At 41.0% G+C, this 57,671-nt stretch carries 50 protein-coding genes and 2 pseudogenes (1 of these 52 running past the window's edge); 6 read left to right on the top strand and 46 right to left on the bottom strand.

Translation table 11 applies throughout. The features are described 5' to 3' along the window. From KJS58_RS09540 to KJS58_RS09485, 12 genes and pseudogenes are all read right to left on the bottom strand, one after another. Positions 1-685: the start of a glycoside hydrolase family 65 gene (locus KJS58_RS09540; RefSeq protein WP_213532303.1), read on the bottom strand. 1,373 nt of this gene lie to the left of the window's left edge; the window shows 685 of its 2,058 coding nt (coding positions 1-685); it begins with the start codon at positions 683-685; its stop codon lies off the left edge, out of view. 17 nt (positions 686-702) lie between these two features. Next, positions 703-3,048, bottom strand: a complete 2,346-nt coding sequence (locus KJS58_RS09535; RefSeq protein ID WP_249717108.1) for a helix-turn-helix domain-containing protein — start codon at positions 3,046-3,048, stop codon at positions 703-705. A 64-nt stretch (positions 3,049-3,112) separates the two neighbouring features. Beyond that, on the bottom strand, positions 3,113-5,338 hold the full coding sequence (locus KJS58_RS09530) for a glycoside hydrolase family 88/105 protein (RefSeq protein ID WP_213532302.1): 2,226 nt from the start codon (positions 5,336-5,338) through the stop codon (positions 3,113-3,115). 2 nt (positions 5,339-5,340) lie between these two features. Continuing rightward, positions 5,341-6,666 carry a Gfo/Idh/MocA family protein gene (locus KJS58_RS09525; RefSeq protein WP_213532301.1) on the bottom strand — a complete coding sequence of 442 codons (1,326 nt, stop codon included), beginning with the start codon at positions 6,664-6,666 and terminating at the stop codon, positions 5,341-5,343. Beyond that, entirely contained in the window at positions 6,663-8,204 is a 1,542-nt protein-coding gene (locus KJS58_RS09520) for an extracellular solute-binding protein (protein WP_213532300.1), read from the bottom strand. The genes KJS58_RS09525 and KJS58_RS09520 overlap by 4 nt, the downstream gene beginning before the upstream one ends. A gap of 23 nt (positions 8,205-8,227) precedes the next feature. Beyond that, on the bottom strand, positions 8,228-9,097 hold the full coding sequence (locus KJS58_RS09515; protein WP_213532299.1) for a carbohydrate ABC transporter permease: 870 nt from the start codon (positions 9,095-9,097) through the stop codon (positions 8,228-8,230). Further along, the gene (locus KJS58_RS09510) at positions 9,097-10,056 is read right to left on the bottom strand and encodes an ABC transporter permease (protein WP_213532298.1); all 960 of its coding nucleotides are present in this window, start codon (positions 10,054-10,056) and stop codon (positions 9,097-9,099) included. Before KJS58_RS09510 ends, KJS58_RS09515 begins: the two co-directional genes overlap by 1 nt. Positions 10,057-10,336: 280 nt before the next feature. After that, positions 10,337-11,128 (bottom strand): aminoglycoside phosphotransferase family protein, encoded by a 792-nt coding sequence (locus KJS58_RS09505; RefSeq protein WP_213532297.1) that lies wholly within the window; start codon positions 11,126-11,128, stop codon positions 10,337-10,339. 57 nt (positions 11,129-11,185) lie between these two features. After that, positions 11,186-12,070, bottom strand: a complete 885-nt coding sequence (locus KJS58_RS09500; RefSeq protein ID WP_213532476.1) for a class I SAM-dependent methyltransferase — start codon at positions 12,068-12,070, stop codon at positions 11,186-11,188. Between the two features lie 123 nt (positions 12,071-12,193). After that, positions 12,194-12,682: an RrF2 family transcriptional regulator gene (locus KJS58_RS09495; RefSeq protein WP_213532296.1), complete on the bottom strand. Its 489-nt coding sequence runs from the start codon at positions 12,680-12,682 to the stop codon at positions 12,194-12,196. 737 nt (positions 12,683-13,419) lie between these two features. Beyond that, positions 13,420-13,557, bottom strand: a pseudogene (locus KJS58_RS09490) (HAD family hydrolase); the annotation flags it as partial. Between the two features lie 20 nt (positions 13,558-13,577). Then, a complete protein-coding gene (locus tag KJS58_RS09485) occupies positions 13,578-14,561 on the bottom strand; it encodes a phosphotransferase enzyme family protein (RefSeq protein WP_213532295.1) in 984 nt (327 codons plus the stop codon). Between the two features lie 185 nt (positions 14,562-14,746). On the opposite strand from KJS58_RS09485, the gene KJS58_RS09480 reads away from it, so the two are divergent. Continuing rightward, positions 14,747-15,334: a hypothetical protein gene (locus tag KJS58_RS09480; protein WP_213532294.1), complete on the top strand. Its 588-nt coding sequence runs from the start codon at positions 14,747-14,749 to the stop codon at positions 15,332-15,334. Between the two features lie 44 nt (positions 15,335-15,378). Then, a complete protein-coding gene (locus tag KJS58_RS09475) occupies positions 15,379-15,855 on the top strand; it encodes a GNAT family N-acetyltransferase (protein ID WP_213532293.1) in 477 nt (158 codons plus the stop codon). 72 nt (positions 15,856-15,927) lie between these two features. Here KJS58_RS09475 and KJS58_RS09470 read toward each other — a convergent pair whose 3' ends face one another. The 9 genes from KJS58_RS09470 to KJS58_RS09430 form a co-directional block, all read right to left on the bottom strand. Then, the gene (locus tag KJS58_RS09470) at positions 15,928-16,440 is read right to left on the bottom strand and encodes a pilus assembly protein (RefSeq protein ID WP_213532292.1); all 513 of its coding nucleotides are present in this window, start codon (positions 16,438-16,440) and stop codon (positions 15,928-15,930) included. 327 nt (positions 16,441-16,767) lie between these two features. Beyond that, the gene (locus KJS58_RS09465) at positions 16,768-17,523 is read right to left on the bottom strand and encodes an ABC transporter ATP-binding protein (protein ID WP_213532291.1); all 756 of its coding nucleotides are present in this window, start codon (positions 17,521-17,523) and stop codon (positions 16,768-16,770) included. After that, positions 17,523-18,338, bottom strand: coding sequence for an ABC transporter ATP-binding protein (locus KJS58_RS09460; RefSeq protein ID WP_213532290.1), 816 nt, complete (start codon positions 18,336-18,338; stop codon positions 17,523-17,525). The genes KJS58_RS09465 and KJS58_RS09460 overlap by 1 nt, the downstream gene beginning before the upstream one ends. A gap of 7 nt (positions 18,339-18,345) precedes the next feature. Continuing rightward, positions 18,346-19,182: a nickel/cobalt ABC transporter permease gene (gene opp1C / locus KJS58_RS09455; protein ID WP_213532289.1), complete on the bottom strand. Its 837-nt coding sequence runs from the start codon at positions 19,180-19,182 to the stop codon at positions 18,346-18,348. Between the two features lie 2 nt (positions 19,183-19,184). After that, positions 19,185-20,114: a nickel/cobalt ABC transporter permease gene (opp1B, locus tag KJS58_RS09450; RefSeq protein ID WP_213532288.1), complete on the bottom strand. Its 930-nt coding sequence runs from the start codon at positions 20,112-20,114 to the stop codon at positions 19,185-19,187. A gap of 65 nt (positions 20,115-20,179) precedes the next feature. After that, the gene (nikA, locus tag KJS58_RS09445; protein WP_374705800.1) at positions 20,180-21,778 is read right to left on the bottom strand and encodes a nickel ABC transporter substrate-binding protein; all 1,599 of its coding nucleotides are present in this window, start codon (positions 21,776-21,778) and stop codon (positions 20,180-20,182) included. Positions 21,779-21,813: 35 nt separating this feature from the next. Next, positions 21,814-22,344: a GNAT family N-acetyltransferase gene (locus KJS58_RS09440; RefSeq protein ID WP_213532287.1), complete on the bottom strand. Its 531-nt coding sequence runs from the start codon at positions 22,342-22,344 to the stop codon at positions 21,814-21,816. Positions 22,345-22,490: 146 nt separating this feature from the next. Continuing rightward, positions 22,491-23,144: a M48 family metallopeptidase gene (locus KJS58_RS09435; protein ID WP_213532474.1), complete on the bottom strand. Its 654-nt coding sequence runs from the start codon at positions 23,142-23,144 to the stop codon at positions 22,491-22,493. A gap of 37 nt (positions 23,145-23,181) precedes the next feature. Beyond that, entirely contained in the window at positions 23,182-23,973 is a 792-nt protein-coding gene (locus KJS58_RS09430; protein WP_213532286.1) for an AraC family transcriptional regulator, read from the bottom strand. 251 nt (positions 23,974-24,224) lie between these two features. Here KJS58_RS09430 and KJS58_RS09425 point away from each other — a divergent pair, with 251 nt between their 5' ends. Next, a complete protein-coding gene (locus KJS58_RS09425) occupies positions 24,225-26,762 on the top strand; it encodes a pectate lyase family protein (RefSeq protein ID WP_213532285.1) in 2,538 nt (845 codons plus the stop codon). A 164-nt stretch (positions 26,763-26,926) separates the two neighbouring features. On the opposite strand, the gene KJS58_RS09420 is transcribed toward KJS58_RS09425, so the two are convergent. The 25 genes and pseudogenes from KJS58_RS09420 to KJS58_RS09300 form a co-directional block, all read right to left on the bottom strand. Then, a complete protein-coding gene (locus KJS58_RS09420; protein ID WP_213532284.1) occupies positions 26,927-27,235 on the bottom strand; it encodes a hypothetical protein in 309 nt (102 codons plus the stop codon). A gap of 160 nt (positions 27,236-27,395) precedes the next feature. Continuing rightward, positions 27,396-28,238, bottom strand: coding sequence for a rhamnulose-1-phosphate aldolase (gene rhaD / locus KJS58_RS09415; protein WP_213532283.1), 843 nt, complete (start codon positions 28,236-28,238; stop codon positions 27,396-27,398). A gap of 274 nt (positions 28,239-28,512) precedes the next feature. Beyond that, on the bottom strand, positions 28,513-29,523 hold the full coding sequence (locus KJS58_RS09410; RefSeq protein ID WP_213532282.1) for a phosphotransferase enzyme family protein: 1,011 nt from the start codon (positions 29,521-29,523) through the stop codon (positions 28,513-28,515). Positions 29,524-29,727: 204 nt separating this feature from the next. Further along, a pseudogene (locus tag KJS58_RS09405) lies at positions 29,728-31,229 on the bottom strand (UDP-N-acetylmuramoyl-L-alanyl-D-glutamate--2,6-diaminopimelate ligase). A gap of 650 nt (positions 31,230-31,879) precedes the next feature. After that, a complete protein-coding gene (locus KJS58_RS09400) occupies positions 31,880-32,956 on the bottom strand; it encodes an NAD(P)H-dependent flavin oxidoreductase (RefSeq protein ID WP_213532281.1) in 1,077 nt (358 codons plus the stop codon). Positions 32,957-32,973: 17 nt separating this feature from the next. Beyond that, on the bottom strand, positions 32,974-33,330 hold the full coding sequence (locus KJS58_RS09395) for a hypothetical protein (protein ID WP_213532280.1): 357 nt from the start codon (positions 33,328-33,330) through the stop codon (positions 32,974-32,976). Between the two features lie 100 nt (positions 33,331-33,430). After that, positions 33,431-34,249 carry a class I SAM-dependent methyltransferase gene (locus tag KJS58_RS09390; protein WP_213532279.1) on the bottom strand — a complete coding sequence of 273 codons (819 nt, stop codon included), beginning with the start codon at positions 34,247-34,249 and terminating at the stop codon, positions 33,431-33,433. Positions 34,250-34,468: 219 nt separating this feature from the next. Continuing rightward, positions 34,469-35,584: a tRNA 2-thiouridine(34) synthase MnmA gene (mnmA, locus tag KJS58_RS09385; RefSeq protein WP_213532278.1), complete on the bottom strand. Its 1,116-nt coding sequence runs from the start codon at positions 35,582-35,584 to the stop codon at positions 34,469-34,471. A 19-nt stretch (positions 35,585-35,603) separates the two neighbouring features. After that, the gene (locus KJS58_RS09380; RefSeq protein ID WP_213532277.1) at positions 35,604-36,182 is read right to left on the bottom strand and encodes an HD domain-containing protein; all 579 of its coding nucleotides are present in this window, start codon (positions 36,180-36,182) and stop codon (positions 35,604-35,606) included. 21 nt (positions 36,183-36,203) lie between these two features. Then, positions 36,204-37,064, bottom strand: a complete 861-nt coding sequence (locus KJS58_RS09375; protein ID WP_213532276.1) for a Sir2 family NAD-dependent protein deacetylase — start codon at positions 37,062-37,064, stop codon at positions 36,204-36,206. Positions 37,065-37,091: 27 nt separating this feature from the next. After that, a complete protein-coding gene (locus KJS58_RS09370; protein WP_213532275.1) occupies positions 37,092-37,958 on the bottom strand; it encodes an SIR2 family NAD-dependent protein deacylase in 867 nt (288 codons plus the stop codon). Positions 37,959-38,010: 52 nt separating this feature from the next. Then, the gene (locus tag KJS58_RS09365) at positions 38,011-38,886 is read right to left on the bottom strand and encodes an SIR2 family NAD-dependent protein deacylase (RefSeq protein ID WP_213532274.1); all 876 of its coding nucleotides are present in this window, start codon (positions 38,884-38,886) and stop codon (positions 38,011-38,013) included. A gap of 301 nt (positions 38,887-39,187) precedes the next feature. Further along, positions 39,188-39,457: a hypothetical protein gene (locus KJS58_RS09360; RefSeq protein WP_213532273.1), complete on the bottom strand. Its 270-nt coding sequence runs from the start codon at positions 39,455-39,457 to the stop codon at positions 39,188-39,190. Positions 39,458-40,050: 593 nt separating this feature from the next. Then, on the bottom strand, positions 40,051-41,043 hold the full coding sequence (locus KJS58_RS09355) for an aldo/keto reductase (protein ID WP_213532272.1): 993 nt from the start codon (positions 41,041-41,043) through the stop codon (positions 40,051-40,053). Positions 41,044-41,171: 128 nt separating this feature from the next. Beyond that, positions 41,172-42,083, bottom strand: coding sequence for a helix-turn-helix domain-containing protein (locus KJS58_RS09350; protein ID WP_213532271.1), 912 nt, complete (start codon positions 42,081-42,083; stop codon positions 41,172-41,174). A 203-nt stretch (positions 42,084-42,286) separates the two neighbouring features. Further along, positions 42,287-44,356: a pectate lyase family protein gene (locus KJS58_RS09345; protein WP_249717104.1), complete on the bottom strand. Its 2,070-nt coding sequence runs from the start codon at positions 44,354-44,356 to the stop codon at positions 42,287-42,289. Between the two features lie 277 nt (positions 44,357-44,633). Then, positions 44,634-45,314, bottom strand: a complete 681-nt coding sequence (locus KJS58_RS09340; protein ID WP_213532270.1) for a hypothetical protein — start codon at positions 45,312-45,314, stop codon at positions 44,634-44,636. Between the two features lie 206 nt (positions 45,315-45,520). Then, positions 45,521-46,387: a methyl-accepting chemotaxis protein gene (locus KJS58_RS09335; RefSeq protein ID WP_213532269.1), complete on the bottom strand. Its 867-nt coding sequence runs from the start codon at positions 46,385-46,387 to the stop codon at positions 45,521-45,523. 18 nt (positions 46,388-46,405) lie between these two features. Further along, positions 46,406-47,860, bottom strand: a complete 1,455-nt coding sequence (gene yfmT / locus KJS58_RS09330; protein WP_213532268.1) for a benzaldehyde dehydrogenase — start codon at positions 47,858-47,860, stop codon at positions 46,406-46,408. Positions 47,861-48,122: 262 nt separating this feature from the next. Further along, the gene (locus tag KJS58_RS09325) at positions 48,123-49,118 is read right to left on the bottom strand and encodes an amidohydrolase family protein (protein WP_213532267.1); all 996 of its coding nucleotides are present in this window, start codon (positions 49,116-49,118) and stop codon (positions 48,123-48,125) included. A gap of 85 nt (positions 49,119-49,203) precedes the next feature. Next, the gene (locus tag KJS58_RS09320) at positions 49,204-49,854 is read right to left on the bottom strand and encodes a VOC family protein (RefSeq protein ID WP_332084134.1); all 651 of its coding nucleotides are present in this window, start codon (positions 49,852-49,854) and stop codon (positions 49,204-49,206) included. 172 nt (positions 49,855-50,026) lie between these two features. Further along, complete coding sequence (locus tag KJS58_RS09315) at positions 50,027-51,007, bottom strand: S66 family peptidase (protein ID WP_249717157.1); 981 nt, start codon at positions 51,005-51,007, stop codon at positions 50,027-50,029. Positions 51,008-51,351: 344 nt separating this feature from the next. Then, positions 51,352-52,206, bottom strand: coding sequence for an AraC family transcriptional regulator (locus KJS58_RS09310; protein ID WP_213532265.1), 855 nt, complete (start codon positions 52,204-52,206; stop codon positions 51,352-51,354). 103 nt (positions 52,207-52,309) lie between these two features. Next, the gene (locus tag KJS58_RS09305; protein WP_213532264.1) at positions 52,310-53,437 is read right to left on the bottom strand and encodes a glycoside hydrolase family 53 protein; all 1,128 of its coding nucleotides are present in this window, start codon (positions 53,435-53,437) and stop codon (positions 52,310-52,312) included. A 212-nt stretch (positions 53,438-53,649) separates the two neighbouring features. Further along, complete coding sequence (locus tag KJS58_RS09300) at positions 53,650-53,856, bottom strand: zinc ribbon domain-containing protein (RefSeq protein ID WP_191799791.1); 207 nt, start codon at positions 53,854-53,856, stop codon at positions 53,650-53,652. A 205-nt stretch (positions 53,857-54,061) separates the two neighbouring features. Between KJS58_RS09300 and nrdI the strand changes: the two genes are divergently transcribed. From nrdI to nrdF, 3 genes are read left to right on the top strand one after another with little or no spacing between them, the layout of a single operon-like run. Next, positions 54,062-54,421: a class Ib ribonucleoside-diphosphate reductase assembly flavoprotein NrdI gene (nrdI, locus tag KJS58_RS09295; protein ID WP_213532263.1), complete on the top strand. Its 360-nt coding sequence runs from the start codon at positions 54,062-54,064 to the stop codon at positions 54,419-54,421. Then, on the top strand, positions 54,408-56,492 hold the full coding sequence (gene nrdE, locus KJS58_RS09290) for a class 1b ribonucleoside-diphosphate reductase subunit alpha (protein WP_213532262.1): 2,085 nt from the start codon (positions 54,408-54,410) through the stop codon (positions 56,490-56,492). Before nrdI ends, nrdE begins: the two co-directional genes overlap by 14 nt. Before the next feature lie 47 nt (positions 56,493-56,539). Further along, the gene (gene nrdF, locus KJS58_RS09285; RefSeq protein WP_213532261.1) at positions 56,540-57,514 is read left to right on the top strand and encodes a class 1b ribonucleoside-diphosphate reductase subunit beta; all 975 of its coding nucleotides are present in this window, start codon (positions 56,540-56,542) and stop codon (positions 57,512-57,514) included. The last annotated feature ends 157 nt before the right edge of the window (positions 57,515-57,671 follow it).

Here is a 57,671-nt window from a genome sequence, read left to right as displayed (position 1 = left end):
GTACACGTTTTAAAGAAGCTGAGTCCGAGTTAACTGCGGTCAGTTCTGTATGGTGTCTACTATCCTGGTTCCAGTCAGGGAATACAGATTTGGACCAATTTCGGTGAGTCATATCAGGTGAAGGGAATAGAAGAAAAAGTTGCAGACGTCCCTCACGAATTAATTCGGAGTGTACACGAATAGCTAGGCAATCTCGCTCCGGGTCACAAGCTGTCTCCACCCGCACCTCGGTTCCCTGTACGGTGAATATACTGTGCAGGGTACCCGTCCAGAGGTTCAATTCCTGACGTACAGGAACCACATCGATAGCAGTTGCTTCTTCCCCGTCTTCCCGCAGCAGTCGAAACGATATTCGTCCAAGCTGAAGACGATGTGGATTTTGGCGCAGCCAGTGGTAAGCATCTTCCTTGCCTTCCGGTTTCATGGGATACAGCACCTGTCGCCCATATGTATCAAATGCCTGATAGACGATATCCTGATCTCCATAGACCTCATGGCCGCCTGTATAATGCCAGCCCCAATTGGACTGTGTACCAAGTGGTATTTCATACTCATCAGGAAAACTCTGTAGACCCGTAAAGTCAGCGCTGTATGCAAATTCTCCATTGCCAACGGATAAGGGCGATTTTGGCTCAAGCTGCGTAAATACCGGATGGTTCCTAGTGACGATCGATTTACGATCCATGAATAACTTTCCCTCCTTTACATTAGACGGTCATAGGGAAGCTCGGATTCTGATAGTGAATCTCTGCGACTGCGCATCATCTCCCTGTATTTTCCGGGTGTGACGTCTTTATATTTACGGTACACACGAATAAAGCTGTTCTCATGCTGATACCCCACCATGGAAGCGATTTCAGAAATCCTGTAATCCGTATCTAGCAGCAGTTTGCAGGCGTGTTCCATCCGTAGTTTAGTGAAATATCCATGAATGGTATCATTCATTTCCTGTTTGAATAGCTGACTTGCTAGACTGGTACTGATGCCGGTATGCTCGGCAATCTCCTGAATGCCAACAGAGTCTTCCAAATGGTTGTTCATAAAGGCAATCATCTGTTGACATAGTACGAAATCCTTTCTTAGCTGTAGGCTGCCGAACCATTCCGCCAGTGTTCCCACTTGCTTTTGCAGCAAATACCAGGCAGCCTCCAGATGCATCGTACGCAAACCCGACATTTCAATTCCACAGCCATTTGTCTCCCGGTTTAGACGAATACGCTCTAGCGTCATGGCTACAGACTCCATAAACGTCTGTACCGAGGATGGGTGCCACTTCTCATCCTTAATACGGATGAACATAAGATTAAGCACTTTCAGTGCCTCCTCACTGTTGCCTGCTTCGATGGTTTCAGTCAGCTTGACCATGACTTCATGTTCTTCGGCAGTACTCTCTGGCAGTGGATTGCCGGAAATCTCTTCATATGGAATCACGCGTTCATATCCAAGATACAGTCTATAATCAAGTGCACTCTCCGCTTCATGCATCGCTTGGTGAAGCCGCATGAACCCTTCATGATATTCACTAACACCGGCTGAGACCTGGAACTTAAGCAGATGGGGAATTCCACTAAGTGCTTCCCCGATGGCAAGTGCTGCAAGGGTGTCCCTGCTCAGATCGAGCGGCTGAAGCATAACAAGCATCCGGTCTCTACCCAGATCTACCGACAGCACACGCCACTGGCCGGACAGCAGCTCGGCGATGATATTAGCAATCGCAAATTTCAATAGAGAATGATCCGACTTCTTGAATTTTTCGCACCAAGCTTGATAATCATCAATGGACAATATGGCGACCGCAAGTGGCTCAGCATTCCAATCCTTGAAGTAACGACTCCACTTCTCGCCGATTTCGCGGTTCCCTGTCATATTTCCTGTATAAATATCCATCAAAAATTTAGAGGAGGCTTCCGGCAGAGTCTGCCGGAGATTAATAGCCTGCTGCGCATGGTCTGTAAGCAGCTGGCCCGTTATTTTCTCCATATCAATCAGTTCCAGATTGATCCACTCTCGGTCATAGCCACTAAGCAGTTGCCTCATCCGGCGTACTGGCCTGAAGGCAGCTGTATTGTAGAATGTGATTGCGACCGCCCCTGCCCCAAGAGCCAGCAAAGATACCACAAAGACAATATCACGGATTTTCTGAGCATTGGCCAGCAGACTGTCTTGTGATATCACCGACAGATAACGCCATCCGGTGTAAGGTGAAATGGTCTGTGTAGCTAGTAATAACTTTCCTTCGTGGTTGAACTCACCAAGCTTTTCTCCCTCCAGTTGAGTGAGAACCTGAGCTACCGCATCCTCTCCAACATCATAATTGCCGAGATCATACAGCGGATTGTTGTTGTTGTCTAGAATGAAGCGGTGGCTGTCAAGATCCGAGACGGAAGAGAGCAGCATATGTCTGAACATCTGCTCTTTTTTGAAATTGATGGCAATAATGCCCTTTGGCTGACCAGCTAGCATAATCTTTCGATAAAGTGTAATTTGAGATACGGATTTCCCAGAACCCGCTGCGGCGATCTCCCGTTGTTTAACCAGCATAGGCCGGTCTTCAAGCTCAGCCGTCACCCCCACCCAACCCGAATCTAAGAAATTCAATTTATTAGAGCTATAACCTTGTGGAAAAGCAACGATACTTTCCCGTTCCATATCATAAATGTAAGCGCTCTTAACATAGGCCGTGCTACTAATTATAGTACCGAGAAACTGCACCAGTTCTGTGATATTTCGATAAGATCCTTGTTCTTCATTTGTGAGAAATTTATACACGTTGCTGTTCAGTGCAATTTTCACCGCGATCTTGTCACTTTCCTGGATCACTTCATCAATGTCATTCATACTGATAAGCAGCATCTGGTGCTGAGGTTCGCTTAGCTCTTGCTGCAATACCGATTTAGCTGAATAATACGTTGTCATTCCTACCGCGATAATAATCATAAATACAATGATGGTCAGGATCAGCAGCAGCCGGGTCTGGCTATTGGTGAAATTGAATTTCAGCCACTTCAAAAAGGAACGGGTCACATCCATCTCCCACCTTATCAGCAATTTACCAATATTATACAGATTGTGCTTGCTGAATACGACCCGTTCTCCAGACTATTTTGTAACCTTATGATTTCTCCTTCCTAGATTCCCCATAACAACCCGCCGCTTCCTTAGCTGGAATGTTTCTCTCCAAGCTCTGCATAGACATGACCTCCAACCCTGCCAATAATACAATACCGATCCCATGCGTATCGTTCAGATTCCAGCTCAGTTCGTGCTTGTAATATTGGTTAGAGAAGGAGTAGCTGGAGCCCCGGCATACTCCATATACATTTCCCTGTTTATCAACGGAACGACGGATGAGTCCGTTCCATCCATGCAGTGCAGCTTGTATATAAGTTTCCTGGTCCGCTAGCCACCCTTGACGCACCCCGCGGGCAAAAGAGTAAATGAACATTGAGGTACAGGAAGTTTCTTCATATGACTCGGGGTCAGTCAGCACCTGATGCCATAATCCGTTTCGACCCTGCAGTCCCAAATATCCTTCGCATAATTCTCTGTAGAACTGAAGGAGCACGTTGAAGGAAGCGTGTTCTCTAGGTAGCACAGTAAGCAGCTCAGACAAAGAGAAAAGCACCCATCCATTGCCTCTTCCCCACGGAGTACGGGTAGGTTCGCCTCGCTCCACATCAAATACATGAGACATAATTTGAAGTTCAGGAATATAGAGATATTTTTTATATAAAAGCACCTGACTTGCCGCTTCATCCAGTACTTGTTCATCACCCGACCAGTGAGCATATCTGCACAGAAAAGGGATGCTCATGTACAGATCATCACACCACATGGTATTGTCCATCGTTTTTGAGACACCCACCTTGCGGTATAAAGTATTATCATTCAGCCGGTCCTGCCGATGCAAAATGTAGTCTGCGATATGTGCTGCAGTTTCGGCGGTACCCTCCAGTTTACACTCCTGTTCGGCCAGTAACATGGTGGCTCCGAATGATCCGCAGTCATCAAGACTGTCGATATGTGAGAGCTGGTTATTGAGCCCCGCAGCGCCATAACGTGCTCTATCCCATAAGGAGTACCTGAAACGAGAGGAGGCAAATTCAATATGGTTCAGCACGTAGTCGCGAATATCCTGCCGATGACCTGCTTTACCAAGCTGAAGCAGACCATACAAGGTGACTCCAAGCGGATAATTCCACCTGCCATACCATTCATTTTCCAAGAACGGGCGCACCTCTCCACCTTTGAGCTCTGTCCTCCAGTACACCTCTTCGCCTGTCGCACTACGGACCGTCTGCTTCATAGTCTGCATCGAAGCTAGATCGATTTCCTGACCGGCCTGAAAAGGACCTAAGTACAACCATTTACCTTTGTAGCCTTTTACATCATACGCAGGAGTCAATAGCTCTAGTGAAACCGTGTCGAGAAGGAAACCCCAATCATTTTCTCCGCATAGACACTTCACTGTCAGATGATGGCCGGCAGGAGACAATTGCAGCTCGAAGCGGAAGGTTCCCGCCTGCTCCTTTCGGAACACTTCCTTTCCATCAATAGAAAACTCTACTGGGCTAAAAGCTTCACCGGACAACACGACAGTCCTCTGCCCGAAGTGCGGACCGCTAATCTTCGACCACGCGTAAGCAAACCTTCCGCTTGTCAGACCATAGATCCGTGCGAGCTGTCCGTATGGCGATCCATTTGCATGTTTATCCTCCTTGGGCAGCCATTTCACCCCCGTAGCCTCCTCGCTTAAGGAACCCGCAGGAATCTGTAACAGCGGAACATCAAGCGGTTCGGTGTATAGCCAACCTTCCTCTCCCTCCCGCTCGACAGAAGGGATAATGAAGTGAAGGGGTTTATTTTTCTTGGAGCCAGTGCCAAATATCCCTCCGCTCCCTTGTTTCCCACGGCTGAATTCAAGAACGAAATAATTCCATCCTTTATTAAGCCTGCGTTTCAGCTTTAGCAGGGGTACCGCAGGATATTCTTCATCAGAGGAAGAGCCGTAAGCAACAAGTCCATTATGATATACCCTAATCGGACCAAAGCAGGTCACATGAAAGATGAACTCCTGCTCATTGTCACTCCAAAGCTTTGCCCAGGCGTACACCTTTTGCCCCTCACGCATGTCAGAGAACATTTCTCCGATCGGGAAGCGGTAGCGATGGTCATCACTTTTGCGCACAGGCCCTGGCCTGGAAACCCGGTAGACTGGAGGATGTGGAGGACTCGCGCCGATATATCTTGATGCAATGGTCATCAGGGCATGCATTATGTCCTCACCGCTCTGATAAGCAATGCTCTCTTCCGGATCAAAATATCCTTGTCTAGCCATGTTCACTCCTCCCTCATTTTTTGTGCTTGCACTGTATTTCTCCTACCGCCAAGCACTTCATCTATAGCAATAGGCCGATGTTCTTCCACAGAACGCCATACCGCTTCTCCTGCGGCGACGGAATAAGCCCCGTCCGTGGCACCCGAAAGAATTTGGTAGGGCCGGTTCAAGTCTTCACCCAGAAAAATATCTTCAAGCAGCAGCGGGTCTCCCCCGCCATGACCACCTTCACGGTGTACGACATGGATTGTTTCCTTCGACCCAAACAGCGGAAAGTAATCGATGGTCTGAACCGGTGTTGGGAAAGGCGTGCGAGCGGGCATATGATATTCCAGCGTTTCCAATCTGCCCTTTGTGCCGTTTATCGCCAGCCTATAGCCTTCATAAGGAAGAGAAAAATTGACTGAATAGCTCATTAAAGCTCCTCCGTTATATTTCATGGTTGCCGTGTAAGTATCCTCAATTGCGATCGATGAATCAAAAATACATTGATCCGGACGGTATGACGTGTACGGGAAATCCTTTTGGTCTGCGCTTAGAAGGTTCAAATGATCATCCGGCACCCGGATCTGGCGGCTACGCGGTGTCCAACGGGAATAATAAGCGCAGTCTTTCGAGACACTGCACGTACGGCAGTGTCTTCCATCCTCCTGTGCCGGATTCCATTCACCTTCGGCACCGTAGTAGTTCAGTGCTCCGTAGGCAAATACCTCCACTGGTTTTTGGTTAATCCACCATTGGACCAAATCAAAGTGATGGGTGCTTTTATGGACAGACAGACCGCCCGAGAAGGCCCGTTCACGGTTCCATCGTTTAAAATAGCTGGAGCCGTGATGGGTATCGATATACCAATTAAGATCTATGGAGGTGACTCGGCCAACCTTACCCTCCTGAATCATCTCCTTGATCCGCATATGAATCGGCATATAGCGGTAGTTAAAAGTTACGATTACTTTCCCACGGCTCACCGCTTCCGCTTCCAGAATGCGTCTGGCATCAGCTCCTGTAGTAGCCATCGGTTTCTCGGTGATCACGTCAATATCCCGCTCTAGTGCAGCTATTATATAGTGGACATGGGTATCATCCCTGCCAGCGACGATGATACAGTCGGGCTTCGTATCATCAACCATCGCCCCGAAATCAGATGCTCCATAAACAGCAATATCCATATGGTGCGGGAATCGGGAACGATAGGCTTCAAATCGTGCCGGATCCGTATCTAGCAGTGCCACAACCTCCGAATTATGTGAAAACAGTTCATGGATCGGTTTAGCGAATTGTCCCAAAGCTCTGCCGCTAACACCGCATATGGCATATCTTTTCCTCATTTTTTCACCTTCTCATACCATTCCTGTACACGCTGAGTTACGACTTCGCCTCCGGCACTATTCCATTTTTTCACGTAATCATCATAAGCCTCCAGCGGCAAATCACCGATGACAATCTTCGTCAGCACCTCCTGGAACAGCTTGTGTGACTGTAAATCAGGATATCCTTCATATACGGAAGCGGGTAGACCATCGCCGGCAATTTGTCTAGCATCAGCAGTGCTAACGATAAACATGTCTTTGACCATTTGCTGTTGGTCTTCTGGATATGTTTCTTCAATCCGCTTATTCATGTCGTCTACAGTGGTTAAATTTTTCATCCCAAGTGCTAGAGGTTTATTGTCGGCGTGAGGGATAATGACTTTACGTCCATCCTTGACTTCATGCTGTTCTCCTTCAAGACCGAAACGGACAAATTCTTCATTCTCGGAATTATAGAAGAAATCTAGCAACTTTAGAGCATTTGGGGCATTCTCCTGTTTGGTAGTTGGAATCATCCACTCTGGTTCACCCATGCTCTTCTGGGTTACGAAAGCTTCATAGCCCTCGACTTTGGGCAGCGGCATCGCCGCAACGTAAGCATCCGGAGCCTGAGTGAGCATCGCATTGTACCGATCACGTATACTCGCCGGCAAATGGTACCAACTGCCTACGAGGTTATTGTTAATTTTAGCCTGCCAAACTTCGCCTTTGTTTAGGAATGTTTCATTATCAAGCAGCTTTTCTTCATAAAGCATACGGATAAACTTGATTGCGTCTCGCATATTGTCTGTGGTTCCTGCGTACTGAATCTTTCCATCATATATATCCCATTCAGGATACCCTTCCCACATGGCCACCCCGTACATCGCAAAAAGGTGATCCATCCATCTTCCAAATTCCCTGCCGCTTGTCGGCAACTCATCCGCTTTGCCATTTCCATTCGGATCCTTGTCGCGGAAGACTCTTAACATTTCAACATATTCATCGGCAGTCTTTGGCATCTCCAGACCTACCTTATCTAGCCAATCTTTTCGGATCAGGGGAGCACGTTCAGGCACTAAAAACACTTTAGGCACATAATAGATTTTGCCGTCAGGGGAAGCTGAACGGACAATATCCCATGCTTCCTGGGGAATACTTTTCCAAACGTTTGGTGCATATTCAGGTAATAGTTCATCCAAAGGCAGCGCTCCGCCCTGCTGGATCAGCGTTTGTTCAACGCCTCCGATCGGACGCAGGATATCCGGCAAATCATCCGATGCAATCATCAGGTTTAAATATTCAGATGGTTCCGAACCAGGCGGTGTAGTAATTAGCTCATACTGCACTCCCGTTTTTTCTGCGACGTATTTCACATGCGGATCATCCGGAGTGGGCATAGTTCCAATACCCGTATGGCTCTTGAATACCTTAACTTTTGCAGCCCCGGAATTCCCTTCCCCCTTTGCACCTTCACTACTTCCTGCATTCGGAGTGCTTGAGCTGCAGCCAGCCATGAGCAGCAAAGCAAAACTAAGCGAAAGCAGTACAATCTTTTCGGTCAGTCGTCTTTTCATGGAATCATCCCCCTGATTATTTATTATTCTTTCAGCGATCCAAGCAGTGAACCTTTTACAAAATATTTCTGCAAATAAGGATACACCAAAATGATGGGAACGCTTGCAAAAAGAATCGTCGCTGCTTTTAACGTAGTTGTGTTAAAGTCATAATCGCCTAGAAACATATTCACCTGAGCCAATTCCTCTGGGCTGGTTAAGTAAGCTCGCAGCTTCATCTGAAGCGGCCACAATCCGGGATCTCTGAGGAAAAGAACCGCCCTTTGGAATGTGTTCCAGTAGCCTACGGCATAGAACAAACTGACCGTGGCCAATACCGGCTTGGATAGTGGCAAATAAATTTGGAACAGTATTCGAAAATCATGGCATCCGTCAATTCGGGCGGTGTCATCCAGCTCCTTAGGCAAACTCATAAAGAAGGTTCGCAGAATAACCATATTAAATGTGCCGATGACACCCGGTATAATCATAGCCCATAGAGAATTCATCATTCCCAGCTCTCTTACCGTTAAAAAGAAAGGAATCAACGGTGCATTGAATATCATCGTAATGACGATCCCCAGCATGACTTGCTTTCGGATTAGAAATTCCCGCCGGGATAGCGGAAAAGCAGTCAGCACTGAAAATAGCATACTAAGTGTAGTACCCGCCACTGTGATAAATACGGTTACACCAAACGATTGCCATAAGCCGGAACTTTGCAAAACATGTTTCCAGGAAGCGAGAGTAAAGTGGACCGGCCACAGGAAAACTTCCTTTGAATCTGCAGCTAACGGAGAACTGAGGGAAACCGCCAGCAGATGAAGCAGCGGCATGATCATTGTAAAGGCAGCAGCTGTTAGGAAGATATAGTTCGCTACTTGAAAACACTTTTCTCCAATGCTCTGCTTCATTACCACAACCCCTCTCCGCTTTTTCTAGCCAAGCGATTGAAGATCCAAAGCAGAATAAAACCAATGACAGACTGAAACAGACCGATTGCTGTCGTTACACTATATTGTCCCTGCAGTACACCCGAGCGGTAAACATAGGTCTCAATAATATCTCCTACGGAATAGGTCATTGGTGTCAGCAGGTTATATATCTGATCGAAGCCTAGTTCTAAGAAATTCCCAATATTCAGCAGGAACAGGGTAAGGATCGTCGGGAATAAAGCGGGTAGTGTAATATAAATCGTCTGTTTCCAACGATTAGCTCCGTCCATAACAGCTGCTTCATATTGAGTAGGATCAACGCCGCTAACTGCAGCGAGGTATATGATCGTTCCCCAGCCCACCTCTTTCCAGATAGAAGATATGACAACGATAGACCGGAAATATTGCTCTTGCTGCATATATAAAATCGGCTCAAATCCAAACCATCCACGGACAGCGTTTACAAATCCACCCGAGGCCAGCACTTCAAAAACGATCCCTCCAACAACTACCCATGAAAGGAAATGCGGCAGATAAAACAGACTCTGCAAAAAGCGTTTAGCCAACATCTTTCTCACTTCATTAAACAATAGCGCGAGCAGGATGGGAGCAGGGAATCCTAACACGAGCTTGTAAAGAGCAATTAGAGCGGTATTACGGAGTACATGATAGAAATCTTGGTACGTAAAAATAAATTTAAAATTGTCCAAGCCCACCCACGGACTGTCCCAAATGCCTTTCATAATCTGAAAGTTCTGAAAAGCGATTACGCTTCCTCCCAGTGGAATGTACTTAAAAATAATATAGAACAAAATACCGGGAAGGATCATGACATAAAGCATCCAGTGCTTCTTCATGTTATGCAGGTACTTTCTTTTTACCGGTTTATTGACTGTAACTCCGGGGTGTGGATTTGATGTTATAGGTAGCTCAGCCATATGATCTTGGACCCCCTTTTGCTATAGATGGTGTGAATGATGAGCAAGCTCCTCTGTTTCACATGTTAAGGGGATGAACACTGGATAACAATTGTGCAATCAGCCACAGGATGAACGAATCGTCTCCGGAACAGCGTTTGCAGGAATGGTTCATCCGCTGGATAATTGGTTAGTGCTACATTTCAAGTAAGTATGACAGTGCTTGTATTGGTAAAATAAAAAAAAGACGCCATGAAGGCGACTTCTAAATTTAAAATATAAGAGGGTATCAGTGAACTAATTACACCCACTTTCTCCCATGTTCCTGAATGAATTTAATATCACTCTGATAATGTTCAAGATGTCCTTCATCTATCATTTTTTGAAATGCGACTTCCCCTTGCTTCGCTCTTCTCGCTATCGTCTTACATAGTCCTTCTAAACGCAGCAATACCATATCCAGAACATCACTTTTTATTTCTGTACCGTAAGACTCAAGAAACATAGAGATCCTTTGTTTTATTCGATCTGCATGCTTCACTGGATCATAAAGAATTTGTTCACCTGTTTCAGACAGATAGAATCTGCTTAAGGGAACGCAGGTATACAAAGTGTAAGCGATATCCCAAAGTCTCGGTCCTGGCCCAGCAACATCATAATCAATAATACCTACTGGCGTTTCTTTATCAAAAATAATATTGTATATGGCGAAATCATTATGACAGATGACCTCAAAAGGTCCCGGAGTATGATCAATTGCTTCCCATCTAGGATCAAACGGAAAATCCTCAACAGAATCATGGTAAAGACGAAGCATTTTTGCTATACCAGATAATGTTTCATCAGACCACATATACTCTTTTACGGGGTAATTACCAGCTTCCCCCTCGATGAAGGATAATACCTCTCTTCCTTTTTCATCGATTCCTAAAAACTTTGGGGCATAATGAAAACCTTTATTCTCTAGATGCTGTAACAGTTTATGAATTCTAGGGCTATCTGAATGAAGTTCTCGCCGTACCGTATCAGCTACTCGATACACTTTAGAGACATTTCCCCCAGTCAACTCTTCCTCATGCTCTTGGTTTGCCATTCATTATAACCTCCCCAAAAATAATCCATACCGCTTATTAACGTTATCGCTCAGGCATCATTTCGTATACATCTCTTCAGCCTGTAAACGAACGAGTACCTTGCCATAACGCCCACTTTGCTTAATCACGACTTTACCAGATGGATAGGTTTCATCCAAATAGTCTGTAACTATCTTCTGGATTTGATCATCCGTAGGCAAATCATGATTCTTTAACCAGTGCAGTACTTCCTTTAACGCATCTTCTTTTGAGACTTCTGTTGTTTTGGTTTCCTTCGATATAAGCGACTCATAGGAGTAACCTTTAAGGTATAGAAGATGAAGTAGATATCCCATTTCCATATGTTTCTTTTTGAAAGGTTGGTCCGTAATCAGCGGCCATATTTCATTGATTAGACTAATCTCAATGGGACCCGCCGGCATACTGATATAACAATACTCACGGGCACAGAGAAGTAGCTTTTCAACACTTTCCCAATCTAGAATAACCGGACACATCGAGGCAAACACAAGATCGAAAGCATCTTCCCATCCTCTTGCGATCACGTCGATATTTTCGAATGGTTCAGGTACAATGGTTACTTCATTTCCGCCCAAGGCAGCCACATTTTCTTTCAAAAATTCCACCAGGGGCAGAGAAGACTCTACAGCAGTTACATGGGCTCCCCTTTCTGTGAATGGTACCGAAAAAACTCCCGAGGCGGCGCCGATATCCAGTACAGACGCATTATTAAATTGTACCCCTTGCCCTTCAAGCCAGCTCATGATTCGTGAAGTTCTCTTTTTCCCTGCTTCATTAAATGACTGCTCATTAAACATCTTTGCTTTATGATCAAAAGCATTGGAGGGCTGAACTCCAGCTCTTTTCATTTTTTTCTGAGCGTTCTCACCATGCTCTTTCCATGCTTTTTCCCATATAGCCTCATTAAAAAAATCGTTCATAAAATCGTTCATAGTTACTCCTCTTTATCCGCTGTATTATATTGTATCTTCACATTACGAAGTCTTTACTATCTGCCGCCTAATTATAGATACCATGTATCCATAATTAGAATAAAAAAATACTTACTCCTTATTTCCTTTATGATTACAGCGTTTTGCTGCCTCATCCAATATGGACCCAATTGTGTGTTCCTTTAAGTACTGATATAGATGCTGCTCTGCCCCGTCCATCACCTTTTCAATCAAACAAATACTATGATGCTCTGGATGTTCCTGACATAAGGGTGCATCTCCCTCGTGTGTAAGCAACTCATGTAAACGGGAATTGGCATGTGAACATTCAAACAGCTGCTGATTCCCTTCAATCACTTGAACCACATCAAGGAAAGAGATCTGCTCCGCCGGACGTGCTAGTTCGTATCCACCATTGACCCCAGGAACAGCACGTACCATTCCATGTTGCCGTAACTTAGACATGATTTTAGATAAATAACTTTCGGAAACACCAATCGATGAGGATAATTCCTTGATTCCAATATTGCTCAGACTGTTCGAGTTACCCAAATGAACTAATGCATGCAAAGCGTAATCTGTACTTTTCGAGAATTGCATTTTCCTTCTTCCTTTCCTATAATCACCTTAATTATGGACCTGAGATGTCTATAATAAACCATTAGCCTAATTTTAGCAATAAAGGAATGAAAGTAATAGCCAATATATACATCTAGTCATTCTGAAAATATCAACAGATATTGAAACCCTTTTCCCAAAGTCACACATGATAAGGTATTCAGGTTCCCATAAACAACAAATGGGCATTCCATTGCAAATTGAGTTGGAATGCCCATTTTTCAAAAAAACAATTTCTATACTTTCTGCTTTTGTTGATTCAACTTTCTACGTAGCTTTCTTCGAAATCCTAAATTTACTGTCGAAGCAGCTTTATCAGCGGTTTTCGCGTTTACTGAGCTACATTTCTTGCAGACTGTCACTGTCTTTCCATCCGAGTTAGTCGCAGAATAAAGCAACTTTATTCTGGTCGAGAGGCAAATCGGACAGGTACCTCTACTTTTAGAAGGTATATTCCACAAGCCTTTACCGCGTTTTGTTTTAGCCATTAGTGCTCCTTTCGATATCGAGATACATATAAATAATTTCCATTTATGTGAAATCATTTGTTGTATTTAATGATACTGTATAAACATACGAACATGTAGGTAAAGAACAATTATGGATAAATTAAACATGTTTCTATCGCGATAAAAATTATATAGAATACAGCAAATTCATCCTTCTGTATAGGAAGTATTTTATGTATTGACCGTTACGAAATAACGCCGAATTTTCTATGGTCTTCCTGTTGCAACTACAACTTTTATTCCCCTCTCCATCAATTCGCTGATTGCTTCTTTCGTGCTTAAGGGCAGGGTTCTGTCAATTTCACTTAATAGCGTACCATCTACGTCAAAAAACACAATTTTATACATTGATTTGCGAATATCCTTCCTTAGATCGGCTGACCAAATGAAGTTGCTTTTGCTTTGAGTGCAGCTGTCAGTTTCTCTCGTAGATTCGTTAGCCATTCAGGCTCATGATCCCATTTTTCCTCCGTTGATTTTAAAATTCGCACATACCCATATAGATTCGCAAAGCGCCGGAATGCGGGTAAGAAAGTCTCAAGATCATTTGAATATTCATATTCCGTAAGATAACCGTCCAAAAAGCTTTGTTTCTTCTGCTGGAATAACTCAATTGGAGTATAGTCCTGTAAACTGTCCAGTGCTTGTTCAATATCCATGCCATACCAGTGGTACATTGCATCATCAAAGTCAATAACATAACAGGATTTAGTATTTTCATCGTAAAATACGTTATCGTATTCAAAATCATAATGAATCAATCCATAATTTTCAGTAGATTTAGGAAGGGAAGCAAAATAGGATCTCAGTAATTTCATTTCTTTCTTTGCAGCCAATTCATCTGGGTTATCCTTCACCACTTCTTCCATCCAGTCTAACACATCGCTATAGGACCATCTCTTGAAATTACCAGGTGTGTATTGACTAGATAAGTAATGCAGCCTTCCCAGTGCTTTTCCATAACTAAAAACGATTTCATCACTAAAATCCGTGTTACTAATCTGCTTTCCGGGTACACGCTTAAAAGCCGATGCATAGTATTCGCCCCACGGTGTGCTTACCTCAACAAGCTTCTCCCCACCCTTTGATGGAATCGATTCTAACACTCCATACTCTTTGCCAAGCAAGTACGTGATAAAATCAAGTTCTGCTAATATATTAGATCTCATTTTCTCTGCTGTAGGGGCAAACCGTAAGATCTGAGCCATACCTTTGTCGATATACGGATAAATGGCGTTTGAAGATATGCGATAATATGTAAACATTTCCTTCGATTCTTCATCAAAACTCCAATTTTTTAAAATCATTTCTGCTAAGTCTTCATTATTGAATAGATACTTCAGTTGTAACATAGATTTGCATCGCTCCTCATATTGGATATATTCAGCTAACATCGATTTTTCTTATGGTCAGCATAACATGAACCTTCAGCGTACTATGGGGAGAATATGACTATAACCGATTGTAACTACTCATTATATAATTGTAGATATTCTTAACAAATGTTAAAATATGGTTCTTCAAGGAGGCGTATTATATGCAAAAAGGCAAGAAAATGGGGATTCTATTCTTACTGATCACCATACTGTTAGGCGGTTGCATCTCAAAAGAAGCTGCTCAGGAAGAAGAGAAAAAAGTGCCTCTTGTAGAAGAACCTCAACCTCAAATAGAGACTAAACATAACAAAGAATCAGAAAGTAGAGTTGAACTCGTTATCGGACCTAACGATATTCCGCCCATCGAGGAGAGTAAGTTTAAAGAAGGTGTGTTTATCGAATGGGCTGATGTAGAGAATAAAATGGATAAAGGGGCCATTGTAACACTACAAACGGTGCTAGAAACTATTATTAATCAAGATCTAACAACGTATGCTGCGCAGCTGAGATCTGATGTAAAGGATAGCGTACCTATAACAGGACAAGACATCTTTTTCTCAGAAGATAAAGATAAAAAGTTTATGTTTTATGATCTCCATACCATAGAGAAAGTGTATAAAACAAAATCAGAGTATTACTATAATGTAGTCGTTATTTGTATGGAATCGTCAGATGATCTAACGCAGCAATCCTATTCATTTGTAATTACGAAAAAGGATGAAGAATGGAAGCTTTATATGGTTGATTAATAATCTTGAAATAAAAATATAAAAATTAAGGGGAGAAACTCTACATGATTTCGCTTAGAAAAATTACGCTAGAAAACCGGCGTGCTATATTTAACCTGGAAGTTTCGGAAGATCAGCGTCGCTTTGTTGCCTCTAATCTATCAAGTGTTGCTTCTTGTTATGTTCTTGCTACGAATGGAGGGCATCCTTTTCCGTTTGCCATTTATGCGGATGAACAGCCGGTAGGTTTTGTTATGTTGACTTATGGTATCACCGGGTATGAGCTTCCTTCGATCGCAAGCGACAGCTATTGCATCCTACGACTCATGATTGACCCGCAATACCAAAATCAAGGTTACGCTCGGGAAGCGATGAAAAAGATATTGGAGTTTATTCGAACCTTTCCCGCCGGTCCTGCCAAGTACTGCTGGATCCCTTATGAAGCTGACAACGTTGTCGCAAAAAAACTTTATGAAAGCTTTGGGTTTCGTGAAAATGGGGAAATTTGCGATAATGAACCCATAACCGTACTGCACCTCTAATTTGATTATCCGCATTGCACAATATCATGATCCAAATAAAATGGATCCCCAATCTTTTAAACTGACCTTGAATTATTTTATAACATCAGAAATGGATGAACCCATTTTTCCAGTAAATTCTCCATTAACTTTATAGCCAGCACCACTCCATTGAAGTATATACTCTCCACTACGCATTCCTTGTTCGAAACCCTCTTCAAAATTTGCCCATGTCAGAGAGCTGCTTCCATCAATCTCTCTAGCAAAATATAACTTATGCGTACTTCTGTGCGTTAAACTAACCCTCACTGGATGGCGGCTATTGTTTTTTATAAGAAGCCTAAGATGACCGTATCCCTCATTTACAGTAAAATACTTTGATACAACGGCGCCTCCCTTTGCGGTATCGCCAATGGGGTTCGGCTTATCATCAGAAGTAGTGTTTTCTAAGTGATCCTCGATAGGAGGATGCGTAATAGCACTCTCTATTTCACTAGATTCAGGAGTTACCTTCTCCGGAGTTGTACTTGTGGAAGCAAAAGCAATCATCGCTGTTGTTGCCATCGCTAAAGATAATGTCGCAATAAAAGCACGTTTTCTCTTCATAAAATGAATCTCCCCTGTATTTTCTTCATTATGTATTCATTCATTGCTTATAACTGCATTTAAATATCTATTGTAAATGCTATTTAGGGCTGTGTTGTTGCTGTATAAACTTTTGTTTCTATCCCATTAAATAGATATCCACTAGTTATATGTCTATTAAAACGCTCAATGAAGGAATAATGTTCGGTATAATACATAAATAATCTCTAATCCTTCTAAACTATAACAAAAAAAGGCTGCTAGATTTACTAGCAGCCTAGCAGTCTTTTTACCAGCAGCCTAATACCCATCCTATATTTTATTCTTCACCTTACCCCACGCACCCGATTAGACATGAAATGAAATAACGGAATCCAGCAGTCTTTTTGCGTATTCGTTCTGAACCTCAGAGAGATTGCTAGATGCAATCTGCTCTACAATTTGGCCATTCTCCATAAACATGACTCGATCACATAAATGGGATACGGCCTGCAGATCGTGAGCGATGAAGAGAATCGTCATATTATCGTTTTCTTTCAGCCTGAACAGCAACTCCATAATTTGCGACTGTGTTGACACATCAAGTGAACTAATCGCTTCATCTAATACTAAGAATCTAGGATTTCTACTGATCGCTCTCGCGATACACACTCTTTGTAATTCGCCGCCGCTTAGTTCATGCGGATACCGATTTGCCACCGATAAAGGGAGTCCGACTTTTTGTAACAAGTATTCCACTTGTTTCTGTATTCCTCCAGCTGTTCCAAAGGCTCGAAGCAGCTCACTAATGACGTCACTCACTTTATAATAAGGATTAGCGGATGAGGTATAGTCCTGAAAAACAACGCTCATTTGTCCCTTGTTTTCTTTGATCCATCTGGTTATCTCTTTGTCTTCCATACGTATGGAGCCAGCGTCTGCTTTTTCAAGACCTAAGATGAGCCTGCCTAATGTACTTTTTCCACTTCCGCTCTCTCCAACCAAGCCCACACATTCGCCTGCACGTATATGAAATGAGACATCCTGTAATACATTCAGCTTCTTTTTTCTAAGACCATTTCCTGATCGTTTATAGTACTTATACACATTCTTCACTTCAAGCATTACACAGGATCATCCTTTCTCATCGCATCTGAAAAGGACTTCGTTAATTGTTCTCGGGTGTGAATTAAAAACTTCGTATACTCCTGCTCTGGGTTTGAAAATACATCTTCTATTTTCCCGTACTCAACTTGTTTGCCTTCTTTCATGACAAGTACCGTTTGTGCTAGTCTTTGTACAACACCAAGGTCATGGGATATAAAAATAACAGCCGTATCGAGTTCACTTCTCAGTCGTTCAAACTCTTTTACTACCTCATTTTGCGTGATTGAATCCAGCGCTGTTGTAGGTTCATCCGCAATAATAATATCTGGTTTCACTGCCATCGCAATAGCAATCATACACCGCTGCAGCATGCCGCCTGATAACTGATGCGGGTATTTCTTCAGCACTTGTTCTGGTTCTTTAATTTGCATCTTTTCAAGCTCTATAATAGAGAGAACTCTCGCTTCTTTTTTCGATATTTCGAGGTTCTCACACAAGGTCTCGATCATTTGACTTCCCATGGTATATAACGGATCAAAGGCAGACATTGCGTCTTGCAAGATCATGCAGATCCGCTTGCCTCTTATCTTTCTCATCTCTTTCTTACCCAGTTGCAACAGATCAACGCCATCAAAATAAACATGCCCCGTAACCTTCAGTGAGGGATGAGTTAGTCCCAGTATAGCCTTTGTGGTGATAGATTTACCGCTCCCGCTTTCACCGACAATACCAAGACAATGATTGCGATCTAACGTAAAATTCACATTTTCTACGAGGACTGTTTTTTTTCGCTCATCTATAATGGATAAGCCATTTACTTCTAACACATTCATGTTCATCTCACCCCTTCTTCGTTCCGCGTTTCGTATCAAAGGCATCTTGCAAGCTATCCCCTACGAAATGAAAAGCCGCTACCACAAGCAGAATCGCTATTCCAGGAGCAAGCATTTGATAAGGATGTACAATCATCACATTTTTTGCTTCATTAAGCATCATACCCCACTCTGGCGTTGGAGCTTGTACTCCTAATCCTAAGAAAGACAGGGCTGAAATGACCAAGATGACAGATCCCGTATCCAGTGTGGCTAAAACTGCGATTTCTCCGGCTGCTCCCGGTAAAATATGTGTTTTTACAATATGTCCTGTACTGCAACCTGACACTTTAGCAAACCGGATATAATTTTTGTCGGTATATTTTAATACGATGGTACGGATCATGCGAGTGTACCAAGCCCATTTTGCGATAATACTTGCGATAATTACATTGAATAAACCCGGACCCATCATCCCAACAATCGCCAGAATCATGACTTCACTGGGAAAAGATAAAAATACATCACATATTCTCATAATGAGTTCATCTACTTTACCTCGTGAAATCCCGGCGATCACTCCTAGAATGGTACCTATGATAATGGTTACTGCCATCGCTAATAAGGAAGTAAATACTGTGGTGCGTATCCCATAAAGTAATCTTGACAAGATACAACGCCCAAGCTGATCCGTACCTAACGGATAGGTCATACTCATCCCTGCAAATTTTTCTTTTACGTTGGTTTCAATCGGATTATGCGGTGCAAGCATAGGTGCAAATATTCCAGCTAAAATGACAACAAATAGAAAACCTATACATATCATCGCTAGACGATCATTTTTTAATCTATTTATTACCCCCACAGTTAAGCCTCTTTTCTAAGTCTTGGATCTAATAACATCGTAATGATATCAACAAGTAAATTACAGCCTACAAATAATACCGCCATAAGAAGTACATAAGCTTGAATGACTGGATAATCATGATTAAATATCGCTGTAATACATAATCGCCCTACTCCTGGCCATGCAAAGATGTTTTCCACGATAACCGTACCTGCGATAAGTTTAGGGATGGACATGCCAAGTGCAGCAATCGAGGATTGCAGAGAGTTTTTAAATATATGTTCAAAAATCTTTCGTTCCTTTAATCCGCGAGCCTTGGCATACAGCACGTAATTCTCTAGCTTGTTCTTCACCATGTTATTTCGAAGCAGTCTTACGTAGGTTGATATATAGGCAAAAGAAAGAGTAACAGCCGGAAGAATAACGGAGCTCGGGGACTCCATTCCACTCGTTGGCAGTAAATTTAGTTTTACTGCAAATAACCACATGAGGAGTAGACCAATCCAAAAGCTTGGTATTGCCTCCGATACAAAAACCATTCCTCTAATAAAACGGTCAATCATCGTGCCCTCATAAACTGTACATATGACTGCGGCCACGATGCTAACCGTCAAAATAATCGCTAGTGACACCAATGCTAAATGCAGAGTCGCTGGAATTGCTCGGCTCATTTCGCTAATGACCGGTTTGTTCGTAATATAACTGTTACCAAAATCTCCTTGCAGACTGTCTACTACCCATGCTGCATATCTTTCAATAAATGACTTGTCGAGGCCAAGTTCTGCACGCATTTCCGCAACCGCTGCTTCTGTCGGTGTTATTTCATTCACACGAAGTGCGACTTCAGCCGGGTCACTTGGACTTAAATTAATCAGAATAAAAGATAAAAAGGATATACCTAATAAGATGGGTATCATGCTTAGCAATCTTTTTATAATGTAATTTCCCATTTTGTGATTCTCCCTAAAATGAATGAAAAAGACAGATGCTTGGGATCTGCCTTTTTCACCTTAAATTATGATTGTTCGAAATACATCTTCTCAAATGGTATCTCGTATTGGGAAACATTAAATGTTACACCTTTTAACTCCGGAACATAAACCGCTTTTGTACGCGAATACGTAAGAGGAATATATACTCCCTCATCATGTATATAGGAGAGAATGTCTTTATACATCTCCTGACGCTTCTCTTCACTTGCCTCTATCATCACTGCTGTAATGGTGTCATCTAACCATTTTTTTTGATCCAGTCCAATCTGTGCTTGATAATCACCATGTGCCGGAATTCTCCATGAGGATAGATAAGACTGAGGGTCATACGGGGTACCCCATGATAAGGAGTACATGAGATCAAACTCACCTGATTTTTGTCGATCTAAAAATGCTTGTTTCTCTTCACCGATGATTTTTAAATCAGCCCCAACGTTTTTGAAATCGCTTTGGATGAATTCGCTGATTGTTTTTTCTTGGGCATTGTTAGAGTTGTAGTAAATAGAAAGCTCTAATTTTTTTCCATCCTTATATCGATAGCCGTCATTTCCAAGTACCCAGCCCGCCTCATCTAAAAGTTTGTTTGCCTCATCTGGGTCGAATGATCTTACCTCTAAATTCAGATCACTATAGGGTACCGTTGACGAGAGTAACGTATCTGCCACAGATTCCGAACCATTCAGAATCTCATCAGCGATGGACTTTTTATCAATTGCATATTGAAAAGCTTGACGGACTTTAACATCACCTGTAATCGGCTTGTTTGAGTTGAGTAGAATAGCTCTAGAAGCAACCGGTTTACTTATATCTGTTGTATATTGACCTTGTTCTTCTAATGCTTTGAACGAGTCAATATCAATCATATCGCCGTCAGCACCAAAAATGAGATCCACTTCTCCTTTTTGAAGAGCAAGCAAGATCGTTTGCGGATCCGGCATAACCTTCCACTTCACCGTAGAGACTTTTGGTTTTTCACCCCAATAATTTTCATTCGCCGTAAATACCGCATATTGTCCCTCTTTATGTTCCGTTAACACCCAAGGACCTGTCCCTGCATAGCTGCTAACTCCATCTTTTGTCTCCCCATCAATAAAAGATTTGGGCGAGATAAATCGGAATGGACGAGTAAGGCCGAGTTCAGTTAAAGCGGGATAGTAGGGATGCTTTAATACAAGTTTATATGTATATTCATCGACTACCACGTTTTCTTTGATCTCATTTACCATATCAAGCCAAGCATGGCGTTCACTATTTTTTAATATTGCATCCATATTTAACTTTACAGCTTCCGCATTAAAGGGCTCTCCATCGGTAAAAGTAACATCTTGTCTTAGATGAAAGGTATACTCTAACCCGTCTTCTGAAATTTCCCAACTTTCAGCTAGAGCAGGCTTTACGCCCTCGTCCGTATTGATAACAAGTGATTCAAACACCATATTTTGGGCTGACATTTCCCCGCTATATAAATGAGGGTTAATATCTCTTATATCTTTTGTGCTGGCATAGACAATTTCATCGCGTGAACGATCTTCCGTGCTAGCCACATTTCCCCCTTGACACCCTGTAACGAATACCATGAGTAAACCGAGTAATAAGGTCATACTAATCTGTAATTTCTTCACTTCGTGTGCTCCCTTTTTGTTATAAAAGTATGGTCCTATCCATGATGCTGTTCTACTTGTAAATCCATATGAAGTGTATTCCAGATTGGATCATCTTCAGCTAGTCTTTCTTCAAAACCTTTTGAGTTCCAAAAGGGGATCGCACCCGGTAGAAACGGATGGGTATGCAAATATAGCGTTTCATAGCCAACTTGCTTACAAAATTGCAAGGCTTCATCAAATAAAATCGACCCCAGACCGAATCTCCTGTAGTTCCGATCAACGTAGCATTTAACGATTTCTGCGGTTTTACTATGATGATAGAATCGATCCAGTTGAACAAATCTCCCATCATATGGAGTAATGGCGATGGTTCCAATCACCGTTCCATCCTCAAAAAAAGCAGCAAAAATCGCTGCATCGTCCTGCTCCATATAATATTCATTAAAATTAAGTAGGTCTGGCGGAAGCTCATCCTGAGTTAACATCGGGAAGATTTCTTTACGTACCCTCATCATAAATTCGACGATTTGGTCACGTTCATCAGCTTGCACTCTTCTTATACTATACGGCTGCTGTATTTTCATTTTCTCTCAAACTTCCCCTTATCCTAAACATTTCTATGGATTAATATTATTAGTCACAAAGCGAAAATTCAAGTTTTATGAGCGGTTTCTACAACACATGCACAAGAAAAGAACAAACCTTACAATATATGGTTTGTCAGCGATGTTTACAGTGACATATCGTGCCCATACCTCGCAAGATAGGCCTCTTTTTCTTTGTAATCCTTCATTATACTTCCGACTCGTCTCCAAAAAGAACGATCATGATTCATATGCAGCAGATGACAGAGTTCATGAATCACGACATAATCAATGACCTCAATCGGCGCCATCGCAAGACGGTAATTAAAAGTAAGTTGTTTCGCTGAGTTGCAGCTCCCCCACTTCGTCCTGGATTCCTCAATGACAAAGGATTTGGGCGTAACTTTGAGCTGCTTTTGATAAATTTTGATACGTTCGCTAATCACTTTCTTACAGCTTGTGAAGTAAAATTTCTTTAAATCAGCTCTTAACTCTTCTTCTGCTCGTCCCTGCGTTTCAATTAATTCGTGCAAGAAATAATACTTTCCAAGATGAAGGAATTTTCCTTCTTCTTCGTATTCTCTTATCTTTGACGGAGTACGAGCAGCTTCAATCGCGTGAAGTTGCTTTACAATCTTATCTCCTTGCTGACGTACGGCGTTCATGATTACCTCATCTTCTGTATGCTTTGGTGCTTTCACAATGATCAGGCCCGAAGGATAGATCTGAATCGAGAGTTTTTTGCGTGGACCGTATTCCACATGAAATTCAATTTGCCGGTTGTCTAGTTCAATTTTCATCATCAACATCGTTTCTATATATTTTTTCTCTATATTACTATAAACGCATGGCTTCCGAAATATTTCTTCGAAATTCATTAGGCGCGATGGCATATTCTTTTTTAAAAGCACGATAGAAAGATCGCAAACTATTAAATCCAGAATCAAACGCAATAGCGGTGACCGGTTTCGTAGTGGACGTCAGCAGCATGTAAGCATAAGCGGCCCGCTGGGCGTTAATATAATCTCGGAAAGAGATTTGGAACTGTTCGGAGAATGTCCGGGAAGCATGGAATTTACTGATCCCGAGCTCTTTTGAAAGGGTATCAAGCGTGATCGGCTCTAAGTAATGGAGGTCTATATAGGTAAGTATTTTTTGAATGATATTCATGTCTTTCGTATAATCTGCTTTTTGCAGAGACAATAACGGCATCGCATGTCCTAGAATCACGGTTAGGTATGCCTTAATCAAGCGTCTGTCTACTTGTTCATCATATAATTTGCACATCATGGTGAGGGCGTTCATCATGACCTCGTTTTTTGGGATGATCGGACTGTCTGGTATATAGTTTAGTAAATCTCCTGTATAGTCCCCTGGGAAGGTAGCATCAAAAAAGATCAGCAAAATCTGATTGTTTTTCATCGTTTTATAGCTATGAGGCTGGTTAGGAAAAACGATCGACATCTCTCCTTCAGACAAAACATAATCTTGCTGATTAATCGTAATATTAATTTCCCCTGATAACACCATGGTGATTTCGACGTTCTTATGCAAATGAAGAGGATACGTATTATTCGTAGAAATAAATAGATGAAAATCGTGATCGCGATGTTGGTATTTGATTTTCATACCTTACTCCTCCCCTATTCGCATTGAAATTCCCTAACGAACTCTACTGCACTACTAAGAACATAATATAGATATCCTCCTTAGTACAAGATCAAACTACAATATTTGGCACAAAAAAGTAGATTTATGGCATGTAAATACATAGGAGAAGATTTAAAGTAATAGCGTAAGCAACATATTAATGAGGGGAGGGAGTATAACAGGATTGCAGTTACGTCCTAAGGGATGCATTCATGTTATACAACAATCAGATGAAATGGAAGTTAAGAGGAAGAGGTTCAAGAAAGATGATGACCGTCTTTTTGAGTTTTTCGGTAGCGCTTTCATTTACAGGATTGCAGCCTTTTGGTCTTGAATCTGTACAGGCAGCGGAAGGAAGTCAGTTCAAAGGAGCTTTGATTCCCGCTTTTCCTGGTGCTGAAGGCGGCGGTGCCTACACCAGCGGCGGTCGTGGCGGCGATGTTTACATTGTTACGAACCTTAAGGATTATGGTGAAAAAGATCAACCCATTGAAGGATCGCTTCGATATGGGATTCAATCTACTCCTAAAGAAGGACGTACGATTGTTTTCAACGTTTCCGGTACCATTGAACTGAAAGGCACCCTTCGTCTGAAAAACATTAAAAATCTGACCATTGCGGGTCAAACGGCACCTGGCAATGGAATTACCATTGCGGGCTGGGATACAAACATCAGCGATTCGGAAAACATTATCATCAGGTATCTCTCCTTCCGCCCAGGTGCAACCAATGTCTATAATGGCAGTGATTCAATGGATGCCCTATGGGGAAGAGACAACAACTATTTCATTATTGATCACTCCTCCTTCAGTTGGAACACAGATGAGACCCTGTCTACTTACAGAGGTGAAAATGGAACAATTCAGTGGTCGATCATTTCAGAGAGTCTGACGCTATCGGGGCACTCTAAAGGTCGCCATGGCTACGGCGGTATTGCGGGTGGAGATAAAACAACCTTCCATCATAATCTGTACGCAAATCATACTTCGCGGAATCCAAGACTCGGCGGCGGTTATGCTGGTGCGGCCAACGCAGATCATGTCGCTGTCGTTCAATTCTCTAACAACGTCATCTATAACTGGGGATTTAATACTACATATGGCGGCGGCTTTACCTATACTAATTTTATGAACAACGTAGAGATCGCAGGCCCAGGCACCAGGGATAATGTAACAGACCGAGTCCTAGATGCTGGCGAATCTAAAAAGATTGGCGGTTTTTACATCTCAGGCAATCGGATTAATAATAAAACAACGGGTTTACTCGATCCTTCCTCAAAACATATCCAAAACTCAGGTGACGTCGAAGGTGATACAAAGACGACTTATGCAACTACACCTTATCTGTCCGCAGATAGCACAGGAGTTAACCATGGAATTACGAATCAAGCTTTTGATGATTATGTACAAAATGGTGTGAAAATAGCGAATGGTAAATTACTTGACGCAATCTTGCAGCAAGCAGGAGCCACCTATCCTCGTCGTGATGCAATCGATGCAAGAATTGTAGCTGAGGTAGAAAAAGGTTTAGGTAGATACATCAACACAGAACATGAGGTTGGAGGTTATGTCTCTCCTTTTGGCGTGATTGAGGAACAGCATCCTGCGAATTATGACACGAATCAAAATGGTATTGAGGATAATTGGGAAAAGAAAAACAAGATCTGGGATACCACAGATGCATATAAGACGGTGACAGACCAAGGTTATACCTGGCTTGAACTCTACATCAATAGTCTAGTCGATATGAATCATGTGGCGGAGAATCCCGAAGCTAAAATGACAAGACCAGATAATAATACACAATTGAAAGTAGGAGAAGCCGTCTCCGTGAAAATCAAAGCGGACTCCAAATTCGGACATAAAATTAGTAAGGTTGCTGTATACAATGGTTCGGAGTATCTTGGCGATGCGGTGAAAAAAGGGAATAACTACGAATACACGATTAAAGATCTTGCAGATGCTTCTTATTATATCTCGGCAAGAGTTACGGATTCGAAAGGAAATACAACGCAAACTACCGCTGCTAATATTCATGTAAACGCACCATCTCGTTCTCTTGCTAGTGAAGGTTATAAATCTGACGATGTTGGATCTCCTGATCTTAAGGGCACTGCAAGTATGACAGATGGAGTAATTACCGTGAAAGGTAATGGGAAGCTCGGGATGAGTGAAGGCAGCACAAAACAATCACGTGAGAATGATGCAGATAAGGACGATTTCCATTTCGTTTATAAGGAATTATCAGGTGATATGGAGATTACCGCGAAGCTGGAGGAGATTGGTTCTGTCGATAATCATGCCTTTACAGGTCTGATGATTCGAGATGATTTGAAGAAGGATAGCGCTACCGCTGCTTTAGGACTCTCTTCGGTGAAATTATCGAAAGATTACAGCTGGTCTACCTACCTAGCAGGAAGAAACAGCAAGGGCGCGGACTTTGATCGATTAACGGAAACGTTGGATAGCCCATCTGCAGCACAAGAAGCAGGAATTCAGCTCCTTCCTGACATTGCATTTAAACTGGGCGGGGTGGAACAAGGATACTGGCTCAAACTCGGACGCAAAGGTGATATCTTCTATGCTTATGGTTCAGCAGACGGCAGCAACTGGACAAAAATCGGCGAGAAAACGATCGCGATGCGAGATTCCGTATTTGTTGGCATGGCTGTAGACAGCAATGATGTAGCGAATGATATTGAGCAGTTGAATTATGCGAAGTTCTCCAATGTGAGCGTCAAGGATAGCTTTAATCCAATAGGTGAATAAGCTGCAGCCACATGTGTGAGTAGAAAACATCTTGAATAGTAAGATTACTTTATGGGGGATGCTAAAAATCCCCCATATTTTTGTGTATGGGGGATCAAAATGTGCCTGGTTACATAAACGAAATTATTCATCTACCAGGCTATGATTCTTTTAAAGATAAAGGTTTACCCTTCAACTACATCAGCACGAAGATCTGATGAAATTTCTAGCATTTTAGGAATGACTGCTTCATTTGCAACGGCTACGTAGATGTCTCCCATGTAAAGTCGGAACGGAATTTCAAGATCCCCATGCTTCCACATGAAAAAATCACCTTTGATCGACATCGTGCTCTCCGTGCCTTTTACGGTAAAGACTTCCGTGTAGGTAAAATCGGGTTTCGTTGCAAAGTATTCTTTGCACTCTTCCAAAGTAATCGCTTGTTCTGTTATGTTTTCTTGCATCGATCGTGTTATACGAAAACGCTGATTCATTGATATGCCTCCTATATCGACTCACTAAAAAATCTCTACATTTATTACATCGAAACCTATTTTCTCATTCCCCGAATCTTCTGTCAAAGAAAGTCCTGCTCATTCTTGTTTAATTACAAAAAGAAAAGCCCTATCCTAATGGATAGAAGCTTTGAATTGATTAATTTAATATTCCAGGACGTGGTACAACTCCAAATTCCTCTGCAAGTACGATTAATTCTTTGTTTGTTATTCTTTGCTTGATTTCGTGGTGTGCTATTAACATATAGATCTGAGCTGCTTTTTCGATCGTTTCGATAAGTCCTAACGCATCGTCAATAGAATTACCTGTACCAAAGATACCATGATGCGGCCATAACACGGCACGGTGTTCCGCCATCTTGAGTGCGGTCTCGCGTCCAATCTCACTAGAACCAGGTACCATCCAAGGAATGATTCCAATACCGTCTGGGAAAACAACGATACATTCCGTGCACATTTCCCATAGGGTTCTCGTAAACTTATCCTCATTTAATTCGTGAATAAAAGTCATCGCTATCACATTTGTCGCATGGTTATGTATGACTACACGATGATTAGGATCGATTTTTATCCTTTCAATATGACTCATGAAGTGGGCAGCCAGCTCGCTTGTTGGCTTCGCATCATCTGGTAATCCCCAAAGAAGCTCAAGGGTCTCCCCATCCTTAGATATACGAATCACACCGAGATTAGCTTCTGGATCATCAATAATGTTTTTGAAATATTTCCCGGAACCCGTTACGATAAAGTATTTTCCCGCTAGTTCGTTAACTGGAAATGCAGGCTTAAATGTACGGATCACTCGATCAATATCCATATAGGCAGCCACTTCTGATTCATCAAGAAGATAGCTGACATTGCCTCCATTTCGTTCGTCCCAGCCAAATCTCCACATATGCTGTGTTGCTTCAGCCATCACTCTCACAAATGGTATATCGAGTGCTGGAACATTCCCCTTCTTAAATCCATGAGTCGTACTCATCTTCGTCACCACAATCCTTTCTAGTATAAGTAAACATTACAATAGATCTTGTGAGACATTAAGAACAAAGCTTTTGGTTTGACTCTTAGATTACTGAAATCAATCATTTTACTATCCATCATATCTGTTATTTTCTTTGAAGTCCACATAAACAAAGATGCACCATATGAGATCGATAAGGTGTATCTTTGTTTACAATAGGTACGCTAAAATGAAAAATATTATTTTATAGTTAAAGTTAGCCGCGATATTGCCGCTATTTAGTTAAAAGCTGCTAGATAGAAATCTCCAGTGGCACGAATAAAAATGATGTACCGTTTAAATAAGCTTTTAATATGGCTTCCGCATAAGGTTGTTCTTCAATTAACCCATCCCACTCGGCAGAATCATCTGCATGAAAACTATAGGCTTCAATGAGTGCCATAATGAAGAAAGCTTCCAGCTTCGGTATGTATTCATCATGAAGTTGTCTAAATCTCTCATACCCTTTCATAAAAAGAACGCGTTGCGGAGGGAATAGTCCAAGAATGGACTGAGCTATATCATATAAGTGATAACCGAACCCGCACCTGCCAAAATCAATCGGATAAGGTTCACCTTCAAAAAACACGATGTTACCATTATGTAAATCAGCATGAATCATCCCAAAGTCATGTTCGTTACTTGTAAGTGTTTTAAGTAGTTCTGTCACTTTCTGAGCAGCCAGTGAATACAACTCTATTGCTTCATCTGATATAAAATGCCTGTGATTGAGTTCTAGATGAGCCCAATCTCTCTCAAAAGTATGGATGCCCCAAGAAGGACGTGAAAAGTCAGTGGATGGGCTAAAATCAGCGCTTGCTTCGTGAAGATGTGCCATCAATTCCCCCATCTTTTGTATCGTCTCTTCTGTATGCTCCCCCTTCTCTAAACGCTCACCTTCGACCCAAGTTAATAAAGTGGCATAGTACTGCTTTCCGTCATCTGTGTATGCAGTAGTAACTAAAGAGCCCTCCCTATTCCGTACGGCAACAGGCAGAGTTATGCCCTTACTTTTCATCGCTGTAGTCCATTCTAGTTCAGAGCTAATCTCTTTCGGATTTTTGCCTGCCGAATGAATACGGAGTAAAAACGATTCCCCCTGGTCAGCAGCAATTCGAAAAGTGACATGCTCCGATATTTGGATGAAGTGAATAGAATTCCAGTTAATCTCATATTTTTGTAGTGCATAGAGAGCAGCTTGCTTGGTTTGTTTTAGCGTATCTTTCCGATTGATCTCGGTATCCATCTGAAATCCCTTAGCCATCATTGGTCTCCTTTATCTGAAGATATCTTTACGTTATTATAATTGACCAGTAAATAGTTTGAGATATAATAAATTTTTTAAGCTGATTTTTACTAAGAATGAACGATTGTTCCTTAATCGAAAAAAAGCCGCCAATTGGCGACCACTTCTACTTGATGGACTTTTAGAATAACGGTGTATTTCGCCAAACTCAACGTTAGTAACTTAGTGATTGGATTTAATCCGAAAGATCGCTTCTTTTGCCTCTTCCCGATCATCAAAGTGTATCGTATGATCTTTTAAAATTTGGTAAGTTTCATGCCCTTTTCCTGCAATCAATATAATATCGCCTGGCCTCACTAAGCTGATTGCTCGCTCAATTGCTTGTTTGCGATCCGTGATGAGTTCGTACTGACCCGTAAAGTCATCACAGTCCAGCACCCCTTGTTCAATATCAAGCAGAATCTGATCAGGATCTTCAGAGCGTGGATTATCGGATGTCACGATAACCATGTCGCTGTATTCCGCTGCCAGCTTACCCATGATGGGGCGTTTCTTTTTATCCCGGTCTCCACCGCAACCAAACACAGTTATGATCTGCTGATCAGCAAATTCGTGTAATGTGGTAAGGGCATTTTCTAGACCATCCGGTGTATGAGCATAATCAACCAGTACAAGAAAATCTTGACCGGCATGAATAATTTCCATTCGCCCAGCGACACTTTTCAGTGATAACAAACCGCGCTTTATGTATTCTAGTGATATCCCTTCCACTATTGCCGAGCTGATTGCTGCAAGTGCGTTATAAACATTAAATTTACCAACCAGATTAAGTTCCATGATTTCCGTGCCTATAGATGTTTTGACGGTGAATTTTGTGCCTTTTGAAGTAAGCTGAATGTCTTCTGCCATCACATCGGCGTGGCTCTCTATTCCGTACGTAACAACTTGTGCCGGTGTCACTCCTTTGAAATCATGACTTGATTCCTCATCTGCATTCAGAATTGCATATTTCTTTTTTAGAGGATCAGCTGAAAAAGAGTTCCCCATTCGTGAGAACAACAATCCTTTGGCAGCAATGTAATCTTCCATCGTTCCGTGATAATCCAGGTGATCCTGCGAGACATTGGTAAGTACAGCGGTTCTAAAATCACACCCCAAAACACGTCCCATATGTAAACCTTGTGATGAAACTTCCATGACACAAAAATCGACGGACTGATCTCTCATTTTTCGAAGATTATATTGTAAACGATTCGGTTCCTGCGTGTTTATATCTGTTTCAAACCATTCAGACCCTATTTTTGTTCCGATATTCCCCATCAGTCCTGTTCGGTACCCTGCTTCCGTGAGAATCGATTCCAGCATATAACTCGTTGTCGTTTTTCCGTTGGTTCCTGTAATCCCAATCAATTTCAGCTCCGTACTTGGATAACCGTAAAAATGGTTGGCTATGACCGCCAGAGCGTACCTTGCATCGGATACTTTTACCGTTGGAACACTTACTTTCACATCCCGTTCTACAATGACTGCAGCAGCCCCCGCTTCCACGGCTTTATCAATAAAAAGATGCCGATCCTCCTGAAGTCCATTCACGCCCGGTATACAAATAAAAATGTCCCTGGCTTCAAAGTTTGAGAATGGATGCTAACCCCTGATACTTCCACATTTGTATCCCCATTTGTGTGTTTCACATGAAGCTGATTGATGAGTTCTTGTAACTTCAAGGTTACTCCCCCTACAATTTAGCTTTTAACTTATTGTATAGATGTATAATGAGCATCAGAATCCAGTCGATCATACTATAAAAAACGGCAATAGAAATGGCCGATGTAAAACTGTGGATGTAGATCCCATGAGAATAACTGGATATAAGATATATGAATATGCTGTTTATGACAATCGTAATCACGTGCTTTGTGTATTCTGAGATATGTAGACGCAAACCCATTCTTAGTAAGGTAATGATCATTGGTTTTAATACTTCTTCACATATAAAAAAACCGATTAGCATGGCTAACGAAAAATTAAATAGGCTTTGATGTGAACTCGCACTAAATATATTCGTGAACTCACTAAATGAGTAGAAAAAGAGGGTATAAAAAAAGGTGAACAATAGAATAGGTACAAAAGGAAGAAGGGCTAGTAATGGCACAAGCCCGATTCTTAATCCCCAGTGATTCGGCTTTTCACCCTGTTTAAGGTCATGAAATTTAATCATCTCGTTGATGAGCAAACAAATCACCACATAAAATATCAGTAGAAAGACAGGAGTACTCACTAGGCAGGCTCTCCTCTCTAATTGGAACATATGGAGCAGTTTCTAAACTGAACTGATTTTAGTAGAAAGAAGATTCCATCTCGATTAAGGCACAATCTATTCAATAATTTTACAAGCTTCCCGTACAATCTGATGGATGATTTCACCCGCAAACTGATCAGCAGTTAACATTCTAGTACCTTGACCCGCCCATAACGACATATACTCAGGGTTATTAAGACGAGCAGAAGTATTTCTAATATCTCTCGTGAGTGCATTTTGTATAGGATAAGGAAGTGGTTCAACATCACTAGCTTCGAATTGCTTTATGAATTCATTCTTTATCCCCCTGGCTGGTCTTCCGGAGAATGCTTTGGTAATAACTGTGCTTTCCTCTGTACTTTCAAGTAACGCATTCTTATAAACAGGATGCGCTCCTGACTCGTTAGCAGTTAAGAATCGGGTTCCCATTTGAATCCCTTGTGCTCCTAAAGCTAATGCTGCGACAAGCCCTCTTCCATCCATAATCCCTCCTGCAGCAACCACTGGAATTTGAACTAGGTCCACAATCTGTGGTATAAGTGCCATTGTTCCAATATTTGCCCCAGAAGGATCATTAGAGAGATCAAACGTCCCACGATGTCCTCCTGCTTCACTGCCTTGCGCAACAATCACATCACTGCCACTTTGTTCCGCTTGGATCGCTTCTTCCACCGTTGTTACTGTAGTCATGACCTTCATACCTGCTGATTTCACGTGTTGCATTTTGGATTCAGGAAGAATTGAAAATGTAGTGCTAATGACAGGAACTCTTTCCTCTAATAAAACGGTAAAATGCTCTTCGAAATAATCAGGTGTATTCATATTTTTAGTAGAAGGAATAGGTACTCCAATACGATCTCGTATTTTGTTAAGCTCAAACTGTAATATTTCAACATCTTTAGATGGGTTTGGAACCTCATGTAAGAAAAGATTCACAGAAAAAGGAGCCTGTGTTTGCTGCTTTATTTTCTTAACCGTACTTCTCATTTCTTCAGGAGTCATGTATCCTGCACCAAGGGTTCCAAGCCCGCCTGCATTAGAAACTGCGGATACTAGGTTCGCCATATTCGGTATCCCCGCCATTCCAGCCAGCACGATAGGGTAACGAATGTTAAGAATACTGCACAAATTGTTATCAAGTTGAATAGCCATAGTCATCGTCCCCTCGCTCAGTCTATTGATGTGTCTTTCCTTGACCATATGAAGTCGAACAAACCAAAGAGTAATGCGACCAGTATAGAAATAAATTCATAACTATCTAAAAAGGTGGGAATTACCATAATGATCGCCCCAGCAATGATGTATACGAATAGGCGCACCCAAATACTCACGTTGTAATATTTTAGGATTACAAAAGGTGTTGTAAATGCAACAACGAGAATAGGATACACCGCAAATAACGTAACGAATAAAACAAACGGAGCATATTCGTCCATTGATAACGTAAATGAAAGAGCATCCTCTTGCTTACTATCCATAAAGAATACAGTGAAGGTAGCAAAGAAAGCGAGAAATAATAAGCTCAAACATGAGGCCAAAATACGCTTTATTTCTTGTTTAGAAAACACAAATTTCACCTCTTCAGAGATGGACTACAGCTAACCTCTCAGCCGTCTCTTCTTCATTTCATTGAAAAGATTTCGTTCCACAAGCGATATGAAAAATCATCATGGCATATGAATCCGGGTTATGCAGTAAATTATCATGAGCTTTTTCAATATTATGAAAATCGTTTTCAGATAAGATACCTAGTCTATAAAATTGCTCAAATCTATTCGGATGAAACTGCTCCTGAAAACCCTCTAAACCAACTAAATCACTATGTACAGAAACAGCCTCCATATCAATATTAGAAAACCCTGATTCTTTCAGTAATCTCGGGAGACTTCGCCCAATTTCTCGATTACCGCCTGCTTTTCGTTGCATCGCTACTAATTTATCAAGAACGGAACGGAAGGATTCAATATTAGGTTCTACAACTCCAAATATGCCGTCATCTATATCGATGATCGCTACTTTCCCACCAGGTTTTAACACCCGGAAAATTTCCAATGCTGCTTTTAAGGGATCATACAAATGAAGGAAAATAAGACGAGCAATCACAAAGTCATAGTGATCATCAGGAAGCTTCGTATCGTATATGGAGGCTTGTACGTACTTCACTTTCGATGAATTATGATTCTCCTCCGCTTTTTGCAGTAAAGCAGAATCAAAATCCAAAGCAGTTATTTCACTATTAGGGAAGTTCTTGATAAGCTGTTCTGTCACATATCCAGGACCGCATCCTACTTCCAGCACGTTCATTCCATCTGACAAACCATACCACTGCAGATATCTACATTCTTTCTCCCATCCCATCAAAGCTTGAGCTTTAAGGCGGTTCAGCTCCGCTTCCATACCTAGACTTGTTTTACTAACATCATATGTTGAATCTGAAGTCTTCATATTTCAATCAACCCCCGTATCTTTATTTGAACGCCATATAACTTACATAATAAACATATATTACCACAAAGGAGATTTACTTCTTACTTTATAAGTAGATTTTATTTGTGAATAAACTAAAAAAGAGGCTCAGCGAGCCCCTTCTTTAAAGTGAAAATATAGTAATTGATCAGCACATTTTATTCGGTATAACAGCATCATTCATGCTCGATTCTTTTTTTACCCAACATACGTTAGTAATTTATTGTCGCGATACACCTGGTTAATCGTTCCTCCCCCGAGGCATTCTTCTTCTTGATAGAAAACAACCGCTTGCCCAGGCGTTATGGCTCGAATCGGTTCGTGGAAAGTCACTTTTGCTTTGGAGTCTTCCAACCGTGTAACTGTTACTTTGTTGTCGGATTGGCGATAGCGAAATTTTGCAGTACATTCGAATGTATCAGGTAAAGCTCCTTTTGAAATCCAGTTTACATGATCCGTAATGATACTGTCTGAGTATAGCATTTCATGGTGAAAGCCTTGTCCAACGTATAGTACATTCCTATCCATGTTCTTTCCAATGACAAACCAAGGATCGCCGTCTCCCCCGATTCCGAGTCCATGTCTCTGTCCAATTGTATAATACATTAATCCATCATGTTGTCCCATCACTTTGCCATCGATTGTTTCCATATTCCCTTTTTGAGCAGGCAGATATCCACTTAAGAACTGTTTGAAATTTCGCTCACCAATAAAGCAAATACCTGTACTGTCTTTTTTGGATGCGGTTGCCAAGTTAGCTTCGGCAGCTAATTCCCGTACTTTTGGTTTTTCCATATCGCCTATCGGGAACAGCACCTTACTTAACTGCTCTTCTGTTAATTGGTTAAGAAAATAAGTCTGGTCCTTATTATCATCCTTCCCTCTTAACATATGAACTTCCCCGTTTTCTCTGACCACTCTTGCATAATGTCCTGTAGCCACATAATCAGCTCCAAGGTCCATAGCGTGATTTAAAAAGGCCTTGAACTTGATTTCCTTATTGCATATTACGTCGGGATTTGGTGTCTTTCCTGCTTTATATTCTTCTAAGAAATAGGAAAATACCTTGTCCCAATACTGATTCTGAAAATTCACAGTGTAGTAGGGGATATCTAGTTGATTACAGACGCGGATAACATCTTCGTAGTCTTCCGTTGCCGTACAAACTCCAAATTCGTCTGTATCGTCCCAGTTCTTCATGAAAATTCCGATTACATCATAGCCTTGCTCTTTTAGTAACATTGCAGCAACAGAAGAATCAACCCCGCCTGACATTCCAACGACTACACGTGTATCTTTTGGTTCTTTCACCATTTAGTATTCTCCTATACTTTCAATAATGTTTTTTACTGCTTTTTAGCAAGAGATATTTGGAAAATTCAATACATTTATGTGCTTCTTCTGTCCGAAGCATGTTCTCATCCAAAGCATCCGGACCCAGACGGAATCGATCAAGTGCGTCAGCATCCTTAAAAATTTGATACAGTAGTATATCCTGCTCACTTAAATAAGGTGACTTTGCAATCTCTGACAAGCCGAGTGAATCATCATGGTCATGATAATAAGTGATATAGTAGGTGGCTGCATCATAGGGTAATTCATGCTCTAGACAATAGTCTTTATAATACTCTGCAGCACGACTTCCGTGTCCTTGATCAATTCCATCATCAAGACGGCGGGAATCATGAAAAACGGCTGCCATTCCGAGTGAATTCATCTCTTTATCACTCAGTCCTTTTTGATGTCCAATAACGAGTGCCAAGATAAGTACACGAGCAGAATGAGATTTGGTATGCCATACACTATCTGGCAGCCAAAACTCTATCTCTTCTTCCATGAATGCAACCATTTTTTCATAGTAATTTTTGATTGGCTTACATAGCGGATCAAAAAGCACATCTGTTAAAATCATCTTGATTCCCCTCCCCTCCTATTATGAAAAATTAGCTGATTTCATCTGTACGAGTTGCTGTAAAACTTCAGAAATATCACCGTCCATGCCCATTGATTTAGCAGCAATGGCATCTGGGATATAGAGTTCCCTGCCTATATTAAAAGTAATGTAGGAAGCGTATTCTTCAAGTTGAGTCAACTTCATGAAAGGTAATTTAATCAATTGGTTTTCTGCACCTACTCCGAACTCCAGAATAACTAGTTTTTTACCATGAGCTTTTTCAATAAAATCCTGATAAGCTTGATAACTTCTTTGCCAAGCCTCTCCTCTTAGAAAACTCCGATCAATTTCAATGTGGACTTTCATTATTCCATTGCACATAGGACACTTAGGAATCAAATCCAGAGGGACCTTTCCATCTTTTTGGGAACGGGCCATTGTACTTAATATTTCATCTCCAGGATAAATCTGATGATGACAACCGTTCGCACATTGTATATTCCGACAATTTCCTTCGATTTCAAAAAGACGCTCTTGCGGAACCCCTGCCTGTCTAAAATGATCATCGATATTTGAAGTAACCACAAAATAATTTTTATCCTTCACCAGTTCAAAAAGATTTTTCATTACCGGACTGGCTTCATTCTTATACAAAAAGTAATTGTACATCCGGCTGAAGAATCCCCACTTTTCTTCCTCAGAAGGATAAGGATAAAAGCATCCTTGTATAATACTTCGAATACCATATTTCTCACGAAAATCTCCAAAATTTTCTCTAAAAGCTGCATTGTCCGCAAAGATATGAATCCCTTCCGAAATAGAAAGTCCATTACTAGCACCGATAAGAATTGCGTCCGCCTCTTCGATTTTTGTTAAAACCTTATTATATTTGTGTTCCATTTGATTAACTCCTTTTATAATTGGGTCTTATTGAGCTATCTTTGCTTTTTCATTTAGAGCATCTTTTAATATACGAGCAATATCTTCATGAATGGCGAGTCCCTTACCCTCCAGTTCCTTCGGCATCAATGCGTCCATTGGATTAATGGTGATGTAATATGCATCTGGCCATGTGTAAGTCATGTTCCAGAAAGGTTCTTTGATAAACATAGGAGTCATTTGACCGACGCCCAACTCCAAAAAGAGGACTTTTTTGTTTTTACTTTTGAGAATAATTTCACGGTATTTATTCTTCTCGCTTCTATATTTAGTACCTTCTAGAAATACAAAGGAACGTACCCACAGCTCCATAGGACCGCCGCACACCGGGCAAAGCGGAATCATATCAGATGGAATTCTTGTTCCTTCCATGTGTGTACAAAGTTCCTTTGCCTGTTCCGCATAAGGATATATACCGTCGTGACAAGGTTGGCTACATTGTAAATGGGTCCAGTCACCCTGAATGGCACTGACTTTATTTTCCGGGAAAACCTGCAAAAACTGAGTGTCCTGATTTGTCGTAATAATATAATAGTCTTTTCCTTGCAGAAGTTGATACAGATCCTTATAAGGCTGTCCGATTGGAGCTTCTGCTACAAATTTGATCAAAGTGGCCAGATACGCCCACCGTTCTTCCTCCGTGCGAAACTTATAGTAAAAGCCCCCAAAGATGCTGCTAATCCCATATTCTTCAGCAAAAGCATTAAAATGAGCTCGGAACATCGCATCATCTTGATACCAGTTATATCCAGAAGCAGCTGACATTCCGGCGGCACCACCGACTATAATCATTTCTGCTTCCTCAATTTTTTTTAGCAATGTGTTGATACTGTCTTGATACTGCTTGGATAGCATATTTTTTCCCCCTATAACGTTCTTTATCATCATATCTATATAAATCGTTTTACTAGTTTACAAGTTGAGCCTGTTTCTCTTTCACTTTCAAGGTATCTTGTAACACGCGAGCAATATCTTCCTTAATTGCAAGTCCTTTATCCTCTATAGATCTGGGAACCACAGCATCTTTAGGATTAATGGTAATGTAGTAAGCATTCGGTAAATGGTACGTCATCTCCCAGAATGGTTCTTTAATAAACATGGGTGTCATCGTACCTACGCCTAGTTCCAAAAAGAGAATCTTTTTATACTTATTTTTCATAAGATAAGCTTGAAATTTATATAATTCGCTTTTAAAGAAGCTTCCTTCCAAAAACACACGCGAGCGAACCCATGGTTCCATATCTTGCCCGCATTTTGGACATGTCGGAATTAACTCTGTAGGAATTCTAGTTCCCTCTATGTTTTGGTACATATTCTCAACCAGCTCTTTATTCCAATAAACTTGATCATGACAACAATCACTGCACTGAAAATAACGCCAATCTCCTTGAATTGCAGACACTTTCTCTTCAGGGAATACCTTTGAAAACTGTGTATCTTGATTCGTAGTAACTGTGAAGTAGTCTTTATCTTGAAGCAGTTGTAATAAATCGAGGTAGGGCTGACCAGCATCAGAATCATATACAAACTTGATTAAAGTAGCTATATAAGCCCAGCGTTCTTCTCTTGTCTGAAAACGGTGATAAAAACCATAAAAAATACTCTTGATATCATACTTGTTTGCAAATTCCCCAAAGTACTTTATAAAAATATCGTCTGTCTGATACCAGTTGTATCCGGCAGCTGCAGACATCCCTGCAGCGCCTCCAACCACAACCGCCTCAGCTTCCTTGGTCTTCTCAAGTAATGTGGCTATGTTGTCTTGATATGGTTGTGATAACATACTCATTTAGCCCCCTGACATTTTCCTCATATTTCATAAAACATAGATTTAAAAGAATTATATAGTTGCGTATACCCCTGAACAAGTATGTACTTTTTTGACACATACTATCTATTAAGATAGTATTGACGATACATCTTCATACAAAGGGCTTTTCAATAAATAAGAAAACAACCTTAGTCCGGTTCAGTACCGAACTAAGGTTGCTTTAGATTTTTAGGTTACCTCCTTAACAAGGGTAAGCTCATTTAGCTGATTTTTTAAATTACCTATTTTGTAAATCGAAGTGCGATACTTCTTCTTACGATTTATCACCAATTTTAGCGGTTAGGGGTTCTCTAAAAGAGCCGAATACGCCTGTGATAAGTCCTATTAATCCAATGATAAATCCATAGATTGAAGAACTTTCAAAAGCGAATACGACAATGATCCCGAACAACGTTAAATGAACACCGAAAAGTTGAACTTGAAGAACACTTGGTCTGATAAAATCCAATAATAACCCTGCGTGAAAGATGACAGTAACTATTAGAATTAGAACGGTTAATAACAGTAATCCGAAATTAATCATAATGACCTCCTCTTAATCCAGACTAAGCATTCAACCATACAAGCTTACCCCAAGATTCTTCTTACATATATTTGTTTAAAATATCTCTTGAGACCTTCTTCGTTACTTCCTGTCTTTTTTAACGGAAGAGCATAAATGCTAAACATGTATATATAACACAAGTTAAAACTAACAAAAAATACCGTTTATATTCGCCCGATCTTTTACTCCATTTCCAATCTCTAAATCCTATATATCCATATGTTAATGCCATGAAAAGAAAGAACAAGAAAGAATATCTTGGATCATCTACTAACATCATCACTACTATAGAAAATAACAACAAAATTATTAACACTGTTATATCCAAAGTTTTTCTTTGCGGCAAGTATTCCTCTCTTGCTTCATCCACGACCCTTTGATCTACCGGAAAAAACTTTAGGTTAACCAATCGAATTATTCCTACTACAATAAAAAACGATATAAGCAAGGGAACCAAAACGAAAAATCCTCCTTTCTAATCACAATATCTAACTGCACGAACAAGCGATAAGACAACCAGCTAAGTGGCCGACTTATCACTTTTTTTGTCCGTAACAGTCACCGTTATTCCATTATTTAAAACCTGCATTAGCATCGTATACCGGGTGAGGTACATAGGAGTCTTCAAGTAGTGCTATTTCTTCAGAGGTTAGCGTAATCGAAAGAGCAGCTACTGCATCTTCCAGATGTGATATTTTCGTAGCACCGATAATGGGAGCTGTAACCGGTTCTTTCTGCAGTAACCAGGCAAGTGCAATTTGAGCACGGGGAACATCATGTTTCTGTGCAATGGCTGCGACTTGATCGATAATTACCCGGTCGACTTCCGCAGTCGCATCGTACTTCACTTTTTGCACTTGATCGGTTTCAGAACGCTGTGTAGTTTCCTGCCAATCACGAGTCAGTCGGCCTGATGCAAGCGGGCTAAAGGGAATGACACCGATGTTTTCTTCCTTACACAGTGGCATCATCTCCCTTTCCTCTTCACGGTAGATCAGATTGTAGTGGTTTTGCATCGATATAAATCGGGTCCATCCATTTTTCTCCGCAACATGTAAGGCCTTTTGAAACTGCCAAGCGTGCATTACAGATGCTCCAATATATCTTGCCTTACCTGCCTTCACCACATCATGTAGTGCTTCCATCGTTTCTTCAATCGGCGTATTGTGATCCCAGCGGTGGATTTGATATAGATCTACATAGTCGGTTCCGAGTCGTTTGAGACTCTTATCGATTTCACTCATAATCGCCTTTCGAGAAAGACCAGCACCGTTCGGACCTTCATGCATTCGAGAAAAAACTTTTGTTGCAAGAACAATTTCGTCTCGGTTTGCGTAATCCTTGAGTGCCTTGCCAACGATTTCCTCGCTTGTTCCCTGTGCATATACGTTCGCTGTATCAAAAAAGTTGATGCCAAGCTCGAGCGCTTTCTTTATTATTGGACGGCTGTTCTCTTCATTAAGTATCCATTTGTGAGAGCCAGGTCCAACTTCTCCAAATCCCATACAACCTAGACAAAGCCGAGAAACATCCAATCCCGTATTTCCAAGTTTACTATATTTCATTTGGTTAACCTCTCTCCTTATAGAAATGAGTCCATACTTTCATTTCCGATATGAACAAGCTGCTTTGAATGTATTGCATGAGAAAAGCATACCAAGAACGGTAATAAGATTCTTTGCTAATAAGCTCATTATGCTTGTCCATTCAGCTCATTTTGCGTGAATTGCTTTCGATATTCCGAAGGCGAGAGTCCAAACTGCTGCTTAAACACTTTGGAGAAGTGGGCGATATTTTCAAAACCAATGGTGTAGCATATATCTGTGACGGAGAGCGTCGTTTCTAACAACAGCTTCTTGGCTTCATTGAGCCTACGGTTGCGAATCCACTTCAAAGGGGACGTATGATACGTTGCCTGAAACTCTCTTTTAAACGTCGACAGACTTCTACCCGACATATAAGCAAGATCATGAAGCGAAACGGGATTCGCGAAATTCTCCTCCATTATTCTGCCAATACTATGATTTTTATTATTATTCGAATACAGCAGCTGATATAAAAAACGTTCATTTGAATCTGCCAGATGAAATAACAATTCCATCATTTTCACCTTAACCAGTCCATCACTGACGTTCTCAGGCTTTTCAAGATAGGGCTGTAACGACTCGAAATATGATTGAGTAAGTTCATTAACAGGAATGATGGATACGGGTATAAAATCATCTACAGGGGTAATTAGTTTCACATCAGCGAATTGGATGAATTCTTCCAGCAACTGCTCATTCAGGAAAAACATTATGTAATCAAGCGTGTAATCTGAACCGAATTCTCCCGATTTATCGTACTCAATTAGAGTCGATTGATGAATAAATATCATCTCATTGCTCCGAACAGTGTATTCCCTTTTGTTAAAGCGAACCGTATAAATGCCCGACTTTACGAACAGCAATAGATGATCCTTTAGAAAGAAGGCTCCCTTTTTACCTTGTGTATGCAAGCAGAAAGTAATAACGGTTAACCCGTTCTGATGTAAGCTTCCTTTTTTGTCAGGTGCTTTTTCCATTTCTTGCGGTGCCTTAATTGTCTTTCTAACTTTTATAGACATATGCAGAGTCCCGCCTTTTTTATCTTTTACCTATAGAATAACAAGAATAAGGAATAGATACTTAACTATTAGGCTCAAATTATTTGTTTATTTAGCTCAGTTGCTAATCATGTTCCACATCTGTAAAAAAAGAACTGTCCCTCCGTAGAAAATCTACATTAGGACAGCCCTCTAATCAGGATCTATTATTCAATTATTCAATTTTAATTATAGTTTGTTGATAGCCACTGAACCGTGCTCAAGGATAACTTACCTGCTCCTGCACCATCCGTAGCCGTTAATCTTGCCTGAAGTCCCGCAGGATCTTCTGCTGTGTAACTGTACGGCAATACACTAAAACCGTTCCAAGAAAAAGGGATTACTGCTGCTGGAACTGGTGAGAGTGGACTACCAGCATCCTCACTTCCACCTCTATACTGAATTTCATCCAGCTCATAGATCGTATCTACGGCTGTAATTTTACCTGTATATTTACTTTGAGTCGCACTCACCTGATTGTTACGAAGCGGGTACTGAACACCACGAATAACGGATTTTTCTAGTAACACTGAACCATTTTCAGTTGAGATAGCACCATTGCTAGTGATTCCAAAATGATACCCTTTAGCAGAAATGGCCTTAGCCATATCCGATGTAATGCTATTCTTCATTGTCCAAGCTTCCGCATTATCCATGACAATGTTGTATGCATGCACGTTACCTCCTCGTAAGCGAGGCATACGGTCCTGAATATCTTTATAATAATTGTGATGCAAGGTGACTTCTAGATCTGGATTATCTGTAGCAAACTCGTTAGCTCCAATGAGATGCCCTTTCTTCTGACTTGCTGCGACCGCGATAATCTGTTCTTTGCTCATTCCGACAGAACTGCTTCTCAAATAAGCGTACATCGGATAAGCTGTTTTATTCGCTTCAAGCGCATTGATCTGCTGCGTAACCCAGCTGTTCGAACTCTGATCATCCCCTACAAATGAAGACCAAGAGATCGTTACACCATTACTTCCTTTTTTAATATCGATAAGTCCGTCATAGGCTTTATGGAATGTCGTATGATCGATCCAGATATTACTGCTATTTTCAACCGTAATGTAATCCCAATCGTTCTTATCGTAATCGCCTTTCGAGGCTTCGTCCCACTCCCACAACTCGTCAAATTCCAAATTGCGAATAATGATGTTGTTACTCCGTTTAAAAGTAAAGGCAGCATGTTTAATAGTTGCTCCGCTCGACGAAAAAATCGTCAGTCCATCAAAACTATCGATGTTTATTTTGCTTACCCCTGTCTCCTTCAATACTGGGTGTGTCAGTGCTGCATTATGTGCGCTAAAAGGTGCTGCCTTAGCTGCATCAGGAATCTCATTCCAGCCAAGATCCAAATCATTCATGATCTCTATGACCTTATATTTCGAACCTTTCTTCAAGGCTAGAGCGAGATCCGAAGCATTGTATACCTTAACATAGCGAGGATCCGTGTCTGCAATTTGACCTCCACCTGTAGTTCCCGTTGCAAAGCCACCCAGATTGTATTCACTAAGTGCATATGTATCATCTGGTGTCTCCGCTGGCGGATCTACTGGTGGAACTACTGGTGGATCAACTGGCGTTTCCGTTGGTGGGTCGATCGGTGTGCCAGGTGAAGGCTCTGGTAAGGAAGAGATTACATCTGAAATCTTCACATTGTCGTACATTGCAGCAGATTTCAAAGTTACGAGCCCCACACTTCCCTGCGTTAGATCCGTATCTGTAGCGGAAAGCTCCAATACATCATTTACATACATATTAATCGTTGCACCGTTCATTTCAAGTTTAATGTGATACCACTCATTTGTCTTAAGCTCATAGTCAGCTTTGGTGACTAATGTCGTTGACGAACCTTTGACTTTTTTACGAATCTCCAGTTTCCCGCCAGCATTGTTAAACAGCGAAGCTGCATAGTAATTGTTTGCATCTGTGTATCGTCCAGCTACATAAGTACGGGTAGAACCATTAAAATCAGTGATTTTCACATCTGCTGTAACGGAATAATCCCTCCAATCCAGATCACCCGCAGAAGTTCGACCTTCACTACTACTTGATTGATAATACACCGCACCCCCCTGATCACTAACGACGGACCAACTCCCACTTGTGGCAATCCAATTTGAATCACCTTCCTCAAAGGTATCCAGAAACGGTTCACTGGCTAGAACTGGCTGAATTACAAAGGTGGTAAGCACAAGAATGATGCTCAGCGCCAGAATTACCATTTTGTTAAACTTTTTTCGTATACGCATAAAATAACTCCTCTCATATTCCATTCTTTTATCGGTCATAAGAACGCTTACAGATATAGGCTGGAAGTATTATTAATTCAAATCAACATATATTGCCAATTATCTTAAACTCAGTTTATTTATCACTTGAATTTAATATGCAAGTATCCAGAGAATAAAAAAGAAGAAATACAGATATCTGCATTTCTTCCCGATGGTCAAACTTATAAAAGAAGCTCATAAATATTGAATTATCAATAAAACGTAACTGAAAATTCTGTGGATGGATTTCATCACATCAGCGTATAAGTTCTATCTTATTACTGTCATTAAACTCACTTATAATAGTCTCAGCTACGAGTCCCCCTTCTTGGTTAAATCCTTTAATTTCTATAGGAGGAACACTAGACGAAGGTATATTCACAAACCAGATCGTTTTTTCCGAATCAATATCTACTAGTTTGGCCTTATGCACTCCACTTTCCTTGGTCTCGGCCGTTATACTTTTTATAGACGGGTCCAAAACATTGCCGATGACCATGGGGAAAGGGGTAGATAACTTATCTATTTTAGACATACTCATATAAATGAGAGCAGCATTTGATTTTGATGAACCAAATCCTCCGCCCCATACCCATTTCCATCCGAGCCCTGCTTTCCTTACAAACTCCACCTGAAGATTCGTTGTATCCTCTTTTTCGGGATGATTCATGAAAACTAGCACTCCCTCTTCAACAGGCTCTTGATAAATGACTCGGTTAGGTGAATCGTTCCCTCTGAATTTTTGGACAGCCTCTTCAGGAGTCTTGCCAAGTGGAATCTTGATTGAACTCGTCATTCCTAAAGCCTTGGATGTACGATAATCTGAAAACCCGCCTGGTCGATCATTGAGGAACATGATAAAAAAGAAAAGGAGTACGCTAAGAAGAACAATGGTTATTATCCAAATTAATCGTTTGTATCTTTTAAAAATTTCCATATCTCCGCCTCCAAAAACATTATTCCTTACTAACTAAAGGTCAAGGTCAGGTCAAGCTCATGCTTACTCTTGTTAAAACTGACATATCGTTCATTTAATCTAACGCAAAATATTGCGTGAAGTTACACAACAAAGGTTGTAAACATTGCGAAAATAAAAAAAGAAGAAATACAGAAAACCTGTATCTCCTCTTTTCATACCAATAACTATTTATTTTCTTTTGTATAAAGTGTTTCTTGAGCAACTTGTGCTAATTCCTCTGCTTTGTTGCTGATCTCCATAATTGTTGCTGAGAATTCTTGAATCGTTATAGCCTGGGTATCTGTTAATGCGTGGATATCGGAAAAAGCATGATTTAATAGCATCAGAAGTTCCTGAATGTTATTCGTAATGCCATTAATCTGATTCACATTCTCTTTAGAACTTGTCGCCAGTTTTCGAATCTCGTCGGCTACGACAGAGAAACCTCTTCCCACTTCTCCAGCTCTTGCTGCTTCTATAGCTGCATTAAGTCCTAACATGTTACTCTGATCTGATATCTCCTTAACCACACCAGAGATCTTACCAATCTGCTGCGCACTGGAACTAACGTCATCCATTTGGCTTGTTATGCCGCTCACCCGATCGTTAAGGTGGGTTACCGACTGACTGATGTCTTCGATAGATGCCGTAGTCTGTTCGACAATAGCGGAGAAACTTTCTGCCATTTCAAACAGTTTATTCGCTTTTTCTAGACTGGTACCCATTCCCACACCGCCAATAACATTCCCCTGTTCATCATGTAAGGGTATTGCACGGGCAGCCAGCGGAAATCCAAATAATTCTTTTGGAACAACCGCCGAAAGCTCGGTATTATCCCTAATCGCATTGGTTACAATATCCCCTTCTACCAAAGGGTCGCCAGGAGTGACATTCAGTGAGAACGTATTGCCTGGAATGTTAATGATCAGCTTTTCGGTATCATAAATACCAATCGTAATGTCATCATTGGTTAGTCTTTTCAATAGGGGTGCGATCTTTACGAAAGCTCTAATCAGTTCGTGCTGCGTGTGATCTTCTGATTCCTGATTCATGGTATCTCCCCCTACCCATTAATACGGAAAACTTCTTTGTCCGTAGTTGACTGAAATCCATTTCATCGTAGTGAATTCATCCAAGCTCCATTGTCCATTCAAACGGCCCATCCCTGATTGTTTCTCGCCGCCAAATGCTACAATCGGTTCGTCATTAATCGTAATATCATTTACATGAATCATGCCTGTGTGAACTTTCTTCGCCATTTCTACTCCGCGCTCAACATTGGATGTATGAATGGCTCCGCTAAGTCCAAACGGTGTATCGTTAGCTATTGCAATTCCTTCTTCTTCGGTCTCAAACGGAATAATACATACAACCGGGCCAAACAACTCTTCTTGAGCTACTGCCATATCCGTCTTCACATTAACAAGAACGGTCGGCTCTACCATTCTGCCCGTGATTTTGCCTTCTACAAGAAGTTCTGCGCCTTGTTCAATACCTTTTGCTATGAGTTTTTGAAGTGTCTCTGCTTGACGATGATTGATAACCGGACCAATTACCGTCTGCGGATCACTCGGATCACCAGTCGTTAACGAAGTGACTTTCTCTTTGAATTTAGCTACAAACTCTTTATATACTGAGTTTTGTACAACAATTCGGTTTGCACACATACAAATTTGGCCTTGATGTGTAAATCTGCTGAACGTTGCAGCTTGTACTGCATAATCAATATCTGCATCTTCCAAAATAATAAACGCACTGTTTCCGCCCAGTTCAAGCAGCGGTTTTTTATAGTTTTTAACGGCCAGTTGACCAATATAACTTCCGACTTTTGTCGATCCAGTAAATGAGATAATTCTTGGAATTGGATGTTCTACAAATGCATCGCCAATCTCTTTAATATCGGTAACAACCACATTTAATAGCCCTTTTGGTAATCCTGCTTCTTCGAAGATTTTACCAATGAGAGTTCCACCCGTGATTGGTGTATCCTCATGTGGTTTCAATACTACGCCATTACCGGCACCGAGTGCAGGTGCTACAGATTTCATGGACAAGAAGAATGGGAAGTTAAATGGACTAATTACTCCCACCACACCTGCTGGGCTTCTATACAATCTGTTTTCCTTACCATCTTCCGTAGAAGGTAAAATCTTGCCTTCCATACGAATTGGGAATGTAGCTGCTTCTTTAATCATATTTTTCACTAGGCCAATCTCAAAAGCTGCTTTCATACGCGTTCCACCCAGTTCTTGAATGATCAGGGATGTAATTTCTTCTTCATTTGCTTCTATGTATGTAACTGCTTTTTCTATAATATCTCTTTTTTTGTATGCGTTAACTTTATCCCATTCGAGTTTTGCTTGGTGTGCTGCTTGATATGCATCATCAATATCAGCGACATTCGCTATATGGAACGTAGTAATAACTTCATCATTATATGGATTGATATCAGGTAATGTTTTTTCACTCTTACCATCTCTCCATACCCCATTAATAAATTGTTTTCCTAAGTCTGTAAACTGCATTTTCTTCCTCCTATGTAAACTCTATTAAGTTAGTATTATTTATATATCGACATCATGCAGGTAGTTGTTAAGACCCATTTTAAAATTCATTTTAGAATGAGTTATATTATTATATTTCGATTAATGCCAAGTATATGTTTTTATTACCTTCAAATGTATATTGAAAGCTGTTTATTGAATATTAAAAAAGCCGCCGTGATGGCGACTTATCCAGGATTTCTCCATATAGATTTCATCTGAAGTCTTGTATTGTAATATCCATTTATAGTTTCAGCAGTTTTTCTGCATTTATATGAGATATCTTTTCTTTATCCAGATTACGAATTGGGGCATTTTCTATAAAAGCTCGTGCCTCTTCATTCTTGATGAAAGGGTAATCTACAGAATACATAATTCGATCTGCTCCCATAATCTCCATGTTCATCATCAGCTGTGGGATACTCCACATACCGCTTGGCGTAACGTACATATGGCTCGTAAAATACTCCGATACACTGCGCTGAAGGTGCTTCGCCGCCTCAGACAGAGTGGAGTCCATTCTATCCAAAAATGGAGGAATCATTTCTCCCCAATGACCTAGAATGATTTGCAAATTAGGATACTCATCAAAAATACCGCCAAGAATCATACGCATGGCATGAATACCTGTTTCGGCATGCCATCCAAAACCTGACGTGGCAAAGCGAGTGCTGACAAGCGGATCAAAACTACCATAATAAGATTCCTGTATTTCCTTCGATATTAACGAAGGATGTAAGAAGAGGGGAACGTCCAGAGCAGACGCTGCTTCAAGAATAGGACGAAATTTCACATGATCAAGAAACAGTCCATCCGTACGTCCATTTATCATAAATCCTTTGAAATTCAGCTGACGAACGGCTCGTTCTAATTCAAGTGCAGCCTGTTCCGGTGCAGCGGTAGGTAACATGGCAAATCCAACAAAACGATCAGGATGTGCTTTTATGGCGTCTGCCAAATAATCGTTAGCTTCTTTTGCGAAAAAAATAGCTTCCGATGGGGGAAGGATTTGTGCTCCCGGAGCTGAATACGACAGACACTGAATGTCGATGCCATTCGCGTCCATATTTGCTAGGCGAAGGCTTCCCATATCGATCAGCTCTTCCTGACTGGGTGAGCCTCCTAGTCCATTATTGCCATAAGCTTCATAAAAGTGAGGTGACAATTTTTCAACCTGTTTTTGAATATCTGCATTCAGTGCAGGGTTAGTAAAGTGTTCTTCAAGCGCAATGATTTTCAATTATCACACCAACCAGTCTATTAATGTATGTATTTCTATCGATGTAAGTAGCGGTAATGACCTTTATTCAAAAAAATTTTTCTGTTTAAATAATTTGATAAGGTAAATTGGAGAATTTGTATTTCTTATCATTATCTTTCATTTTAACGGTTACCGGGAAGATGGTAGCTTTCTGACTCGTTGGCAACCAGATCCGGTCTGTAACCACTACAATAAATAGTCCATGTTCATCCCCAACAGGCTGAAATATGGAGCGATCCCCTTTCCATAAAGGCAGGTTCATGTCTGCTTCTAATGCAGAAACTACGCTTTCCACATCCGGAACGGGTAATCCCACTTCACTAACACATAGAATATCTTCATTCGTAAATTCATGGGAAGAAACACTTTTACTCTTAATATTATGGCGAGCGATAAATTCAACAATGTTCCCTGCCGGATCACAAAAATAGACAGCGTGAGCGTTCCAACTTTCAAACTTGAACTCATCTTGCGACTCGTCTTTCAGCAAAGTAACCCGTTCTGACAAATATGCCTTGGCAAGTTTGAACTTGTCCTCATTAATATTCACTGCGAAGTGATAAAAAGGTTTCTCTTCCTCTGCTTCGGTTAGAACAAATGTGAGATTCGTTTGCCCAACAGCAACTGTAAAGGAATTGGTATCTTCTTTTACTAAACCGAACCCTAAGGTATGGACATAAAATGTTTTCAAATCCTCTAATTCGTGAGTATTCAATATAACCTCTTCAAAAATCAAGATTCACCACACCATTCCTATGATATTTAAATATTTCATATTTCTAATTTAACATAATTGGAGCGAGCCAGATGTTCTACTGTCGAACTTTTCTAACGAATACATTAAAAACATCAGATATGATTTGTCTTCTAGCGAATACGACTAAAACTTATCGTTCGAAAATCTGTATGATTGTAGCTTTGCCATTTCTCACCTCAACTTCAGCTGCTGCTCCGTTCACCAAAGTAATCTGAGGTGGCATATGCCCACAGTCTATATCGTAGACGATAGGGATACCCAGTTCTGCCCCAATTTCTTCGTATACATCCAGTACATCATAACCTTCTACTGGCTTATTCGCATGGCTTCGTCCAAATAAAATACCACTGCAATGTGCAAACCAACCTGCCAGTTTCATTTGAATAAGAGACCTTCGAAGGTCCGTTGCACTGAGTTCACAATTTTCTAGATACCAAAGAATCGGTTCACCATGTATATACTGACGCTGAAATGTCTCAACATCACCGTAAGGAGTCCCTATCAAATGCCGGATCACATCAATGCAGCCACCTAGTAAACGACCACGCAGAGTCACATCAGATCCTAAAGTTGTCTTCCACTCGGTAGGTTCTGTTAATTCGAAAATACAGGGTGAAGGCTCCTCATGTTTCCATTTCTTCTGATATCGTTCTGAAGAGATTTGCTGATTTGTTTTACCCGGCCGTGTAGCTAGAACCGTTTCCCACATGGCAGTCGTCTCGTCCGAATATATTCCTCTTATATCCATCAGATTTGTACCATGCGCTGTAGCAATACCCGTCATTAGCGTAATAGCCAGCAGCAACACACTAGTATCTGAGTAACCCAGGATCCACTTTGGTTGAATTCGTTCATATCCAATCTGATCCACGATCTCAATTAATAACTCCCCGCCCCAAGGCGGAAAAATCATACCGATTTTGTCATTCTGCAAAAAATCATTAAGTTCATCTGCACGTATGCTGGCAGATGCTGATTTTGCTTTGTGCTGAGCCCACACCGTTTGACCGCAAACCACGCGGTATCCTTTCCCCTCTAGACGAAGGACTGCCTGCTCAAGCAGTTTATGTAGTGTATTCTCAACTCCCGATGAAGGTGCAGTTACTCCAATGGTCGTTCCTTTTTCTAAAAACGGCTACTGAATCATCGGATTCCTCCCATTTCTATTTTTTAGTGGATTTTTAATTTTTTCGATATTATAATCTATCTTTTTTTAGAATAATATGTTTTTTTGTTTTTAATACTAAGTTAATGAGATAGATATCAAATAAGGTTGGTTATAGGAGGAGTAGATAGAAACGATATAGATCTTATTATTGTGAATTTTTCATATGTTGAAATAATAATATTAATGGTAGGTTATGCCTCTGAGTAGAAATCAAGAATTAACCTTATATGAAAAATTCATATAAAAAAAGCAGCCGACTATAGCGGTTGCTTTTTTTGATTTTCCTTTTAATCTGTTCTCTCCGTAGAAATATGTAGTTCTCTGTATTTGGCCGGTGTAATCCCTTCCTTTTTTCGAAACGTCGCCACAAAATGACTCACATCGTTAAAGCCAGTCTGTGCGGACACTTCTTTGAGAGTTTTATCAGGATTCATGATCATCATTTTTTTAGCTTGACGGAGACGCAGGTGGATCAGGTAAGAGTAAGGACTCATACCAAATGCATCCCGAAAAAGCTCATTCAAGTACGAAACACTCATATTCGCTTGTTCCACCATCTCAGCCAGTCCCACGTTCGATGAAAAATGCTCTTCCATCCATCGCACAACGGGACGAAGTTTATCATAATATTGAGATAATGAGGGCTGTTCGTCACGCATACCGTAATTTCTGAGCAGCATAAGAAAACGATAGAGTGCTGTAGATAATTCCATTCCAGAGAGCTCCGTACCCCAGTCCGCTTTATGAATCATCTCTTCCATGAGAGATACGAAAGATGCACCTTCTGAATCGATAGAATAAATTGCAGAAGTATTCATATCAAGCGAGTTCAGTACAGCTTCAGCAGCAGTGCCGCCGAATGTAATGTATACGGTTACCCATCGATCCGATGCAGGGGAATAGGAATGAGGTGTGAATGGGGTGAGCAGTACTCCTTGACCTGATGTCAGCAGGAAGCGTTCTCCCCCCATTTCCATACTTCCTTCCCCTTCCAAAGTATATAGCCAGTGATAATACGGGTATCCGTCTGTTCGTGTAAATATCCGTTCCCAAGCACTATATCCAATCGTTTCAACAAATAATGGAAGTGAGCGCTCTATTGTATTAAATACACATCTTTTGTTCTCGTCGCCCCAGTTCATCTTCTCCTCCCCCTTAAATAGATCCTTCAATATTCATATGATAACAAAAAAAATCCAAGTAAAGAGCTCAAAACAACTCTATACTTGGATTATTTCGATTCTTTTATTTTAGAAATACATCTAATGAAGCAAGCGCCTTACCCTCAAAATCGAACAATCCTTGGTTGGCCCAATGATTTCCCATTTCCGAGACATCGTTGCCATATTTCATACCGGCCAAACTTGCCCAGCTCGTCCCTTTTACCGGCAGCCACGCCGGCTCCCAGTATACAATACCGAGACCTTTTCCGTCAGGAACTTTACGGACTGTCTCCATTAAATCTTGAAGAAACTGCCCCTGGCCTTCCACTGTTGGCGGGTATCCAGCAATCTTGGACATTTCTTCTGTGAAAATATCTGCTCCAGACAAACTTTCCGTCGTATGTCCATAAGCCGTTTCTACAACAAGCACCTCTTTATTAAAGCGAGCACTGATATCTTCCAAATTAAACTGTAAATCTTCGAGACCGCCATGCCAGATCGGATAGTAAGATAACCCGATAATATCATAATCTACGTTACGTTTACTCATTTCATCAAACCATGTGCGGTATAATACATTTTGCCCACCGGCATCAAGGTGCAAAATAATTTTCATAGGTCCTGCTTCTCTCGCTGCCCGCACCCCTGCTTTCAAGAATGCTGCAAGAGAATCGTACGACTTACCCCACTCCGCTGCTTCTGTTTCTTCAAAACTTTGCTTCTCAGGAACATAGTTAGGTGTTTTACCTTCTGGCCAAAGCATGCCGTTTGTTGTCTCATTCCCGATTTGTACCAGATCCGGCATGACATCACACAGTCTGCATACTTCAAGCACTTCCCTGGTATAGCGATATACTTCCTCTTCCAACCTATCACCTGTATAAGACTGCCAAGCCTTTGGCTTGTCTTGTTTCTTGGGATCTGCCCAAAAATCACTGTAATGAAAATCCAGCATAAATTGCATTCCGTGTGCTTTTGCTCTTTTTGCCAGTTCAATCGTCGTCTCCAGATCATTCGTGCCGCCCATATATGGCTTACCTTCTTCATCATATGGGTTCACCCACAAGCGCAATCGAACCGTATTGAGTCCTTTTATTTGTAATATTTCGAATAAGTCTTTTTGTTCCTCACCTAGATAATATCTCCCTCCGAAGTCTTCAACTTCTTTCAGCATGGAGATGTCTGCACCTTTAACAAACAAACGAGTCATAAAGTTCTTCCCTTCTATGTGTCAATTCACATATTATAAAGCGTTTTCAGGTAGAGTTGATATATAAAAAACGATGGGTAAATGGTATAAGAATATGATGTATTCAAGATGTTAAAAAACATGAAAAAGGACGAAATACCAGGGTAGTCCCTGAATATTCGTCCTTATTTTCTTTTATTCAAAAAGTAATTCCAAGGCTCTCTTTCGAAAACTTATCCACCGAAAAAGAAGTCGATGATATTCGAAGCCTTCGAGGATTTCTTGTTATAGAATTCGGAATACCCGCAATTTTTGCAGTAAACTACAATAAATTGATTATTTTGTATATCAAACATTTTTGATAATCCAGTACCTGTCATCGCAACTTCTTTGGTGTCCGCTTCCAAACCTCCGCATTTAAAACAACCTCTTCCACTCATTTAAAATCGCCTCCTATTTATATAGTTATGAATACGAATTGGAATCATTTCAGGTTTCAATCTCTATCTTGGAAATTTGGAATAAAGAGTCATACATGACTCTTAAAAACATTTGACAATTCTATATATTGATATAAAATTATAAACACAGTCTATATATAGTATAAAATCAATGCCTTTTTTATCAATCAAGGGGGATAAGATATTGTTAATTGTTTATGATTCCATGACTGGGAATGTAAAAAGATTCATATCGAAGCTGTCACTTCCGGCGGTTCAAATTCAGAATCAAATGACGATTGATGAACCCTACGTACTCATCACATATACGACAGGTTTTGGACAGATACCTGAGAAGGTGTCTTCTTTTTTGCAAAAAAACTCAAAATACCTGATTGGCGTTGCTGCCAGCGGTAACCGCAATTGGGGTGAACGTTTTGCCAAAAGTGCAGATTTAATATCCGCATCTTATAACGTTCCTGTTATTAGTAAATTCGAATTATCCGGTACAAAAAGTGATGTTGAATATTTTAAACAAGAGGTGAGCCGCATTGCGTCATATTGAATTAAACAACATGTTACTACAGCGTGACTCTGATGGTTTCTTTCAATTACATAAAGACAAAGAAGCTGTAGAGGAATTCATGAAAGAAGTAAAAAGTAAAAGTCTGCAATTTGCGAGTATCGATGAGCAGATTAAATATATGATTGAACAAGATTATTACGAAGATTTTTATGCTGTCTATACCCTGGATGAAGTTAGAACCGTATTTGAAATTACACACGGCTATGGTTACCAGTTCCCTTCCTACATGGCAGCATCCAAGTTCTATACGGACTATGCACTTCGAAGCCGTGACCGAAAAACCTACCTTGAATCGTATGCTGATCGTGTAGCGGCAGTCGCTCTTCATCTAGGGCGAGGTAACTTTGATACGGCTTGTTTGTTGTCTCGTTCAATGATGGAGCAGCGCCTTCAGCCTGCAACTCCCACATTTTTAAATGCAGGAAAAAGTCGGCGTGGTGAACTCGTTTCTTGCTTCCTGCTTGAAATGGATGATGCACTCAACTCGATTAACTATGTACTGAACACTTGTATGCAATTATCCAAAATTGGCGGCGGCGTTGCGGTTAACTTATCCAAACTGCGTGCTCGCGGGGAAGCTATTAAGGGTGTTGAAGGTGCTGCTAAAGGAATTACGCCTGTTCTGAAACTGATGGAAGATGGTTTCTCTTATGCAGACCAGATGGGACAACGCAAAGGTTCGGGAGCAGCTTATTATAATATTTTTGGCTGGGATGTAATGGAGTTCCTCGATAGCAAAAAAATCAATGCAGATGAGAAAATCCGTCTAAAAACCCTTTCGATTGGACTTATTGTTCCGAATCGTTTTTATAAGCTCGCTCAAGATAATGAGCCGCTCTATGTTTTCGCTCCTTATAGTGTATATAAGAATTATGGAACACATTTAGATGATATGGATCTTGACGTGATGTATGACACGCTGCTGGCTGACGATCGTGTGAAGAAGAAAAAAGTCATGGGTGCTCGCGATATGCTGACCAAAATAGCGATGGTTCAGCTTGAATCCGGCTATCCGTATATCGTCAATAAAACAAACGCGAATCAAGCTCATCCGCTAAAAAATGTAGGACAAGTAAAAATGTCAAACCTCTGTACAGAGATTTTCCAACTGCAGGAAACTTCTGAAATTACGGATTACGGTCAGCCCGACATGATCCGCAAAGATATTAGCTGCAACCTCGCTTCTCTTAATATCGTGAATGTGATGGAGAGCGGCAAGCTCAAGGAATCAGTTCATGAAGGTATGATTGCACTGACCTCTGTCAGCGATATGACTCATATTGACAATGCTCCAGGTGTCGCAAAAGCAAATGCTGAAATGCATTCTGTCGGCCTCGGTGTAATGAATCTTCACGGCTATTTTGCCAAAAACAAGATTGCTTATGAGAGCAACGAAGCCAAAGACTTTGTGCGTACCTTCTTCATGACAATGAATTATCACTCCTTGGAAAAAAGTATGGAGTTTGCTAAGCAAACGGGGCAGCGATTCTATGGATTTGAAAAATCAGATTATGCGACAGGAGTTTATTTCGATCGTTATCTAACCACCGATTACCGTCCTGTAACATCCAAAGTACAAGCATTATTTAATGGAATCTACATTCCTACTCCGGAGGATTGGGAAATACTGAAGTCTGAGGTCATGGAACATGGTCTCTATCACGCGTATCGTATGGCTATTGCTCCAACAGCAAGCATTTCTTATATCCAAAACGCAACATCCAGTGTAATGCCGATCGTAGAGCAGATTGAGACACGTACCTATGCAAATTCAACAACGTATTATCCAATGCCATACTTGCAAAAAGATAATCTCTTCTATTACAAATCGGCGTATCAGATGGATCAATTCAAAGTGATTGACTTGATTGCAGAAATTCAGCCTCACGTTGACCAAGGTATTTCGACCGTACTGCATGTGAACAGTGATGTATCGACCAGATACTTAGCTCGGTGCTACGTCTATGCTGCTCACAAAGGGCTCAAATCTCTGTATTATACACGTACTAACAAGCTAACAATGGAAGAGTGTCTTGCTTGTTCTATATAAAAAGTAATGATCTTTTAGAGCTACTGAAGATAGGAGTTTGATATAAAATGGCGGCAATTCAAGCTGTAAACTGGAATCGTGCAGATGATGAATTCACACTGATGTTCTGGAATCAGAACATCATGCAATTTTGGACCGATGATGAAATCCCTTTATCCGATGACAAAATGACCTGGGTTACGCTCAGTGAGACTGAAAAAGATGCTTATATGAAAGTTCTTGGAGGCCTTACCCTCCTAGATACCATTCAAGGGGGCGTTGGGATGCCCCAGATTATGGAGCATGTTGACGGGCTGCAGCGTAAAGCCGTTCTTAGTTTTATGGCAATGATGGAACAAATTCATGCGAAGTCGTACAGCAGTATTTTCACAACCCTGGCATCAACGGAAGAAATTGACCAAGTATTTCGCTGGGTAGAAGAGAATCCTTATCTGCAAACCAAAGCCGAAATCATTCGTGAATATTATACAAGCATAGAAACTTCAAAAGATTTATATATGGCGATGTGCGCTTCTGTCCTGCTTGAGAGCTATTTGTTCTACAGTGGTTTCTTCTATCCGCTCTATTTAGCGGGGCAAGGAAAACTAACGTGCAGTGGGGAAATCATTGATCTCATTCTACGTGACGAGAGTATTCACGGCGTATATGTTGGTGTGTTAGCACAGGAGATCTATGCCACTTTAGATGCTCAAGAACAAAGAGAGTTGTATCAGAACCTCGTCGATTTATTACAAAAGCTTCATCTCAACGAATTGCAATACACGAAAGAGGTTTATACTCCTATTGATTTAGTGGAGGATGTAGAAGTATTCTTGCGCTATAACGCGAACAAAGCGATGATGAACCTCGGTTTTGAGCCGTTATTTGAAGACGAAGAAGTGAACCCGATTGTGTTAAACGGGATTAGCACTCACACCAAACAGCATGACTTCTTCTCCAAAAAAGGAAATGGTTACATTCGTGCTTTGAAAGTAGAACCTCTGACAGATGATGATTTCAATTTTGATGAATTCGATAAATAAGAAATCAAAAAAACTCAGCCAGTTCTTCACTGAACTGAACCCCGAATGGTAGACACTTAAAAAGTGACTACCATTCGGGGTTTTTCTATTTTCTTTCTAGAAAAGTCCCGTTATACTAACATTACAATTTTTTAGAACGGAGTATTTTTCATGAGTA

This window comes from Paenibacillus sp. J45TS6 (assembly GCF_018403285.1).
In the GTDB taxonomy this organism is placed as follows: Bacteria; Bacillota; Bacilli; order Paenibacillales; family Paenibacillaceae; genus Paenibacillus.
The sequence above is the reverse complement of the archived record's forward strand: the minus strand, read 5'-3'. Positions and strand labels throughout refer to the sequence as shown.

Excerpts from the sequence above, each read along its gene's own strand:
- KJS58_RS09530 (WP_213532302.1), bottom strand. The coding sequence starts at position 5,338 with ATGGCTAGACAAGGATATTTTGATCCGGAAGAGAGCATTGCTTATCAG.
- KJS58_RS09525 (WP_213532301.1), bottom strand. The coding sequence starts at position 6,666 with ATGAGGAAAAGATATGCCATATGCGGTGTTAGCGGCAGAGCTTTGGGA.
- KJS58_RS09520 (WP_213532300.1), bottom strand. The coding sequence starts at position 8,204 with ATGAAAAGACGACTGACCGAAAAGATTGTACTGCTTTCGCTTAGTTTT.
- KJS58_RS09515 (WP_213532299.1), bottom strand. The coding sequence starts at position 9,097 with ATGAAGCAGAGCATTGGAGAAAAGTGTTTTCAAGTAGCGAACTATATC.
- KJS58_RS09510 (WP_213532298.1), bottom strand. The coding sequence starts at position 10,056 with ATGGCTGAGCTACCTATAACATCAAATCCACACCCCGGAGTTACAGTC.
- KJS58_RS09505 (WP_213532297.1), bottom strand. The coding sequence starts at position 11,128 with ATGGCAAACCAAGAGCATGAGGAAGAGTTGACTGGGGGAAATGTCTCT.
- KJS58_RS09500 (WP_213532476.1), bottom strand. The coding sequence starts at position 12,070 with ATGAACGATTTTTTTAATGAGGCTATATGGGAAAAAGCATGGAAAGAG.
- KJS58_RS09495 (WP_213532296.1), bottom strand. The coding sequence starts at position 12,682 with ATGCAATTCTCGAAAAGTACAGATTACGCTTTGCATGCATTAGTTCAT.
- KJS58_RS09485 (WP_213532295.1), bottom strand. The coding sequence starts at position 14,561 with ATGTTACAACTGAAGTATCTATTCAATAATGAAGACTTAGCAGAAATG.
- KJS58_RS09480 (WP_213532294.1), top strand. The coding sequence starts at position 14,747 with ATGCAAAAAGGCAAGAAAATGGGGATTCTATTCTTACTGATCACCATA.
- KJS58_RS09475 (WP_213532293.1), top strand. The coding sequence starts at position 15,379 with ATGATTTCGCTTAGAAAAATTACGCTAGAAAACCGGCGTGCTATATTT.
- KJS58_RS09470 (WP_213532292.1), bottom strand. The coding sequence starts at position 16,440 with ATGAAGAGAAAACGTGCTTTTATTGCGACATTATCTTTAGCGATGGCA.
- KJS58_RS09465 (WP_213532291.1), bottom strand. The coding sequence starts at position 17,523 with ATGCTTGAAGTGAAGAATGTGTATAAGTACTATAAACGATCAGGAAAT.
- KJS58_RS09460 (WP_213532290.1), bottom strand. The coding sequence starts at position 18,338 with ATGAATGTGTTAGAAGTAAATGGCTTATCCATTATAGATGAGCGAAAA.
- opp1B (WP_213532288.1), bottom strand. The coding sequence starts at position 20,114 with ATGGGAAATTACATTATAAAAAGATTGCTAAGCATGATACCCATCTTA.
- KJS58_RS09440 (WP_213532287.1), bottom strand. The coding sequence starts at position 22,344 with ATGAAAATACAGCAGCCGTATAGTATAAGAAGAGTGCAAGCTGATGAA.
- KJS58_RS09435 (WP_213532474.1), bottom strand. The coding sequence starts at position 23,144 with ATGAAAATTGAACTAGACAACCGGCAAATTGAATTTCATGTGGAATAC.
- KJS58_RS09430 (WP_213532286.1), bottom strand. The coding sequence starts at position 23,973 with ATGAAAATCAAATACCAACATCGCGATCACGATTTTCATCTATTTATT.
- KJS58_RS09425 (WP_213532285.1), top strand. The coding sequence starts at position 24,225 with ATGAAATGGAAGTTAAGAGGAAGAGGTTCAAGAAAGATGATGACCGTC.
- KJS58_RS09420 (WP_213532284.1), bottom strand. The coding sequence starts at position 27,235 with ATGAATCAGCGTTTTCGTATAACACGATCGATGCAAGAAAACATAACA.
- rhaD (WP_213532283.1), bottom strand. The coding sequence starts at position 28,238 with ATGAGTACGACTCATGGATTTAAGAAGGGGAATGTTCCAGCACTCGAT.
- KJS58_RS09410 (WP_213532282.1), bottom strand. The coding sequence starts at position 29,523 with ATGGCTAAGGGATTTCAGATGGATACCGAGATCAATCGGAAAGATACG.
- KJS58_RS09400 (WP_213532281.1), bottom strand. The coding sequence starts at position 32,956 with ATGGCTATTCAACTTGATAACAATTTGTGCAGTATTCTTAACATTCGT.
- KJS58_RS09390 (WP_213532279.1), bottom strand. The coding sequence starts at position 34,249 with ATGAAGACTTCAGATTCAACATATGATGTTAGTAAAACAAGTCTAGGT.
- mnmA (WP_213532278.1), bottom strand. The coding sequence starts at position 35,584 with ATGGTGAAAGAACCAAAAGATACACGTGTAGTCGTTGGAATGTCAGGC.
- KJS58_RS09380 (WP_213532277.1), bottom strand. The coding sequence starts at position 36,182 with ATGATTTTAACAGATGTGCTTTTTGATCCGCTATGTAAGCCAATCAAA.
- KJS58_RS09375 (WP_213532276.1), bottom strand. The coding sequence starts at position 37,064 with ATGGAACACAAATATAATAAGGTTTTAACAAAAATCGAAGAGGCGGAC.
- KJS58_RS09370 (WP_213532275.1), bottom strand. The coding sequence starts at position 37,958 with ATGCTATCCAAGCAGTATCAAGACAGTATCAACACATTGCTAAAAAAA.
- KJS58_RS09365 (WP_213532274.1), bottom strand. The coding sequence starts at position 38,886 with ATGTTATCACAACCATATCAAGACAACATAGCCACATTACTTGAGAAG.
- KJS58_RS09360 (WP_213532273.1), bottom strand. The coding sequence starts at position 39,457 with ATGATTAATTTCGGATTACTGTTATTAACCGTTCTAATTCTAATAGTT.
- KJS58_RS09355 (WP_213532272.1), bottom strand. The coding sequence starts at position 41,043 with ATGAAATATAGTAAACTTGGAAATACGGGATTGGATGTTTCTCGGCTT.
- KJS58_RS09350 (WP_213532271.1), bottom strand. The coding sequence starts at position 42,083 with ATGTCTATAAAAGTTAGAAAGACAATTAAGGCACCGCAAGAAATGGAA.
- KJS58_RS09345 (WP_249717104.1), bottom strand. The coding sequence starts at position 44,356 with ATGCGTATACGAAAAAAGTTTAACAAAATGGTAATTCTGGCGCTGAGC.
- KJS58_RS09340 (WP_213532270.1), bottom strand. The coding sequence starts at position 45,314 with ATGGAAATTTTTAAAAGATACAAACGATTAATTTGGATAATAACCATT.
- KJS58_RS09335 (WP_213532269.1), bottom strand. The coding sequence starts at position 46,387 with ATGAATCAGGAATCAGAAGATCACACGCAGCACGAACTGATTAGAGCT.
- yfmT (WP_213532268.1), bottom strand. The coding sequence starts at position 47,860 with ATGCAGTTTACAGACTTAGGAAAACAATTTATTAATGGGGTATGGAGA.
- KJS58_RS09310 (WP_213532265.1), bottom strand. The coding sequence starts at position 52,206 with ATGAACTGGGGCGACGAGAACAAAAGATGTGTATTTAATACAATAGAG.
- KJS58_RS09305 (WP_213532264.1), bottom strand. The coding sequence starts at position 53,437 with ATGACTCGTTTGTTTGTTAAAGGTGCAGACATCTCCATGCTGAAAGAA.
- KJS58_RS09300 (WP_191799791.1), bottom strand. The coding sequence starts at position 53,856 with ATGAGTGGAAGAGGTTGTTTTAAATGCGGAGGTTTGGAAGCGGACACC.
- nrdF (WP_213532261.1), top strand. The coding sequence starts at position 56,540 with ATGGCGGCAATTCAAGCTGTAAACTGGAATCGTGCAGATGATGAATTC.